Source organism: Nocardia brasiliensis NBRC 14402 (assembly GCF_000308475.2).
Lineage (GTDB): Bacteria > Actinomycetota > Actinomycetes > Mycobacteriales > Mycobacteriaceae > Nocardia > Nocardia brasiliensis.
Map to the genome: position 1 here is coordinate 57,053 of NZ_BAFT02000023.1, position 51,443 is coordinate 108,495.

General features: G+C 69.4%; 48 protein-coding genes (1 of these 48 cut by a window edge). 31 read left to right on the plus strand and 17 right to left on the minus strand.

Annotated features, from left to right (window positions below; all coding sequences use genetic code 11):
- From TY25_RS05250 to TY25_RS05270, 5 genes are all read left to right on the plus strand, one after another.
- On the plus strand, nucleotides 1–756 hold the 3' portion of the coding sequence (locus TY25_RS05250; RefSeq protein ID WP_042254510.1) for a flavin-containing monooxygenase. It extends 612 nt beyond the left edge of the window; the window shows 756 of its 1,368 coding nt (coding positions 613–1,368); its start codon lies beyond the left edge, outside the window; it ends in the stop codon at nucleotides 754–756.
- Nucleotides 753–1,922, plus strand: coding sequence for an EstA family serine hydrolase (locus TY25_RS05255; RefSeq protein ID WP_042254512.1), 1,170 nt, complete (start codon nucleotides 753–755; stop codon nucleotides 1,920–1,922). Before TY25_RS05250 ends, TY25_RS05255 begins: the two co-directional genes overlap by 4 nt.
- Nucleotides 1,922–2,962, plus strand: a complete 1,041-nt coding sequence (locus TY25_RS05260) for an NAD(P)-dependent alcohol dehydrogenase (protein WP_042254515.1) — start codon at nucleotides 1,922–1,924, stop codon at nucleotides 2,960–2,962. Before TY25_RS05255 ends, TY25_RS05260 begins: the two co-directional genes overlap by 1 nt.
- 17 nt (nucleotides 2,963–2,979) lie before the next feature.
- Nucleotides 2,980–4,629: a steroid-24-oyl-CoA synthetase gene (casG, locus tag TY25_RS05265; protein WP_042254517.1), complete on the plus strand. Its 1,650-nt coding sequence runs from the start codon at nucleotides 2,980–2,982 to the stop codon at nucleotides 4,627–4,629.
- A gap of 75 nt (nucleotides 4,630–4,704) precedes the next feature.
- On the plus strand, nucleotides 4,705–5,562 hold the full coding sequence (locus TY25_RS05270) for an alpha/beta fold hydrolase (protein ID WP_042254518.1): 858 nt from the start codon (nucleotides 4,705–4,707) through the stop codon (nucleotides 5,560–5,562).
- Between the two features lie 9 nt (nucleotides 5,563–5,571).
- On the opposite strand, the gene TY25_RS05275 is transcribed toward TY25_RS05270, so the two are convergent.
- Nucleotides 5,572–5,856: a hypothetical protein gene (locus tag TY25_RS05275; RefSeq protein WP_042254520.1), complete on the minus strand. Its 285-nt coding sequence runs from the start codon at nucleotides 5,854–5,856 to the stop codon at nucleotides 5,572–5,574.
- 203 nt (nucleotides 5,857–6,059) lie between these two features.
- Between TY25_RS05275 and TY25_RS05280 the strand changes: the two genes are divergently transcribed.
- Nucleotides 6,060–7,124: a DoxX family protein gene (locus TY25_RS05280; protein ID WP_042254521.1), complete on the plus strand. Its 1,065-nt coding sequence runs from the start codon at nucleotides 6,060–6,062 to the stop codon at nucleotides 7,122–7,124.
- Between the two features lie 9 nt (nucleotides 7,125–7,133).
- Here the strand turns inward: TY25_RS05280 and TY25_RS05285 are convergent, their stop codons facing one another.
- The gene (locus TY25_RS05285) at nucleotides 7,134–7,562 is read right to left on the minus strand and encodes an STAS domain-containing protein (protein ID WP_052382813.1); all 429 of its coding nucleotides are present in this window, start codon (nucleotides 7,560–7,562) and stop codon (nucleotides 7,134–7,136) included.
- A gap of 150 nt (nucleotides 7,563–7,712) precedes the next feature.
- Nucleotides 7,713–8,390 (minus strand): DUF8020 domain-containing protein, encoded by a 678-nt coding sequence (locus TY25_RS05290; RefSeq protein ID WP_042254523.1) that lies wholly within the window; start codon nucleotides 8,388–8,390, stop codon nucleotides 7,713–7,715.
- Nucleotides 8,391–8,685: 295 nt separating this feature from the next.
- On the opposite strand from TY25_RS05290, the gene scoE reads away from it, so the two are divergent.
- From scoE to TY25_RS05330, 8 genes are read left to right on the plus strand one after another with little or no spacing between them, the layout of a single operon-like run.
- Nucleotides 8,686–9,567 carry a (3R)-3-[(carboxymethyl)amino]fatty acid oxygenase/decarboxylase gene (gene scoE, locus TY25_RS05295; protein WP_226887197.1) on the plus strand — a complete coding sequence of 294 codons (882 nt, stop codon included), beginning with the start codon at nucleotides 8,686–8,688 and terminating at the stop codon, nucleotides 9,565–9,567.
- Nucleotides 9,564–10,097, plus strand: a complete 534-nt coding sequence (locus TY25_RS05300) for an FcoT family thioesterase (protein ID WP_042254526.1) — start codon at nucleotides 9,564–9,566, stop codon at nucleotides 10,095–10,097. Before scoE ends, TY25_RS05300 begins: the two co-directional genes overlap by 4 nt.
- Nucleotides 10,094–11,632, plus strand: coding sequence for a long-chain-fatty-acid--CoA ligase (locus tag TY25_RS05305; protein WP_042254528.1), 1,539 nt, complete (start codon nucleotides 10,094–10,096; stop codon nucleotides 11,630–11,632). The genes TY25_RS05300 and TY25_RS05305 overlap by 4 nt, the downstream gene beginning before the upstream one ends.
- A complete protein-coding gene (locus TY25_RS05310) occupies nucleotides 11,633–11,869 on the plus strand; it encodes a phosphopantetheine-binding protein (protein ID WP_042254531.1) in 237 nt (78 codons plus the stop codon).
- Entirely contained in the window at nucleotides 11,833–16,272 is a 4,440-nt protein-coding gene (locus tag TY25_RS05315) for a non-ribosomal peptide synthetase (RefSeq protein WP_162184182.1), read from the plus strand. The genes TY25_RS05310 and TY25_RS05315 overlap by 37 nt, the downstream gene beginning before the upstream one ends.
- Nucleotides 16,266–17,321 (plus strand): ABC transporter substrate-binding protein, encoded by a 1,056-nt coding sequence (locus TY25_RS05320; protein WP_042254534.1) that lies wholly within the window; start codon nucleotides 16,266–16,268, stop codon nucleotides 17,319–17,321. Before TY25_RS05315 ends, TY25_RS05320 begins: the two co-directional genes overlap by 7 nt.
- Nucleotides 17,318–18,364, plus strand: a complete 1,047-nt coding sequence (locus TY25_RS05325; protein WP_081868676.1) for a FecCD family ABC transporter permease — start codon at nucleotides 17,318–17,320, stop codon at nucleotides 18,362–18,364. Before TY25_RS05320 ends, TY25_RS05325 begins: the two co-directional genes overlap by 4 nt.
- Nucleotides 18,361–19,155, plus strand: coding sequence for an ABC transporter ATP-binding protein (locus tag TY25_RS05330; protein WP_042254538.1), 795 nt, complete (start codon nucleotides 18,361–18,363; stop codon nucleotides 19,153–19,155). The genes TY25_RS05325 and TY25_RS05330 overlap by 4 nt, the downstream gene beginning before the upstream one ends.
- A 12-nt stretch (nucleotides 19,156–19,167) precedes the next feature.
- Here the strand turns inward: TY25_RS05330 and TY25_RS05335 are convergent, their stop codons facing one another.
- Nucleotides 19,168–19,950: an SDR family NAD(P)-dependent oxidoreductase gene (locus TY25_RS05335; protein ID WP_042254540.1), complete on the minus strand. Its 783-nt coding sequence runs from the start codon at nucleotides 19,948–19,950 to the stop codon at nucleotides 19,168–19,170.
- An 87-nt stretch (nucleotides 19,951–20,037) separates the two neighbouring features.
- On the opposite strand from TY25_RS05335, the gene TY25_RS05340 reads away from it, so the two are divergent.
- Nucleotides 20,038–20,889 (plus strand): helix-turn-helix transcriptional regulator, encoded by an 852-nt coding sequence (locus tag TY25_RS05340; RefSeq protein WP_042254542.1) that lies wholly within the window; start codon nucleotides 20,038–20,040, stop codon nucleotides 20,887–20,889.
- Between the two features lie 18 nt (nucleotides 20,890–20,907).
- Here the strand turns inward: TY25_RS05340 and TY25_RS05345 are convergent, their stop codons facing one another.
- Nucleotides 20,908–21,840, minus strand: a complete 933-nt coding sequence (locus TY25_RS05345) for a DUF1206 domain-containing protein (RefSeq protein ID WP_226887196.1) — start codon at nucleotides 21,838–21,840, stop codon at nucleotides 20,908–20,910.
- A gap of 176 nt (nucleotides 21,841–22,016) precedes the next feature.
- Nucleotides 22,017–22,583 (minus strand): RNA polymerase sigma factor SigC, encoded by a 567-nt coding sequence (gene sigC, locus TY25_RS42425; protein ID WP_042254544.1) that lies wholly within the window; start codon nucleotides 22,581–22,583, stop codon nucleotides 22,017–22,019.
- Nucleotides 22,584–22,586: 3 nt separating this feature from the next.
- Between sigC and TY25_RS42430 the strand changes: the two genes are divergently transcribed.
- Complete coding sequence (locus tag TY25_RS42430) at nucleotides 22,587–23,438, plus strand: zf-HC2 domain-containing protein (protein ID WP_052382815.1); 852 nt, start codon at nucleotides 22,587–22,589, stop codon at nucleotides 23,436–23,438.
- A gap of 10 nt (nucleotides 23,439–23,448) precedes the next feature.
- Nucleotides 23,449–25,731 carry a heavy metal translocating P-type ATPase gene (locus TY25_RS05360; RefSeq protein WP_042254545.1) on the plus strand — a complete coding sequence of 761 codons (2,283 nt, stop codon included), beginning with the start codon at nucleotides 23,449–23,451 and terminating at the stop codon, nucleotides 25,729–25,731.
- Nucleotides 25,732–25,753: 22 nt separating this feature from the next.
- Here TY25_RS05360 and TY25_RS05365 read toward each other — a convergent pair whose 3' ends face one another.
- Complete coding sequence (locus TY25_RS05365) at nucleotides 25,754–27,733, minus strand: bifunctional copper resistance protein CopD/cytochrome c oxidase assembly protein (RefSeq protein ID WP_042254547.1); 1,980 nt, start codon at nucleotides 27,731–27,733, stop codon at nucleotides 25,754–25,756.
- Between the two features lie 120 nt (nucleotides 27,734–27,853).
- Nucleotides 27,854–28,684: a mycofactocin-coupled SDR family oxidoreductase gene (locus TY25_RS05370; RefSeq protein WP_042254548.1), complete on the minus strand. Its 831-nt coding sequence runs from the start codon at nucleotides 28,682–28,684 to the stop codon at nucleotides 27,854–27,856.
- Nucleotides 28,685–28,917: 233 nt separating this feature from the next.
- On the opposite strand from TY25_RS05370, the gene TY25_RS05375 reads away from it, so the two are divergent.
- From TY25_RS05375 to TY25_RS05385, 3 genes are all read left to right on the plus strand, one after another.
- On the plus strand, nucleotides 28,918–29,151 hold the full coding sequence (locus TY25_RS05375) for a hypothetical protein (RefSeq protein WP_042254550.1): 234 nt from the start codon (nucleotides 28,918–28,920) through the stop codon (nucleotides 29,149–29,151).
- 216 nt (nucleotides 29,152–29,367) lie between these two features.
- A complete protein-coding gene (gene ctaD / locus TY25_RS05380; RefSeq protein WP_193125445.1) occupies nucleotides 29,368–31,152 on the plus strand; it encodes an aa3-type cytochrome oxidase subunit I in 1,785 nt (594 codons plus the stop codon).
- A 61-nt stretch (nucleotides 31,153–31,213) separates the two neighbouring features.
- Nucleotides 31,214–31,873 (plus strand): class I SAM-dependent methyltransferase, encoded by a 660-nt coding sequence (locus tag TY25_RS05385; RefSeq protein ID WP_042254553.1) that lies wholly within the window; start codon nucleotides 31,214–31,216, stop codon nucleotides 31,871–31,873.
- A gap of 14 nt (nucleotides 31,874–31,887) precedes the next feature.
- On the opposite strand, the gene TY25_RS05390 is transcribed toward TY25_RS05385, so the two are convergent.
- A complete protein-coding gene (locus TY25_RS05390) occupies nucleotides 31,888–32,433 on the minus strand; it encodes a PadR family transcriptional regulator (protein ID WP_042254555.1) in 546 nt (181 codons plus the stop codon).
- 46 nt (nucleotides 32,434–32,479) lie between these two features.
- Here TY25_RS05390 and TY25_RS05395 point away from each other — a divergent pair, with 46 nt between their 5' ends.
- Nucleotides 32,480–33,025, plus strand: coding sequence for a peptide deformylase (locus TY25_RS05395; protein ID WP_042254556.1), 546 nt, complete (start codon nucleotides 32,480–32,482; stop codon nucleotides 33,023–33,025).
- Between the two features lie 112 nt (nucleotides 33,026–33,137).
- Here TY25_RS05395 and TY25_RS05400 read toward each other — a convergent pair whose 3' ends face one another.
- Nucleotides 33,138–33,932, minus strand: a complete 795-nt coding sequence (locus tag TY25_RS05400; protein WP_226887195.1) for an alpha/beta fold hydrolase — start codon at nucleotides 33,930–33,932, stop codon at nucleotides 33,138–33,140.
- A gap of 171 nt (nucleotides 33,933–34,103) precedes the next feature.
- Between TY25_RS05400 and TY25_RS05405 the strand changes: the two genes are divergently transcribed.
- Entirely contained in the window at nucleotides 34,104–35,612 is a 1,509-nt protein-coding gene (locus tag TY25_RS05405; protein ID WP_052382817.1) for a sensor histidine kinase, read from the plus strand.
- 22 nt (nucleotides 35,613–35,634) lie between these two features.
- Here the strand turns inward: TY25_RS05405 and TY25_RS05410 are convergent, their stop codons facing one another.
- From TY25_RS05410 to TY25_RS05420, 3 genes are all read right to left on the minus strand, one after another.
- Complete coding sequence (locus TY25_RS05410; RefSeq protein ID WP_042254559.1) at nucleotides 35,635–36,420, minus strand: PIG-L deacetylase family protein; 786 nt, start codon at nucleotides 36,418–36,420, stop codon at nucleotides 35,635–35,637.
- A 223-nt stretch (nucleotides 36,421–36,643) separates the two neighbouring features.
- The gene (locus TY25_RS05415) at nucleotides 36,644–37,969 is read right to left on the minus strand and encodes a cryptochrome/photolyase family protein (protein ID WP_042254560.1); all 1,326 of its coding nucleotides are present in this window, start codon (nucleotides 37,967–37,969) and stop codon (nucleotides 36,644–36,646) included.
- A gap of 121 nt (nucleotides 37,970–38,090) precedes the next feature.
- Complete coding sequence (locus tag TY25_RS05420; RefSeq protein WP_042254561.1) at nucleotides 38,091–38,651, minus strand: lipocalin family protein; 561 nt, start codon at nucleotides 38,649–38,651, stop codon at nucleotides 38,091–38,093.
- A 426-nt stretch (nucleotides 38,652–39,077) separates the two neighbouring features.
- On the opposite strand from TY25_RS05420, the gene TY25_RS05425 reads away from it, so the two are divergent.
- The 3 genes from TY25_RS05425 to TY25_RS05430 all read left to right on the plus strand — a co-directional run bounded on the left by TY25_RS05425 (nucleotide 39,078) and on the right by TY25_RS05430 (nucleotide 41,927).
- A complete protein-coding gene (locus TY25_RS05425) occupies nucleotides 39,078–39,923 on the plus strand; it encodes a MerR family transcriptional regulator (protein WP_042254562.1) in 846 nt (281 codons plus the stop codon).
- Nucleotides 39,924–40,470: 547 nt separating this feature from the next.
- A complete protein-coding gene (locus TY25_RS42435) occupies nucleotides 40,471–40,662 on the plus strand; it encodes a DUF1365 family protein (RefSeq protein WP_342216774.1) in 192 nt (63 codons plus the stop codon).
- Nucleotides 40,659–41,927, plus strand: a complete 1,269-nt coding sequence (locus TY25_RS05430) for an SAM-dependent methyltransferase (protein ID WP_042254564.1) — start codon at nucleotides 40,659–40,661, stop codon at nucleotides 41,925–41,927. The genes TY25_RS42435 and TY25_RS05430 overlap by 4 nt, the downstream gene beginning before the upstream one ends.
- A gap of 13 nt (nucleotides 41,928–41,940) precedes the next feature.
- Here TY25_RS05430 and TY25_RS05435 read toward each other — a convergent pair whose 3' ends face one another.
- Complete coding sequence (locus TY25_RS05435) at nucleotides 41,941–43,284, minus strand: TIGR01777 family oxidoreductase (protein WP_042254565.1); 1,344 nt, start codon at nucleotides 43,282–43,284, stop codon at nucleotides 41,941–41,943.
- Nucleotides 43,285–43,491: 207 nt separating this feature from the next.
- On the opposite strand from TY25_RS05435, the gene TY25_RS05440 reads away from it, so the two are divergent.
- A complete protein-coding gene (locus TY25_RS05440) occupies nucleotides 43,492–44,298 on the plus strand; it encodes a nuclear transport factor 2 family protein (protein ID WP_042254566.1) in 807 nt (268 codons plus the stop codon).
- Between the two features lie 7 nt (nucleotides 44,299–44,305).
- Here the strand turns inward: TY25_RS05440 and TY25_RS05445 are convergent, their stop codons facing one another.
- On the minus strand, nucleotides 44,306–45,205 hold the full coding sequence (locus TY25_RS05445) for a sterol desaturase family protein (RefSeq protein ID WP_342216773.1): 900 nt from the start codon (nucleotides 45,203–45,205) through the stop codon (nucleotides 44,306–44,308).
- 246 nt (nucleotides 45,206–45,451) lie between these two features.
- On the opposite strand from TY25_RS05445, the gene TY25_RS05450 reads away from it, so the two are divergent.
- The 3 genes from TY25_RS05450 to TY25_RS05460 all read left to right on the plus strand — a co-directional run bounded on the left by TY25_RS05450 (nucleotide 45,452) and on the right by TY25_RS05460 (nucleotide 47,841).
- Nucleotides 45,452–46,615, plus strand: coding sequence for a sensor histidine kinase (locus tag TY25_RS05450; RefSeq protein ID WP_226887194.1), 1,164 nt, complete (start codon nucleotides 45,452–45,454; stop codon nucleotides 46,613–46,615).
- Nucleotides 46,612–47,274, plus strand: a complete 663-nt coding sequence (locus tag TY25_RS05455) for a response regulator (RefSeq protein WP_042254567.1) — start codon at nucleotides 46,612–46,614, stop codon at nucleotides 47,272–47,274. Before TY25_RS05450 ends, TY25_RS05455 begins: the two co-directional genes overlap by 4 nt.
- Before the next feature lie 99 nt (nucleotides 47,275–47,373).
- A complete protein-coding gene (locus tag TY25_RS05460) occupies nucleotides 47,374–47,841 on the plus strand; it encodes a hypothetical protein (protein ID WP_042254568.1) in 468 nt (155 codons plus the stop codon).
- Here the strand turns inward: TY25_RS05460 and TY25_RS05465 are convergent.
- Nucleotides 47,838–48,641, minus strand: coding sequence for a VOC family protein (locus TY25_RS05465; protein ID WP_042254586.1), 804 nt, complete (start codon nucleotides 48,639–48,641; stop codon nucleotides 47,838–47,840). The two genes, TY25_RS05460 and TY25_RS05465, sit on opposite strands and share 4 nt — an antisense overlap.
- Before the next feature lie 195 nt (nucleotides 48,642–48,836).
- On the opposite strand from TY25_RS05465, the gene TY25_RS05470 reads away from it, so the two are divergent.
- Nucleotides 48,837–50,096, plus strand: a complete 1,260-nt coding sequence (locus TY25_RS05470; RefSeq protein WP_042254569.1) for an MFS transporter — start codon at nucleotides 48,837–48,839, stop codon at nucleotides 50,094–50,096.
- 6 nt (nucleotides 50,097–50,102) lie between these two features.
- Here TY25_RS05470 and TY25_RS05475 read toward each other — a convergent pair whose 3' ends face one another.
- The gene (locus TY25_RS05475) at nucleotides 50,103–50,720 is read right to left on the minus strand and encodes an NAD(P)-dependent oxidoreductase (RefSeq protein WP_042254570.1); all 618 of its coding nucleotides are present in this window, start codon (nucleotides 50,718–50,720) and stop codon (nucleotides 50,103–50,105) included.
- 97 nt (nucleotides 50,721–50,817) lie between these two features.
- Here TY25_RS05475 and TY25_RS05480 point away from each other — a divergent pair.
- Nucleotides 50,818–51,443: TetR/AcrR family transcriptional regulator (locus TY25_RS05480; RefSeq protein ID WP_052382816.1), on the plus strand; the 626-nt coding region annotated here is incomplete at its 3' end.

Sequence of the window (51,443 nt, forward strand, 5' to 3'; positions counted from 1 at the left end):
AAACTCACCGTTTCGGCCCGGCGCGGGGTCTGGGTACTGCCGAAGTACGTGCACGGCAAGGTCGGCGACAAACAGTCGGTGCCGAGCTGGATTCCGCGCACGGTGTCGCTGCGGCTCAAGCAGCGGTTCGTCCGGAAGTTCCGGGGCGACATGGAGTTCTACGGTCTGCCCAAACCGGACCATCGCCCGTTCGAGGCGCATCCCTCGGCCAGCGAGGAGTTCCTGCACCGGGCCGGTTGCGGCGATATCGCCTTCAAGCCGGCCATCACCGCGCTGGAAGGTCCGCGGGTGCGTTTCGCCGACGGCAGCACCGAGGAGGTGGACGTGATCGTCTGCGCCACCGGCTATCGGATCAACTTCCCGTTCTTCGCCGACCCGGACCTGTTGCCGGACGCCCGAAATCGGTTCCCGCTGTTCCAGCACATGATGAAACCCGGTGTGCCCGACCTGTTCTTCCTCGGGCTGGCCCAACCGCTGCCCACGCTGGTGAACTTCGCCGAGCAGCAGAGCAAGTTCGTCGCCGCCTACCTCACCGGCAACTATCTGCCGCCCTCGGTGCCGGAGATGAACGCGGCGATGCGCGCGGCCGAGGCCGCCCGGGCCGGCCGCTACTACGACTCGCCCAGGCACACCATCCAGGTGGAGTTCGAACCGTACGTGCGCGCGATGCGGCGGGAAATGGCCGAGGGCGCGAAACGCGCTGCCGCGGCGGGCAACCCGCTGCCGGTGCCGGCCCGAGCGCTGGAGGGCGCGTGACCGGCGCGCCGCGGACGGCGGGTTACTGCGCGGACCGGTTCGCGGATGTGCGCACGGAATTGGAGAACCACCTGGCCGCCGGCGAAGAACTCGGCGCAGCCGTCTGCGTCATGGTGGACGGCGTCGCGGAGGTCGATCTGTGGGGCGGCTACCGCGATGTCGAGCGCACCCGGCCGTGGACGGCGGACACCCTGGTCAACGTGTTCTCGATCAGCAAGACGATGACCGCGCTCAGCGCACTGCTGCTGGTCGACCGTGGCGAGCTCGACGTGCACCAGCGGGTGGCACACTACTGGCCCGAATTCGCCGCGAACGGCAAGGGCGACATCGAGATTCGGCACCTGCTCGGTCACACCTCCGGCGTCTCGGGCTGGGCGCCGCCGATCGAGTTGCGCGATATCTACGACGCCGAGTCCGCCTGCGCTCGCCTCGCCGCCCAGCCGCCGTGGTGGGAGCCGGGCACGGCCTCGGGCTATCACGCGCTGAACTACGGGCACCTGATCGGCGAGGTGGTGCGCCGCGTGACCGGACAGACGCTGGGCCGATTCTTCGCCGCCGAACTCGCCGAGCCGCTCGGCGCGGACTTCCACATCGGCACGCCCGCAACACATCACGACCGCATCGCGCCCCTCGTACCGCCGCCACAGCTCGAGTTCGACCTGGCCGCACTGGATCAGGACAGCGTGCTGGTCAAAACGCTCACCAGCCCGCTGCTCGACCTCGCCGAGACCGCGAGCGCCGGGTGGCGCGAGGCGGAGATCGGCGCGGTGAACGGGCACGGCAACGCCCGCTCGGTGGCACGGGTGCAATCGCTGGTGTCCTGCGGCGGCCTGCTCGACGGCCGGCGCTTCCTGTCGGAGCGGACCGTCGAGCTGATCTTCGACCAGCAGTCCGACGGAATCGATCTGGCGCTGCTGGTGCCGTTGCGCTTCGGCCTCGGCTACGGGCTGCCGCAGGCGCAGACCGCGCCCGCGGTACCGGACGGCCGGGTGTGCTGGTGGGCGGGTTACGGCGGCGCGATGGTGGTGAACGACCTGGACCGGCGCATCACCGTCGCGTACACCATGAACAAGATGGCGCCCGGCCTGATCGGTTCCCCGCGCGCCGACGCCTACCTGCGTGCGGTGTTCAACGCGGTGCGAGCCGAGCAAGGCGCGTCGGCATGATGCGCGCCTTGCAGCTCACCGATCCCGGCGTGCTCGAGCTGCGCGAGGTGCCGGTCCCCGAGATCGGGCCGGGCGAGCTGCTGCTGCGCGTCGGCGCGGCCGGGATCTGCCATTCCGATCTGCATGTGCTGCACCTGCCGTTCCGGCTGCGCGAGCAGGCGCTGACACTCGGACACGAGGTCGCGGGGACCATCGAGACGGTCGGCGAGGCGGTCGAGGGCCGCAGCGCCGGTGAACGCGGCGTCGTCTACCTGTGCTGGTCGTGCGGCCGGTGCCGGGAGTGCGTGTCCGGCAACGAGAACGTCTGCCTGGCCGCGGGCCGCAGCGCGATGCCGCCGTGCCCCGGGCTCGGCCCGGACGGCGGCATGGCCGAGTACCTCCGTATGCCGGCCGACGCGTTCGTGCCGATCGGCGATCTCGATTTCCGGCAGGCCGCTCCGCTCGCGGATGCGGCGCTGACCAGCTACCACGCGATTCGCGGTGCGCGCGAGCACCTGCGGCCGGGTTCGGTGGCGGTGGTGATCGGCGTCGGCGGGCTGGGGCATGCGGCGGTGCAGATCCTCGCCGCGACCAGCGCGACCGAAGTGCTCGCGGTCGACGTCGCCGAGGACAAGCTGGAATTGGCGACGCGCGGCGGCGCGGCCGCGGGTCTGCGCGCCGGCCCGGGCACGGCGCAGCAGATCCTCGACCGCACCGACGGCCGCGGCGCCGACGCGGTATTCGACTTCGTCGGCAGCGACCAGACCTGCGCGCTCGCCGTCGCCACGGTCGCGCCGAACGGCGCCTACCGGATGATCGGCCTCGGCGGCGGCACGCCGGAGATCACCGCGGCGCCCGCGGGCGGCCCGGGCTGGCCGTGGGGTGCTTCGATCCGAAAGTCCTACGGCGGCACCAAATCCGATCTGATCGAGTCCGTCGCGCTGGCTCGTTCGGGCAAGCTCGAGATCGCGGTCGAGCAGTACGCACTGGTCGACGGGCGCGCGGCGCTCGACCGGCTCGAGCGTGGGCTGGTCACCGGTCGCGCGGTAGTGGTTCCATGAATGAGGGAGTGCGGTAGATGACGAAGCCGTTCGATGCACAGGCGTTCGCCGCGGCGGCCGTGGCCCGCTTGACCGGTCCGGGTGGCCGTTTCGAGATGGCGGTCGAGGAGGTGCTCGGTGCGCCGATGCCGGTGCTGCGCAACCGAGCCCGCTCGCTGGGCGAGGTCCTGGCCACCGCGGCGGACTGGGGCGCGCGCGACTACCTGGTGACCGAGGACCGCCGGATCTCGTTCACCGAGCACGCGGCCGCGGTCGGCGCGCTGGCCGCGGCGCTGCGGGATCGGTACGGCCTCGGCCGGGGCGACCGCATCGGCATCCTGGCCGCCAACACCCCGGAATGGGTCTGCGCGTTCTGGGCGGCGCAGCAGCTCGGCGCGATCGCGGTGGGCTACAACGCGTGGTGGACGCCGCGGGAGATCGCCTACGGCGTCGAGCACACCTCGCCCGCCGTGCTCATCGTCGACGCGAAACGCGCGGCCCTGGTCGCGGAACTGGATATCCGGGTGCCCGTGCTCACCATGGAACACGACCTGCCCGCGTTGCTCGCCGAATACAGTGGTGCGACACCGGCACTCGCACCGATGGACGAGGACGACCCGGCCGTCGTCCTCTACACCAGCGGCACGAGCGGGCGGCCGAAAGGCGCGGTGCACTCGCATCGAAACCTGGTGGCGGTCATCGGCTATCACCAGTTCAACGACGCGCTCGCGGCCGAGTTCGCGGGCGCGGGTGCGGTACCGAGCGGCCGCAGGTTTCTGCTCACCTCGCCGCTGTTCCACATCGCCAGCCTGCACAACCTCGTGGTGCCCCGGCTGGTGACCGGTGACACCGCGGTGCTCTATCAGGGCGGCTTCGACGCCGACCGGGTGCTGCGGCTCATCGAACGCGAACGCGTCACCAACTGGGGCGCCATGCCGACCATGGCGACCCGGCTGCTCGAACGCGACCTGTCCGGGTACGACCTGTCCTCGCTGGTGTCCTTCTCGCTGAACTCCGCGCCGTCCTCGGCGGCACTGCAACATCAACTGCGCGAACGGCTTCCGGTCGCGCGGACCGCGCTGGTCACCAGTTACGGGCTCACCGAGTCCAGCACGGCGGCCACCATCGCCACCCCGGCCGAACTCGCCGCGTTCCCGGATACCGTGGGCCGCCCCGTGATCGGGGCCGAGGTGCAGATCCGCGACAGTGCCGGACAGGCCGTGCCGGACGGCGTCGAGGGTGAGATCTGCGTGCGCAGCCCGTATGTGATGCTCGGGTACTGGAACGACGACGCGGCCACCGCGGCGGCGATCACCGCCGACCGCTGGCTGCGCACCGGCGACATCGGTGTGCTCGCCGACGGCCGGCTCCGATTGTCCGGGCGGCGTTCGGATCTCATTCTGCGCGGCGGCGAGAACGTCTATCCCGTCGAGATCGAACAGTGCCTCGACGAGCATCCCGCGGTCCGCGAGTGCGCCGTCGTCGGCATCCCCGACCCGGATCTCGGCCAGCAGGTCGCCGCCGTTGTCGTGCTCGAAAACCCCGCGGCGACAACCGAAGCGGAGTTGCGCGCGTTCGCCGCGGAACGGCTCGCCTACTACAAGGTGCCCGCGCGCTGGCGCCTCACCACCACCGAGCTGCCGCGCAACGCCACCGGCAAAGTGGTGCGCACGGGGATCGAGGTCTGACGGACACGGTTGACAGCACCGTAAAATTGCGACGGAAGGGTGACTTGGTTGCCCGGCCGCTCGTGAGGAGTCGACGTGGACGTTTTCGAGCATCAGGGCAGGGCTGTGGCCTACGACCGGGTGGGCAGCGGGACGCCGGTCGTCTTCCTGCACAACGCGGGCACCCAGCGCCACATCTGGGACGATCAGGTGGCGGCGCTGCGCGACGACCACGAGGTGTTCGCGATCGACCTGCCCGGCTACGGGCAATCCGAGCAGCCCGCCGCGGGTTATCGCCTCGCCGACTACGTGCGGATGCTCGGCGCCTTCCTCGACGCGCACCGGCTCGCGAGCGTGACGCTCGTCGGCAATTGCCTCGGCAGCGCCACCGCCCTGCGCTACGCGATGGACCGCCCGGCACGAGTGCGCGCGCTCGTGCTGATCAACCCGCTCACCTGGGACACCGTCCGTTCCGGTCAGTCGGCGGGCCTGGCCTGGGCGGACGCGCGGCTCCCGCTCGGCCCGCTGGCCCGCAGGCTGGCGTTGCCCGGCCCCGCGGTGTCGCTGATCATCGGCAACCAGCTCGGCGCCCGCGGCCGGGCTCAACAGCTGCAGAACTCGCCGCGGCTACGCGCGCACTGGTCCGATCGCGGCCGCCTGCAGGCCCTGCACGGCTTGGTGCAGGACTTCCCCGCCTTCGCGGCCTTCGACGAATTCACCCCGCCCGCCGCCTTCCCGCCGATCTGCACGATTTGGGGCAAGCAGAACCGCATCCTGTCGGCCCGCGCCGGTGCCCGGCTCAGCCGCACGCTGCGGGCGCATACCGCGGTGGAATTGCCCGATTGCGGTCACTTACCGATGGTGGAGGACCCGGCCGGCGTCAGCGCGATCATCACCGATTTCCTTGCGACCTCGCATCGAGCCCCGGTCCCCAAGGCCGCGGGTGGTCTCTGAGTCCGCGACTCAGAGCGGCGCCGAGGTCGGGTACAGCTCGGCGAAGCTGTCCGAGCGCACACCGCAACCGGCGCACTCGAATTCGATGCCGAGGGCGAGCATCCAGGTGATCCGGGTGTGACAGGTATCGCACATGAAGTCCACCCCCTCGGGATGGCAGCACGGGCGTTTGCGGATGAACCACTCGGCTCGATGCCGGCAGGGGACGGTGTCGAAGCGGAGGGTGCAGGCCGGTGCGGCGGGGAGTTGAGCGACGATCGCCTCGAAAGTCGTTGGGACCGTTTCGGAGTTCATCGGTGGTACCTTCCGGCAGGGCAGAGCGGGAGACCGCGGTGGGTCGGTGCGTACCCACACCAGGCAGATCGTTTGCTCAATAATTGCCGTTACTCGGTGTAGATTCGACGTCCGATACGTCCGCTACTGCCCGTTCCACCGGGTTTGATGAGACACCTTCCGGGAACCCGGTCGAATAGAGCCGTCGAGGAAAGGGATCCGTCATGTTGTTGCGCCGACTTGCCCGCCCACTACTTGCCACTGTCTTCGTCGTGGAGGGTGTCGATACGCTGCGGCACCCGGAGTCACGCGTGAAGGCGGCCACCGAGCTGGTGCAGCGCGGCCAGCGTCAGCTGCCCGAGCAGTACGCCGCGAAACTGCCGAACGATCCGGGGACCGTCGTCCAGGTCAACGCCGCCGCGCAGGTAGCTGGCGGTGTGCTCCTTGCACTGGGCAAGGCGCCACGCCTGGCCGCGCTGGTGCTCGCGGCGACCGTGGTCCCGGCCACGGTCACCGAACAGGACTTCTGGAACGAGCCCGATCCCGCCCAGAAGGCGACCAAGCGCAACGCCTTCCTCAAGGATCTCGGACTGCTCGGCGGTCTGATGATCGCGGCCGCCGACACCGAGGGCAAGCCGTCGCTGGGCTGGCGGGGCAGGCGCGCCGCCCGTGGTGCGGCCGCGACGGTCAGCGCCGCGCTGCCGTTCACCGGATCCTCGGACGGCGCCGCGACGGAGGGGCTGCGCCGCCGGGCGCACGAAGTCGCCTCGGCGGCAGGCGCTCTCGGCAGCACCGCGGCCACCAAGGGTTCCGAACTCGCTGACACCGTGCAGCAGCACGGCCCCGAATGGGCCGCCGCCGCGAAGGAACACGCGGCACCGCTGGTGGAGACCGCCAAGGAGCGCGGCGCCGAACTCGCCGACGTGGCCAAGCACCGCGGCGCCGAACTCGCCGAGCGCGCCAGGACCCGCGGCCCCAAATGGGCCGAGCTGGCCAAGGAACGCAGCGCCGAACTCGCCGAGCTGGCCAAGGAACGCGGCGCGGAGCTGGCCGATGTCGCCAAGCACCGCGGTGCCGAGTGGGCCGAGGTCGCCAAGGAACGCGGCGCCGAGCTGGCCGAAACCGCTAAGGAACGCGGCGCCGAGCTGGCCGAGACCGCGCGCGAGCGCAGCGCCGAACTCGCCGACACCGCCCGCGACCGTGCCCCCGAACTCGCCGAAACCGCTCGCAAGCGCGGCGGCCGGTTCGCGGACACGGCCCGGCACCGGGTGGAGCAGCGGCTGCACTGAGATCGAAAACTAGGCCGACTCTTCGTATCCCACGCCACGATCGGACAGCACGGCGTCCAGCGACCGCACCCGGCGGAAGCTGGGCGCCAAGCCGGTTACCTCGATCGCACGATCGACGCACCGCGTCTTGGTGATCAAAACCATTCGCCGACACATCTTTTCGAGATGCGTCTGGGCATCGAACAGCACGCGCAGACCGGCGGCGGACAAAAAGGTGACCGGCGAGAGATCTATGACGATCACCGCCGATCGGGCGCCGATGACTCGGCTCAGGTGATCGCGGAAACTCGGCGCGGTCCAGAGATCTATCTGGCCGTACACCATCATCATCGCGATATCGTGCCGTGGGCGGAACACCGAAAAACGAAGCAGGTCAGCGACTTCGGCCGACCTGTCCGGCGGAACAGCGGCGGACCGCGCATCGTCGTTGCTGGACATTGGACGACTCCTCGGTCCGTCTCGGTGGCGGGGCGGACCTGTCTACCAAGTGAAGCACGGCGTATCCGGGCCTGTACAGCACAGCGACCTTTCAACAACGCAGCGCCTTTCAACAACGCAGCGCGGCGCCTTCGAACTGCACAGCGCTCGTCAGCTCGCGGCTTGCTTACCGAGCGCGCCCGCGAACAGCAGCCCGCCGATCACCGCGGCCGGGACGCCCAGCACGATGGTGCCGATGATCGCGCCGATCGGGGCAGCGGCGGCCCCGGTTACCAGGCAACCACCGAGGAATCCGGGCACCGCGAGCACGCCGATCGTCGGCACCGCGGCCGCGGCACCGACCAGGGCGCCGCCCGCGACACAGCCGAGGGCGGCGCCGATGGTCGTGCCGATCAGCGTGCCGAGTGCGACACCGAGGCCCGCGACCGTGGCGAAGTTCATCACCGCGGTGTTGAAGTCGGTGGACTGGGGGTCGATGGCGATATCGCGCAGATCGGCCGGTGCGGGCCGGGCGGTCGCCGGGTCGGTACCAGGCGTGAGGGTGGCGGTGCGGCCGTCGATCCGCGCTGTGATCGGCCATACCTTGTTGTCGTTTTGATAGCTGAGCGGCATCGAAACCACCAGGCGGCCCGCCGGATCGCGCACCTCGAAACGGCCGTCGACCGCGCGCAGCGCGCCCACATCGGTGGTGAGTACCACCGATTTGTCGACCGCGCTTGCCGTGTAGTGCATTTCGGCCGGCTCGGCCTGTGCGTGCGCGGTGGCGGCTGAACCGGCCAGTGTGGCAACCACACAGACAGCCACCGCGGCGAATGTCGTTCTACCCATGGAAGTCCCCTCATCGTCTCGCGCCGGTGCACACCGACGGCGGATCCGACGCGACCGATGCGCGCCTGAGTCATCGAAAGATGTTGCAGAGAAGCAATATTGGCGATTCAACCGAGAGCTGTCGGTTCGCCGTGCGAGCGATGGCCGCCCACCGCGGAAGGACGCTAGCGGCAGCCGACGGGCCACGCAACCGTTGATCATCGACTGTCGGCCAGGTCACAGCAACCGCACCCGACGGGACGAATCGGTCGAAATTGCCGGGAACTACCGGCTGTAGTGGGCCGACTAAGTGGTCATGCAGCGAACAGCCATGCGGATCAGCCCGCAGGGAGATTTCGGTGTGGTGGTCGAGGACTTCGACCCCGCATCGCAGGAAGACATCCGTGCGGTCAAGCGGGCGGTGTACCGCGAGCGCATCGCCGTGCTCAAGGGCGTCGACAACCTCGACCCGCACCAATTCCTCGCGCTGGCAAGCGGTTTCGGCGAACCGGTGCGGTACTACGAGCCGATCTACCACCACCCCGAGGTGCCCGAGGTATTCGTATCGTCCAATGTCGATACCGGTCCGCAGCGGGTCGGCGTGCCCAAGACCGGGAAGTTCTGGCATTCGGACTACGGGTTCATGCCCCGCCCGTTCGACCTGACCTTCATTCTGCCCCAGGTGGTGCCCCAGCACAGCCGGGGCACCTACTTCCTCGACCTGGTCGCCGCCTATCGTGGGCTCAGCCCCGCATTGCAGCGCGAACTCACGGACACGGTCGCCACCCACAGCGTGGCCCGCTACTTCAAGATCCGGCCGAGCGATGTCTATCGGCCCATTTCCGAGGTGCTCGCCGAAATCGAGGCCAAAACCCCGCCGGTGCACCTGCCCACGGTGCATCCGCACCCCCATACCGGGGAGCCGGTGCTGTATATCAGCGAGGGCTTCACCACCTCGATCACCGGCGCGGACGGGACCGACCGGCCCGACCTGCTGCGCGAATTGCTCAGTGTCACCGGCCAACTCGACGAGACCTGCACGCATTCGGCGATCCGGCTGCAGACCTTCGAGCGGGGCGACCTGCTGATCTGGGACAACCGCGCCATGGTGCACCGGGCGCTGCACAACGCCACCGCCGAGCCCGCGGTCTCGCATCGGGTCACCGTCTACGACGACGAACCGGGCGTGCCGGCATGACCGATCGGGTGTTCCCGGACGATCCGTTGCTGCTGGCGCAGGTGCTGCACTGTTACAAGCCGCACTGCCGCTATCTGCGCAGGCTCGAGGTTCGGTCGGGCGAGAAGGTCACCGCCACCGCAACTTTCGAGATCCCCGACTCTTGCTATATCGACGCGACCGGCCACCTCAACTCGGTCGAGGTGAACATCTGCTACAACCAGATGCTCTATCAGACCATCGCGGTCATGGTGCGGGAGCAGCTCGGGGTCTTCGCCGGGTGGACGATGGACGATTTCTGGCGGCGCCAGTTGCCGGACATCCTGATCACCCGCTTCCACAGCGATTTCCGCAGGCCGATCGACCCACGGCGGTTCTCCGGCGAGTTCACCCTCGACGGCAGCCGGGAGCGCACGAGCTCGCTCGACGGCGCGCCGTTCACCGCGTTGGACACCTCGTTCCGCTGCTGGGACGACGGCGGCGGCCACTGTACGGGCGTCGTCCGGTTGGCGGTCGTCGAAGAGGCCCGTGTACTGGGAGCCGCGCGATGAGTGATCGCACGCTGACTTCGATTCTGGAAGAGCACGCGGCGCACCGCCCCGAAACAGCCGCGATCTGCTGTGCCGGAAGAGAACTCGACTACGCACAGCTGCGCGCCGACAGCATCCGGCTCGCCCGCGCGTTGCACGCCGCCGGCATCGCCGCGGACAGCAGAGTGGCCTATCTGGGCAAGGAATCCGTCGACTACTACGCGCTGTTGTTCGCCTGCGCGCGACTCGCGGCGGTCCTGGTCCCGATCAATTTCCGGTTGACCGCGCCGGAGGTCGAACACATCATCGGCGACTCGGGCAGCACGGTCGTGCTGGTCGACGCCGACTCCGCGCAGATCGCGCGGGCCGCCGCGCCGCACGCCCGCATCGTCGACCTGGGCGGCGACGAGTTCGCGAGCTGGCTGGCCGGTCCCGTCGAGCTGGCGCCGGACGCCTCGGTCGGCGGCCGCGACGATGCGGTGATCCAGCTCTATACCAGCGGCACCACCGGCCTGCCCAAAGGCGTTGTGCTGGCGCAGCGCAGCTTCTTCGCCATCGCCGACGCGCTGGCCGACGCGGGGCTGGACTGGATCGACTTCCGCGCGGGCGACCGCAGTTTGATCGGCATTCCCGGCTTCCACGTCGGCGGAATCTGGTGGGCCATGCAGGGTTTCGCGGCGGGCGTCACCAATGTCGCGATGCCGCGGTTCGACAGCGGCACCGCGCTGACACTGATCGCACAGACCGGGATCACCACCATGTGTGTCGTCCCGTCGATGCTGCGGCTAATCATGTCCGAGCCCGCGATCAGCCCGGCGGCGGTCGAGTCGGTGCGCAAGGTGGTCTATGGGGGGTCACCGATTTCCGAGACCCTATTGCGCGAGGCGCTCGAGCTATTCGACGCCGAGTTCGCGCAGATCTACGGCCTGACCGAAACCGGGAACACCGCGATCTGCCTGCCGCCGCGGGATCATGTGCCGGGCAATCCCCGGCTGGGCGCCGCGGGCCGGCCGTATCCCGGTGTGTCCGTGCGGATCATCGACGCCGCCGGGACGCCGCGACCGCCGGGGGAGGTCGGCGAGATCTGCCTGCGCTCCCCCGCCGCCATGCTCGGCTATTGGCAGCTGCCCGAGGCCACGAGCCAGACGCTGATCGACGGCTGGATCCACACCGGCGACGCCGGATATGTCGACGCCGACGGCTACCTCTATATCCGAGATCGGTTGAAGGACATGATCATCGTGGGTGGCGAGAACATCTATCCCGCCGAGATCGAGAACGTCCTCGCCCGACATCCGGCCGTCGCGGATTCGGCGGTGATCGGTGTACCGGACGACGTGTTCGGCGAATCTGTGCACGCCTTCGTCGCGTGCCGGCCCGGCACGGAGGTGCGGGTGCGTGAGCTGATGACGTTCTGCCGGGAACACTTGGCGTGGTTCAAGATCCCGGCCCGCTTCGAATTGATCGCCGCCGTGCCCCGCAATCCCAGCGGCAAGATCATGCGCTGGCAATTGCGCGATCGGTTCTGGGCCGAGCGGGACAGACAGGTGAACTGAATGGAACCGCTGACCTATGCCGCGGTGCGCGCGGACATCGCCGACGTGCTCTATCTCGAACCGGACGAGCTCACCGACACCGAGGACCTGTTCGCCGCCGGGTTGGACTCGGTGCGCTTGATGGGACTCATCGAACGGTGGAAGAAGCGCGGCGCCGCACCGGCATTCGTCGATCTGGCCGAGCAGCCCACCCTCGCCGCGTGGTGGCCGTTGCTCGCGCCGCGGCCGGTACGGTGAGTTCGCCACAGGGTCGGCCGCTCACCGCCGCCCAGCTCGGCGTCTGGCTCGGCCAGCAACTGGACCCGGCTTCGTCGGCGTTCAATATCGCCGAGTACGTGGATATTTCCGGCCCGCTCGAGCTGGACGCACTGGTGGCGGCCGTCGGCGACGCGGTAGCCGAGACCGAAGTACTGCGGACCCGCTTCGTGGCCGACGGCCCGCGCCAGGTCGAGCACACGCCGGATCAGGCCGTGCGGGTGGTGGACGTCTCGGACGCGCCGGATCCGTTGGCGGCCGCCCGCGCACTGATGGACCGAGACGTCGCCGAGCCGCGTGACCTCACCGGCGACGAGTTGTTCGCGCACATCATCTTCCGGCTCACGCCACACCGCACCCTCTGGTACCACCGCGTGCACCACATCCTGCTCGACGGCTACGGCATGGCGTTGATCGCGCGCCGCGTCGCGGAGCTGTACACCGCGCGCGTCACCGGAACGCCCACGCCCCCCTATGCTTTCGGATCCTGGGACGCGGTGATCGCGGCGGACGCCGCGTATGCCGAATCACCGGAGATCGAGCGCGACCGGGCGTACTGGCTCGACTACCTCGGCGACCGCCCGGCCCCGGTGACACTGTCCGGGGCCACCCCGCACGCGGCGAGCACCGCCGGCCGGACACTGCGGGAGTTCACCGCGCTGGACGGCGAGACGGTCGCGCTGTTGCGCCGGGTCGCCGAGACCGCCCGCGCGAACTGGACCGACGTGCTCACCACGGCCATCGCCGCCTACGTCCACCGGATGACCGGAGCGACCGAGGTATGCCTCGCGCTGCCGGTCATGCTGCGCACCGGTACTCCCGCACTGCGGGTGCCGTGTATGACGCTCAACGGCGTCGCGCTGTGGACCGAATTCGCGGGCGAGCCCACCTTGACCACGCTCACCGGCCGGGTCGCCCGCGACCTGGTACGGGGCCGGCGCCACCAGCGGTACCGGAGCGAGCAGGTGCGGCGCGACCTTGGTCTGGTCGGCACCGATCGCAGCATGTACGGGCCCTCGGTCAACATCATGCTGTTCGACTACGACCTGCGCTTCGGCGCGTGCACCAGCACGGTGCACAACGTCACCGCCGGGATGATCGACGATCTGGTCTTCAACCTCTACGACCGCGGCGACGGCAACGCACCCACGTTGTACCTCGACGGTCATCCGGGCTCCTATACCGCCGCCGAACTCGCCACTCATCTGCGGCGATTCACCACATTCCTGCGTCGCGTGCTGACCGAGCCCGACCGCCCGCTCGACGCGATCGATCTGTTCCTGCCGGGCGAACGAGCAGCACTGCACATCGACAGTCGTGGGCCTGATCGCCGGTGGCCGGAGAACCCGGTGCACGAGGTGCTGGCAGCGCAAACCCTGCGGTCGACAACGGCGACGGCGATCGTCGCCACCGGTGGCGACGGGCACCGGGAAACCCTGTCCTACGGCGAACTCGCCACGCGGACAAAGCGATTGCAGGCCGCGCTGACGGCGGCGGGGACGCGTCCCGGCAGCACCGTCGCGGTGTTGCTCCCGCGCACCGGCGACGCTATCGCCGCGGTCTTCGCGGTGCTGGCCTGCGGTGCGGTCTATGTGCCGCTGGACCCGGGGCAACCCGCCGCCCGCACCGCCCTGCTGCTCGACGGGCTTTGCAGCCGAACCGAACTCGGCGCAATACTCACCACGACCGCACTGGCTTCCCTGCTCCCCGCCACACTCGCCGATCGAGCGGTGCTGGTCGATGACCTCGCTGCGGCCACCGCGGAGCATGTCACGCCGCTCCTGCATCCCGATCATCCGGCGTGGGTGATCCACACCTCCGGCACCACGGGCACACCCAAAGCCACGGTGATCTCGCACCGATCCGTCCGGAACCTCTACCACCATCATCGCGAGCAGCTGATCGAACCCGCGGTGGCGGCGTGCGGTGGCAGGCGGATGCGGGCGGCGCTCACCGCGTCGATGACCTTCGATACCGCGTGGGAGGGCCTGCTCTGGCTGCTGGCGGGCCACGAACTGCATGTCATCGATGACGAGCTGCGCCGCGACCCCGACGCGCTGGTCCGCTACATCCGCGCGCAACGCATCGACTTCCTCGATATCACACCGACTTTCGCGCGCGAGCTGCTCGCGGCAGGACTGCTCGCCGGGCCGCACCGGCCCCGGGTGCTCGCGCTCGGCGGCGAGGCGACCGACGCGGCCCTGTGGTCCGAATTGCGCGCCGAGCCGGAGGTCTCGGTCTACAACCTCTACGGACCGACCGAGTGCACCGTCGACGCCAGCTGGACCACGATCGCCGCGCACGCCGCGCCGTCCATCGGCGGGCCGATCAGCAACGGGCAATGCCACGTGCTCGACCGAGCGCTGCGGCCGGTACCGCCCGGGGTGGTGGGCGAACTGTACGTCGGCGGACTACCCGTCGGACAGGGCTACCTCGGCGAATCCGGCACTACGGCCGCGAGATTCGTCGCGGACCCGTTCGATCCGACGGGCGGGCGGCTTTATCGCACCGGCGATCTGGTGCGCCGGCAGCCTAGCGGGAGCTTGGACTACCTCGGACGCGGCGATACCCAGATGTCGTTGCGCGGCTATCGAATCGAGGTCGGCGAGGTCGAAGCCGCATTGGCCGCCCACCCCGGCGTCGGCGGCGCGGCGGTGCGGATACACGCGGAGGTGCTCGTCGCCTATGTGGTGCCCGCCACGGGCGCCGCGCTGCCGGACCCGCGCACGCTGCGCCTGCACCTCGCGGCACGACTGCCCGACTACATGGTGCCGTCGATATATCTCGAGCTGAAGCGCCTGCCGCACACCGCCAACGGCAAGCTGGACCGGGCGGCGCTGCCCGCACCGCCGGCCGCCGCTGCCGCCGAACGGCCCGCACGGACGCCCGCGGAGCGGACGCTGGTGCGGTTGTTCGCCGAGGCGCTCGAGCTCGATTCGGTCGGCATCGACGAGGACTTCTTCGCGCGCGGTGGGCATTCGCTGCGCGCGGCCCGGGTGCTCAACGGGGTGCGGGCCGCCTTCGGTGTGCGCTGGGATCTGCGCACCATGTTCGACACACCGACCGTCGCCGGGTTGGCCGAGCGGCTCGGGTCGGGCCGATCATTCGATGAATTGCACTGGAGCACGGCCGATCTAGAGGCGGACGTGCACCTGGTCGACGACCTCGTCGCGATCGGCGAACCTTCGACCGCGCCCCGGGTCGCGCTACTCACCGGTGCGACCGGATTCCTCGGCGCGTTCCTGCTCGCAGCGCTGCTGGAACACACCGACCTGCGGGTGTACTGCCTCGTCCGAGCGCAGGACGACGCTGCCGCGACGACCCGGCTCCGGGACGCCCTCGCACGCTACGGACTTCGCGACCGGGCGGATACACCGCGCCCGGCAGATCTGTCGCGCCCTGGATCTGCCCGGCACGAATCCCGGATCATCCCGCTCGCAGGCGATCTCGCCGAGCCACTGCTCGGCCTGTCCACCGAGCGCTACCGGGAGCTGGCCGACACCGTGGACACCATCGTGCACAACGGCGCTCGTGTCCATCACTTCGAGCCCTACGCCAGGCTGCGTCCGGCGAATGTCGAAGGGACCGCGCGCATTCTGCGGCTGGCCTGCACCGGCACCGCCACCTCGGTGCATTTCGTCTCCTCGGTCGACACCGCCTTCGCGGTCGACGGAAATCCGGCGGTGCTGAGCGAGGACCGCCGGGTGGCCGCGACGTCGCTGCCGCCCAACGGCTATGTCGCGAGCAAGTGGGTGGCGGAGGGGCTGCTGTATGCCGCCGCCGCGCGCGGTGTGCCGGTGACGGTGACCCGGCCGGGCCGGATCGGCGGACACTCCGGGACCGGCGCGTCCGGCCCGGACGACGCGTTCTGGAGCCTGCTGCGCGCGATGGTCGTGCTCGAGGCGGTCCCCGACGAGCTGTATCGGACGGGCACGGTGGACGTGGTCCCGGTGGATCGGGTGGCCGCCGCCATCGCCCACCTGGTCACGCACCGGGCCGTCGGTCGGACGTTCCATCTGACCAGCGAGCAGCCGCTGCCCTTCGCGGCGATCGTCGCGGTGCTGCGCGAATCCGGCTATCCGATCGCCACCGTCCCCGCGACGGACTGGCACAACCGTTTGACCGCACTGGCGGATCAGGCTTCGGCGCAGGGCGATCACACCCTGACCATCGCCCGCGCGCACGCCGCACATCTGGCACGGCCGGGTGCCGCCGTCCGCTACAGCCGCACGAATACTCGCGCCGCCCTGACGGATGCCGCCCTACCGCAACCGGATTCGCTGTCCGCGGTGCGGGCCGGCGTCGACTACCTGATTCGGACCCGTTTCCTCCCGCCGCCCGCGGTCCCGGCCGGCGCGCAACCATCGAAGAGGCACCCATGCTGATCAAACACGCACTGCTGCCGGTACTCGCGGCGAGCGTGCTCGCCGCGACCGCCTGCACCACGTCGGTGACCGATGCCACCGATACCCGGCCCGCGTCCGCGGCGACCGAAGGAATCACGAAATACCCGCTGTCCCTGGAGAACTGCGGAAAGAGCTACACGTTCACCGCGGCCCCGAAACGCGTCGTGGTGATGAACGGCGGTTCGGTCGGCGAGGTGTCGGCGCTGCTCGCACTCGGCGTGGCCGACCGGGTGGTGGCAAACGCCCAGTCCTACGGCAATTCCGACGTGCCCGGGCGCGCCGCCGCGATCGATGCGCTCCCCACCGGGAACATCACCCCGAACAGCCTGCAGGACATTCCCCGGGAGGCCATGCTGAACCAGCGGCCCGATCTCGTGATCTCCACCGGCGGGGGCGGTTTCGCCGCCGACCAGGGCTTCGCCACCAGGGACGAGCTGGCGGCGGCCGGTGCGAATACCTATGTGCCCAGGGCCAACTGCGGTGTCACGGGCGCGGTCACCGGCACACCGACGATCGAGGACAGTTACGCCCTGCTGCGCGACCTCGGGGCCATCTTCGACGTGCCGGGCCGGGCCGATCGGCTCATCGCCGATTCGCAGCGCGCCATCGCGGCGACCACCGCCCGGGTGGCCGGGCAGCCGAAGAAGAACGTGCTGCTCGTCTTCGCCGGGATGGGCATGGGCGGCGATAATTCCGACTTCTCGGCGATCGCGGCCGGTGGCATCTGGAACGACGTCATCGGTAAAGCGGGCGGGGTGAATCCGTTCGAGCGGACCGACGGCACCACCTTCGTGACGATCAGCAAGGAGCAGCTCGCCGCGACGCCCATCGACGGGTTGGTCGTGGTGAACTACCGCAGCCCCGATATCGACGCGGTCGCGAAAAGGATTCTCGCTCAGTTCCCACAGTGGCCGGCCACGGCCACCGGAAGCTATGCGGTACTGGCGGATTCGATCTACCTCGGCCCGAGCAACGACGTGGCGGTGGCGCGTATCGCGAAGCTGGTGCACCCCGAGCAGTTCCGGTGACGCGGGCCAGCGCCCGGCCGCCACTGGCCAGGGTGCCGCTGCCGATCGCGCTGGGTGGCGCGGCCGCGGTGCTGCTTGCGGTGCTGGTGCTATCGATCGCCGTGGGGTCGGTGACCGTTTCCGCAGCCGACACCGGCCGCGTGATCGTTGCCCATTTGTCCGGTAGGACAGCCGATGTCGGCTTCACCGTCGATCAGATCGTCTGGAGCTATCGGCTGCCACGGGTACTGCTGGCCGCGCTGTGCGGCTGCGGACTCGCGGTGGCGGGCGTGATACTGCAGGCGCTGGTGAACAATCCGCTGGCGGACCCGTACGTGCTCGGCCTGTCGTCGGGGGCTTCGCTCGGCGCGGTCCTCGTGATCGTCACCGCGGGCGGCGCACTCGGCGGCGTCGGGGTGTCCACCGCGGCGTTCTGCGGCGCGATCGCCACCATCGCGGTGGTGTTCCTGCTCGGCCAGCAGCGCGGCAGGCTGGCGCCCACTCGACTGGTCCTCGCGGGTGTGGCGGTGGGCTATCTGCTGCTGGCGGCCACGAACTATCTGCAACTGCGCGCGACGCCGAACGAGCTGCGCACGGTGATGTTCTGGACGATGGGCAGCGTGGCGGGGGCGCGGTGGGATCGGCTCGGCCCGGTCACCGTGGTCGTGCTGGTGACCGTGGTGGTGGTGCTGGCGTTCGGGCGGCGGCTCAACGTGCTCGGCACCGGTGACGAGCAGGCGACCGCGCTGGGCGTCGACGTGCGGACGCTGCGGATCCTGTTGCTCGTGCTCTCCGCGCTGTTGACCGGCGTCCTGATCGCCGCCGCGGGCGGGATCGGCTTCGTCGGCCTGGTGATTCCGCATGTGGTGCGGCTGGCGTTCGGCCTGGACCACCGGCGCGTGCTACCCCTGTCCGCACTGATCGGGGCCACGTATCTGGTTGCGGTGGACTTGCTTTCGCGCACGGTCGACGCACCCAACGAGCTGCCGCTCGGCATCTTCACGGCGGCGTTCGGCGCGCCGTTCTTCCTGTGGCTGCTGCGGCGCAACGGCGGTCTGCAATGAGCGCGCGACCGGCCGCCGAATTGTCGGTGACCGGTATACGGGTCACCTTCGGCGAGGTCGCGGTGCTCGACGGGGTGACGTTGCACGCGGCGCCCGGGGCGGTGGTGGGCATCGTCGGTCCGAACGGCAGCGGTAAGACCACCCTGCTGCGCACGATCTATCGCTCCCTGGCACCCAGCAGCGGCGTCGTCGCCGTCGACGGTGCCGATATCGGTGCGATGTCGATCCGGGCCGCGGCCCGCACCACCGCGGCGGTGCTGCAGAACGGTTCCGGAGCAACCGAACTCACCGTGCACGAGGTGGTGCGGCTGGGCCGTAATCCGCACCACTCGCTGTTCAGCAGGGACACCGCGGCCGACCAACTGGCCGTCACGGACGCGATGGCGCGCACCGGCGTCACCGCCTACGCCGAGCGCACCATCGGTTCCCTCTCCGGCGGTGAACGCCAGCGCGTGCTGCTCGCCCGGGCGCTGGCGCAGCAGCCCCGGCTGCTGGTGCTCGACGAACTGACCAATCACCTCGACGTCCGCGCCCGATTCGAGCTGCTCGACCTGATCCGCTCGACCGGCATCACCACCCTCGCCGTCCTGCACGAGCTGGATCTCGCGGTCCGCCACTGTGATCAGCTGGTCGTGCTCGATCACGGCGCGGTCGTCGCCGCGGGCGAGGTGCTCGACGTGATGACCCCCGCCCTGCTCCGCAAGGTCTTCGGCGTGCTCGCCAGCACCGCCCGCCACGACGACGGCGTCATTCGATTGCACTATGCGGCAAAGCCTTTGGCCGATCCCTGAGACCGCCGCGGCTCAGGCGCGCATGCCGCCGTCGACGCGCAGCACCGTGCCGGTGACGTAGGAGGCCCGGTCACTGAGCAACCAGGCTGCGGCCTGGGCGATTTCGTCGGGGTCGGCGGCCCGGCGCAGCGGCGTGCCGGCGTTGAGCCGCTCGATGACGCCGGGGGACTGCGCATCCCAGTCGTGCAGCATCTCCGTCGAGGTGGTGCCCGGCGCGATGGCGTTGACGCGGATGCCTTCCGGGCCGTACGTGACGGCCGCGCTCGCGGTGAGGCTGTTGACCCCCGCCTTCGTGGCACCGTAGGCCGGAAGTTCGGGGTTGCCCATCAGGCTGCCGACGCTCGAGGTGTTGACGATCGCTCCCGTGCCCGCGGTGGCCCGGATGGCTTCGATCTCGGCGACCATGGCCACCCACGTGCCCTTCAGGTTCACGTCGTAGACGTGGTCGAAGTCGGCTTCCCGCGCCCGGTCCATCGGGCCGGGCGGCACGCCGGCCGCGCCGTTGTTGAAGGCGACGTCGAGCCGCCCGTACCGATCGACGGTGTGCGCGACGGCGGCCCGTACGGCGGCCGGATCGGCGAGGTCGCACACCACGTAGCCGGCCGTGCCGCCCGCCGCGGCGATGTCCTCGGTCACCGCTTCGAGCTGCGTCTCGGTCCGCGCCGCGAGCAGCACCCGGGCTCCCTCCTTGGCGAACAGCCGAGCTGCGGCCGCGCCGATCCCGCGTCCGGCACCTGTGACGAAAGCGACCTTGCCGGTCAGAAGACCCGCTCCGGCGATCTGTGTGTTGTCCATGGCGTCAACCCTCGGGCCGTGCCCGCGGCCGAGCCAGGTACCGGGTGTACCTGGCTCGGCACGACGGCGCTCGAGCACACTGGAGGCGTGGACAGACGAGAACTCGCGGACTTCCTGCGCAGCAGACGGGAGCGGATCACCCCGGCCGACGTGGGACTGCCCGCGGGCTCCCGCCGCCGCACGCCCGGCCTGCGCCGCGAGGAGGCCGCGCAGCTGGCCTTCATCTCCACCGAGTACTACACGCGCTTGGAACAGGCTCGCGGTCCGCGTCCGTCGCGCGAGGTGCTGGCGGGGCTGGCCCGGGCGTTACGGCTCTCGGACGCCGAGCGCGACCACCTGCACCACCTGGCGGGCGCACCGCCCGGCCCCGCCGCCGGTCCGTCGCGCGAAGTCCGGCAGAGCATCCTCGATCTGCTGCAGCGGCTGCCGCAGGCGGCCGCGGTCGTGCTGTCGGCCACCTACGAGGTGATCGCGTGGAACGATCTGGCCGCCGCTCTGATGGAGGACTTCTCCGCGCTCTCGCGCCGCGACCGCAACCTGGTGCGCCGCGCCTTCCTCGGCCCGCAGGTGGCGGGGCGGCGGTTGTACGGAGTGTCCGACGCCGACGAATTCGCGCGCAGCGCGGCCCACATCCTGCGCGCCACTGCGGCCCGTTACCCCGACGATCCCGAGGTGGTCGAGCTGGTGCACGAACTCCGCACGGGCAGTGCGGAATTCGAGGCGCTGTGGACCGCTCATGACGTCTGCGCGAAACCCACGCTCTGCAAGATCTTCGACCATCCCCTGGTCGGCCCGGTCGCCGTCAACTGCGACGTCCTCGACATCTCCGACCGGGATCAGCGCGTCGTGATCTATACCGCCGCACCGGGATCTTCCGCCGAGGAGGCACTGCGCCTGCTGTCGGTGATCGGGACGCAGCGGATGGACGCCACCCGCTGAGCCGTACCGATCCGGCGCTCAGACCGGGACACCGCCATAGGTGCGGCGGTGCTTGGCTTCCAGGAAGGACAGCGCGCCGAATGCCATCAGGCCGAGCGCTACCAGAATGAGCAGCCAAGGGCCGAACGGCATTTCGGCGAAATCGCGCAGCACCGCGTCGATGCCCTTGGCCTCGGCCGGGTCATAGTTCAACGCCGCGACGACGGCGGCGAGCCCGATACCGAGCACGACGACACCGCGCGCGACGTAACCGATGCGGCCGAGCCAGATCGCGGCCTGGCGCGAGCCGTGCGTCATCCAGCCCATGCGCAGATCGTCGACGAATTCCAGGCGCAGGCCGCGCACGGTCTGCCAGATCCCGAAGGCGATGACGGCCAGGCCGAGCAGCAGCACGACCACCTGGCCGCCGTCCCAGCTCAGGATCCGGGCGGTCAGGTCACGGGCGATGGCATCGCTCGGTTTCGGCGTCCGGCCGTGTACGACGTACCGCAGGGTGCCCAAAAAAGCCAGGGCATAGACGATTCCGGAGAGCGCGGCGTAAAGCCGGTGTCCCCCCGAGTAGGTCCGCCGGGCACTGGCCACCTGGGTGACCCGCCACGCCACCAGGGCGGCGAAACCGAAGACGAGAATCCACAGCAGCAGATACCCGAGTGGTTTGCTCGCGATCGCCGCCAGCGCACCGCCGCCGTCCGGCTCGTGTTCGGCCGTGCCGATCGCCAGCATGAACCCGATGATGCCGATCGCGAGGTAGGCGATACCGCGGGCGATGAAGCCGAAACGCGCGGCGGCTTCCAGCCCACCCGAACTCGCGGACCTGCGCCGACGCCAATCCTGCGACCGGCGGCCCCAGGACCGCCCGCCGTCGCCGTAGCCGCGTGAACGGCCCCAGCCACGCCGCGTGCCGATGCGGTCCCGCCGTCGATACGTGTTCGCACTGCGAAAAATACTCATGATTGCCTCGCTTCTTCACCGCCGGTAATGCCCACTTCGCCGGAATTGACACGGTGCGGTGCGAATTCGGGCGGCCGGAGCCGGTGCGGGCCATCCGGAGTCATGGCGAGCGAATCGAAGGTTGTTCCCGGCCAACAGATCCCGGGCGAGACAAGACGAGGCAGCCGCCGGGCGGCTCAGCCGTTGGCGCTGCGCCGGATGCCGAATCGGGTTGCGGCGACCAGATCTTCACGACCACGCGCGACGCGCGAACGGACCGTGCCGACCGGGCAGCCGCACACGGTGGCGGCCTCGGCGTAGGACAGGCCGAGGACCTGGGTGAGCACGAGCGCCTCCCGGCGTTCGGGGGCGAGGTCGTCGAGCAGCAGGTTCAGTTCGACGATCTCGGCGAGGCCGTCGCGGCGCGAGACCTGACGGTCGGCCGCGGCCGCCCAGTCCACACCGTGCGCGATCTTCGGCCGCGCCACCGCCATCCGCACCTGATCGACCACCACCCGGCGCGCGATGGACAGCAGCCAGGTGCGCGCGCTGGCGCGGCCCTCGAAACGCTTGATGCTGCCGAGCGCGCGCAGGTAGGTCTCCTGGGTCAGGTCGTCGGCCCGGCCGACCTCGGTCAGGTGGGCGAGCAACCGCCACACGTCCTTCTGCGTGGCGCGGATGAAGCTCTCCAACGCCCGCCGGTCGCCGCGAGCCGCCGCCAATGCCAGGCGGGTGGTCTCGTCGTCCTCGGCGGGGGTGGGCATGAGGTGAACAATAACCGCCGCCACGGCGGCCTCGACAACCGGCGAGCGACCCCGGGGAACTTCGGCGGCCCCGTAGACGACAATCTGGACGTGGAGTGCAAAGAGTGCCGGACGGCCCTGTCCGCCCGGATCGACGGCGAACGGGAGACCGTTCCCGCGGCGCGCGTGGACGAGCATCTCGAGCAGTGCGGCGAGTGCTGTTCCTGGTATGTCGCCGCCGTCGAGACCTCGAAACGGCTGCGCGACACCTCGTCGTACGCGCCCGATCTGACGGACGCGATCTTCGCCGCCGCCGAGCTGGAGCGGCCGGACCGCGCGCGACTGTCGCGGTGGCGCGCGGCCGTGCCCTGGGCGCGCGGTGTCACGTTCGCCACAGGCGCCGGATGGGCGCGTGTCGCGCTCGGTGCGCTCGGTGTCCTGCAATGCGTGCTGGGCCTGGCGCAGCTCGCCGGGATCGACTTCGGCATGAGCCATCACCACGGGGCCGAGACGACCCGGCATCTGCTCAACGAGAGCACCGCGTGGAGCCTGGCCATCGGCATCGGATTCCTCTACTGCGCGCTGCGCCCGCACGCCGCCTCCGGTGTGCTTCCGGTGCTGGGCGTGCTGGTCGCGGCGTTGAGCGCGTTCGTCGTGGCGGACCTGTACTCCGGCGTGGTGCCGGTCTCGCGGGTGCTCTCGCACGGCGTGCTCGTCGTCGCGCTGGCCCTGGTCGTGGTCGTGCACCGCACCCGCCGCCCCGAAACCTCGCCACCGGCCAGCGATCGGGCACCCGCCGATCTGGTGTTGCCGCCGGGCGCCCAGTTCGGCCGTCGCCTCGGCCACCTGCGTTCCACCCAAGATCCCGCCGCGTGAACGGACTTTCATGACCATCGAGCTCGACCAGCTTCGACCCGATCAGCCTGCCGCAGCCACCGAACCGACTCGCATCTCGCTCGCCGTCACCGGCATGAGCTGCGCGGCGTGCGCGAATCGGATCGAGCGCAAACTCAACAAGGTCGACGGCGTGACCGCCTCGGTGAACTACGCCACCGGCATCGCCACCATCGACGCCGCGGCGGGCATCGCCGCCGAACAACTCTGCGCCGAGGTCGACGCGATCGGCTTCGGCGCCGCGCCGGTGACCGACCGCGCCGAGGCGACCAGCGCCGCCCCGGAGGACGCGGAGGTCCGCAGCCTGCTGCGCCGGCTGGTGGTCGCGCTGATGGTGTTCTTCCCGCTGGCCGATCTGTCGGTGATGTTCGCCACCATCCCCTCGACCCGGTTCACCGGCTGGCAGGTGGTGCTCACGGTGCTGGCGCTGCCCGTGGTGGTGTGGTCGGCGGCGCCGTTCCATCGCAAGGCGCTGGCCAACGCGAAAGCCGGTGCGGCCAGCATGGACACGCTGGTCTCGGTCGGTGTGCTCACCGCGACGCTGTGGTCGCTGGACACCATGTTCTTGCACCCGAACAGATCCGGCCCCGCGCCCGACGGCGTCTGGGCGGCGATCTGGGCGAGCGACGCGATCTACCTGGAGGTCGCGGCGGGCGTCACCGCATTCGTCTTGGCCGGGCGGTATTTCGAGGCCAAGGCCAAAAGGTCGGCGGGCAGCGCGCTGCGGGCGCTGGCCGCGCTCGGCGCTCGCGAGGTGACCGTGCTGACCCGGGACGGTCGCGAAATGCGGGTTCCCATCGGCGAACTCGTCGAAGGCCAGCGTTTCGTGGTGCGTCCGGGCGAGACCATCGCCACCGACGGCCTGGTCGTGTCGGGCGAATCGAGTGTCGACGCCAGCGCGATGACGGGTGAGTCGATCCCGGTCGACGTGCACGCGGGCATGGCCGTGATCGGCGGCACCACCGCGCTCACCGGACGGCTGATCGTGGAAGCCGCAGCGGTGGGCGCGGATACGAAACTGTCGGGCATGATCCGGCTCGTCGAAGAGGCGCAGACCGGCAAGGCGCGCATGCAGCGCATCGCCGACCGGGTGTCGGCGGTGTTCGTGCCGTTCGTCTTCCTGATCACCGCGCTGACGTTCGTGATCTGGCTGATCGCCGGCGCAGGCGCCGATCGTGCGGGCGCGGCCGCGCTGGCGGTGCTGGTGGTGGCCTGCCCGTGCGCGCTGGGGCTGGCCATTCCGACCGCGCTGATGGTGGCGTCCGGACGCGGTGCGCAGCTGGGCATTTTCATCAAAGGCCACCAGGCCCTGGAGGCCACCCGCGACGTGGACACCGTGGTGCTGGACAAGACCGGCACCGTGACCAACGGCGCGATGAGCGTCGTCGCGGTGACCGAACACGCGCCGTACGCGGTCGCCGAGGTGCTGCGGTGGGCCGGTGCGGTGGAGGCGGCCTCCGAGCACGCGGTCGCGGCCGCGATCACCCGCTACGCCCGCGAGCAGCTCGACGACGAGCTGCCCGCCGTCGAATCCTTCGAAGCGCTACCGGGTTTGGGCGCACGCGGCGTCGTCGACGGGCGCACGGTGCTGGTCGGCCGGACGCGGCTGTTCGACGATCAGGGCATCGAGATCCCGCAGGAATCCCAGCGCGCGGTGCGCAAACAGGAGAAGTCCGGGCGCACCGTGGTACTCGTCGCGGTGGACGGTGCGGCCGTCGCGGTCGTCGCGGTGGCCGACACCGTCAAGGACACCGCGGCGGCGGCGATCGCCCGGCTGCACCGGCTCGGGCTGCGCGTTCTGATGTTCACCGGCGACAACGCCTTCGCCGCGCAGGCGGTGGCCGACGAGATCGGCATCGATGAGGTGGTCGCCGAACTGCTTCCGGAGGGCAAGGTCGAGCTGATCGCCCGCATGCAGGAGCAGGGGCACCGGGTGGTGATGGTCGGCGACGGCATCAACGACGGCGCGGCGCTGGCCACCGCCGACCTCGGCATGGCGATCGGTGCGGGCACCGACGTCGCGATCGCAGCCGCCGACGTCATCCTGGTCCGCGAGGATCTGGGCGCGGTCGCCGACGCGATCGAGTTGGCGCACGCCACATTACGCACCATCAAGGGCAACCTGGTGTGGGCGTTCGGCTACAACGTGCTCGCCATTCCGGTTGCCGCACTTGGCTTCCTCAATCCGCTGATCGCCGGTGCGGCCATGGCGTTCTCGTCGTTCTTCGTGGTGTCGAACAGCTTGCGACTGCGCAAGGTGCGTTTCGCGCGGTGAGCCCGAACCGGTTTCGCCGGGCTCAGCGCCGGGTCTGGGCCAGTTTCTCCAGCATGGCGTTGTAGGCCTCGAGGTCCGAGTCGCGGTACTCGTCGTCCTTGCGGTCGGTGCGGACCGCCGTGCGGCGGTCCTGCGCCGCCCACTGCGTCAGCAGCGCGCCGACCACTAGCAGCACCGGGACCTCGCCGGAGACCCAGGCGATGCCACCACCCATCCGCTGATCGGCGAGCAGGTCGATGTGCCACGGCAACTGCAGGTTGGTGTAGAACCGCGACCCGATGACCGTGTTCATCGACATCACGGCGACACCGAAGAACGCGTGAAAAGGCATGACCGCGAACAACACCCCGAGCCTGCCCAGATGTGGCAGGCGGCGCGGGCCCGGATCGATGCCGATGATGCCCCAGTAGTAGAGGTAGCCGACGATCAGGAAGTGCACGTTCATCAGCACGTGCCCCCAGTGGTAGCGGATCAGGCTCTCGAACAGCGGCGTGAAATACAGCCCGTAGAGCGAGATCACGAACAGGGTCAGCGCTGTCGCGGGGTGCGCGATGATCGCGGTCGGCCGCGAATGCAGCAGGGCCAGTACCCATTCCCGGACCCCGTGCACCTCCCCGCGCTTCACCGCGGGGACGGCGCGCAGCAGCAGGGTCACCGGCGCGCCGAGCACCAGCAGCACCGGTACGAACATGTTCAACGCCATATGCGTGATCATGTGCATGCTGAACATGGCGAAGCCGTAGGTGCCGATGCCCGACGAGGTCGCGATGAGCAGTGCGGCACAACCGCTCACCCAGGACAGCGTCCGCCACCGCGACCAGGCGTCACCACGCCGGCGCAGGCGTACGACGCCGATCACGTAGAGCACGATTCCGGCCACCGCCGCGGTGCCGATCACCAGGTCGAACCGCCAGAGGGTCAGCAGCCGTGCGACATTCGGCGGATCGAACAGGTCGAAGCCGAGGAACACCTCCTGCGCGGTGAACGACCGATCGGCGAAGGCGGGTGCGGGCTGCACCGCCATGGCCACGGTCACACCCAGCGCCACCGTGGAAAGCGCTGCGCCGCAGGCGATCAGCAGCGCCGTCCGGCGGGTGGGCGGCGCGGTGCGGCGCGCGAACACGAACCGCAGGACGAGCGCGAGTCCCACACCGGCCGCGCCGACCAGCAGGGCGAGCCTGCCGTAACCGGTGCTGAACACCGCCGACCAGGGCAGCAGGATCAGCCACAGCACCAAGCCGCTCAGCGCGGCGGCGAGCACACACAGCAAGCCGATGATCGCGCTGCGGCGCACCGCCGTGCCCACGTGTTCGCCTTGCCTGCGTACGTGTTCCGCGACGCACCACAGCAGACCGGGCAGCACCGACACGGCCAGCTGGAAGATGATCATCGCGCCGGTGCCGTAGTCGTGGTTCGGGCCCTCCCCCGCGTTGCCGACCATCGCGGGCGGCAGCACGGCGATCGCCGCCACCAGCAGCAGCACCGCCGCGCTGTTCCAGGACAACATGATTCGCGCGCCCAGTGTCACCACCGCGGCGAGCACGGCGACCACGATCCACGCCTTCGGCTTCTCGCTGGCGTCGATCAGCGCCCCGAGCGCGCCGAGCCGGAAGACACCCGACACCGTCATGCCGCCGATATTCGCCGCGGTCACCGGGATGAGCGCCAGCGCGGACAGCAACCACACCAGCCCAGCGCGCTCGGCGAGCCGGAGACCGGCGTACCCGTCGACATCGAGGCGGCCGCGTCCGGTGACCGCGGTACAGCACACCGCGTAGACCAGCGCGCCGAGCGCGGTCGCACCGGCCAGCTCGGCGGCGACCCGCAGCAGCACGTACCCGAGGACGTCGGCGAATCCGGGATAGGCGGTGCCCGCCGCCCGATAGGGCAGTTCGCCCGCCTCGACCACCGAGCCGATGACGACGGCGAGCAGCACGACCGCGGTGACGAACCGGATCAGGTGGACTGTCGAGGGTTTCACCTGCACGTTGAAGTCCACCATCCTCTGAAAAGTCCACGCACCTACAACAGGTCTCGCAGGACCGGTCGGATACGCGGAAGGGAAAGTTCCGGCAGCGCGCCAAGTATGAGCCAGCTCACGAACCGCCGGGCGGGCAGGCCGTCAGACGGTGCCGGCGCTCATGCCGCCGGAGATGGTCAACGCCTCGCCGTTGAAGTGCCTGCCGTGCTCGGACACCAGCAACAGGACCGCGTCCGCGACCTCGGCGGGCGCGATCAGATCACCGTTGGGCGGACCCGAGGCGAACATCTCCAGCACGTCTTCGCGGGTGGGATTCTCTTTGTCCGGCAACATCATCTGATACGTGGCCGGGTTCTGGATCATGTCGGTGTCCACGCCGGCGGGCAGTATCGCGTTGACGGTGATGCCGTGCTCGGCCACCTCCAGCGCCAGCGATTTCACCAGGCCGAGCACGCCCCACTTCGCCGCCGCGTAATGGCCGGCGTTGCGCACGCCCATCCGCGCCACGATGGACGAGGTGGCGACGACGCGACCCCAGCGGCGCTCGATCATGTGCGGCACCACCGCGCGGAAGCTGTGGAAGACGCCGCCGAGGTTGACCGCGATCATGTCCTGCCACATCTGCTCGCCCATCTGCGCGAGCGGCGAATTGGAGGCGATGCCCGCGTTCGCGATCAGGATGTCGATGTGACCGAAATCATCGATGGCACGCTGGGCGACCGCGTTCATCTCGGCCTGGCTGCGCACGTCGGCCCGCAGCGGCACACACCGCCGCCCGGTCTCCTCCACCAGCTTCGCGGTTTCGGCCAGGTCATCGGGGGTGGCGAGCGGATAGTGCAGGCCGGCGATCTGTTCGGCGATATCGCAGATCACGATGTCCGCGCCCGCCGTGGCCAGCGCCAGCGCATGCGCCCGGCCCTGACCTCGGGCACCACCCGTGATCACCGCTACCCTGTCGTCCAGTGTCCCCATGCCGGGCCCCTCACCAGATCGGTATTGTTCGGCCGCCCCTCATCGTTGCATGTCCGCCCGGGGCATCGTTGTCGTTTTCCGTCCGTCGTCCGGAAAACCGGACGAAACGTTCTGGGTCGATGCAGCGACGAAGGGAGTGCGTTGTGCGCAGCAGCATCAGGCGATCGAACTCGCCGACCGCACAACGCTCCGGCGCGCGGCCCAGCGCGCCCACAATGGTCCCAGGGGGCCAGATGACCGATTGTGAGTACTTCACCGTGGATCTCGACCAGCTCGTTCGACCACTCGGCAGCACACCGATCGACCACGACATCAGCGTGGCCAGCGCGCTGGCCAGCCCGCTGCTGCGCAGATTGATCCACACCGCGGTCGGTCTCTCGACCGACTCGATCGATCTGCTGGCCACCATGACCGATCGGCTGCGCGCCGTCGAAGGCATCATCATCCGCGACCCGCTCGAGCTCTGACCACTCGCTGATGCGGGTGGCCTATCGCCACCGTGTCGCGCCGATCGCTCCCCTTGACAGCAAATACCAAGTAGGAGCCCGCTATTCGCCGTGCAGCCGCTAACCTTCGGCAAAGTCGATCAAGGGGTGGCGTGAGACCGCCGTCACATGGTTACGTTGACTCAGGCCGGTCCCGCCGGCCGTAGGTGAACCCCGGTTCGGGAGGTGGCGGCGGCCGTGAGTGTGACGCAGACCGAACAACTTCAGGCGACTCGACCGTATCCGGCCCGCACCGGGCCGAAGGGTTCCTACCTCTGGAAGATGATCACGACCACCGATCCCAAGGTGCTCGGGGTCATGTACCTGGTCACCGCGATGACCTTCTTCTTCATCGGCGGCCTGATGGCACTGCTGATGCGCGGCGAGCTGGCCCGGCCCGGGTTGCAGTTCCTCTCGACCGAGCAGTACAACCAGCTGTTCACCATGCACGGCACGATCATGCTGCTGTTCTACGCGACGCCGATCGTGTTCGGCTTCGCAAATGCCGTGCTGCCCTTGCAGATCGGCGCGCCCGACGTAGCCTTCCCCCGTCTCAACGCGTTCAGCTACTGGCTGTATCTGTTCGGCGCGAGCATCGCGACCGCGGGCTTCCTCACGCCGGGCGGGCCCGCCGATTTCGGCTGGACCGGTTACACACCGCTCAGCACGTTCGAGCACGCGCCCGGCGCGGGCGGCGACCTGTGGATCATGGGGTTGATCCTGTCCGGCCTCGGCACCATCCTCGGCGGCGTCAACATGATCACCACGATCATCTGCCTGCGCGCGCCCGGCATGATCATGTTCCGGATGCCGATCTTCACCTGGAACATCCTGATCACCAGCATCCTTGTGCTGCTTGCCTTTCCGATCCTCACCGCGGCGCTGTTCGCACTCGCGATCGATCGGCACCTGGGCGGGCACATCTACGACACCGCCACCGGCGGCGTGCTGCTGTGGCAGCACCTGTTCTGGTTCTTCGGGCACCCCGAGGTGTACATCGTCGCGCTGCCGTTCTTCGGCATCGTCACCGAGATCTTCCCGGTGTTCAGCCGCAAACCGCTGTTCGGCTATACCGCGCTGATCTACGCGACGATCTCGATCGGCGCGCTCTCGGTGGCGGTGTGGGCACATCACATGTACGCCACGGGAGCGGTACTGCTGCCGTTCTTTTCGCTGATGACCTTCCTGATCGCGGTGCCTACCGGGGTGAAGTTCTTCAACTGGATCTTCACGATGTGGCGCGGTCAGTTGACCTTCGAGACGCCGATGCTGTGGTCGCTCGGGTTCCTGGTGACCTTCCTCTTCGGCGGTCTGTCCGGCGTCATCCTCGCGTCGCCGCCGCTGGACTTCCATGTCACCGACTCGTATTTCGTTGTGGCGCACTTCCATTACGTGCTGTTCGGCACCATCGTCTTCGCCACCTTCGCCGGTATCTACTTCTGGTTCCCGAAGATGACCGGCCGGATGATGGACGAGCGCCTGGGCAAGTGGCACTTCTGGACCACCTTCGTCGGGTTCCACCTGACCTTCCTGGTGCAGCACTGGGTAGGGGCCGAGGGCATGCCGCGCCGCTACGCGGACTACCTGCCCGGCGACGGATTCACCACGCTCAACATGATTTCCACCATCGGCGCATTCGTCCTCGGGGCGTCGATGCTGCCGTTCATCTGGAATGTGTTCAAGAGTTATCGCTACGGCGAGGTGGTCACGGTGGACGATCCGTGGGGCTACGGCAACTCGCTGGAGTGGGCCACCACCTGCCCGCCGCCGCGGCACAACTTCTACGAGCTGCCCCGGATCCGGTCCGAGCGTCCCGCCTTCGAGCTGCACTACCCGCACATGGTCGAGCGGATGCGCACCGAGGCGAGCGTCGGATGGAGCGGCGGGCATCGCAGCACCCCGCTCATCCAAGATCGCGCGGTCAGCCAGAAGGTCGAGCTGACCAAGCGCGCACCGGACAGCGAGCCCGGCAACGCCGACTGATTGTTGCCAGAATGGCAACTCAAGTTTGCCAATAGCGCCCCGCACGGGGATCGTGGTGGACATGACCGAGACACACAGCCACGGCGTCGGCGCGCACCAGGCCGGTAACACCGTCGAATTCTGGGAGAACTTCTACCAGGAGCGCGAGCGCGTCTGGTCCGGCAATCCCAACTTCCTCCTGGTCCGCGAGATCACCGGGGTGCCCGCGGGCACCGTGCTGGATCTCGGCTGCGCCGAGGGCGCGGACGCGATCTGGTTGGCACAGCAGGGCTGGCAGGTCACCGGCGTCGATGTGTCCGAGACCGCGCTCGGCCGGGCCCGCGCGCACGCGGCCGAACTCGGCGTCACCGGAATCACTTGGCAGCAGGTCGATCTCGCGCACTCGTTCCCGGCCGGGACCTTCGACCTCGTCTCCGCCCAGTATCTGCACTCACCCGTCGCGCAGGCCGACGAGCGCGAGCGCATCCTGTCCCGCGCGGCGGACGCCGTGGCCCCCGGCGGCCTACTGCTCATCGTCGGCCACGCGCATTGGCCGAGCTGGGTGACCGAACCTCCGGCCGATATCCACTTCCCCACCACCGCCGAGGTACTCGCCGCCCTGCGCCTCGACCCCGCCGCGTGGACCGTCGAACGCGACGACCTCGCCGAGCGCGACCAGCCGAGCCCCGAGGGCGTACCCGGCACCCGCCAGGACAACGTTCTGCTCATCCGTCGGCACTGAGCCCGCGCGACCCGTCAGGAGGCGTCGCCGAGTTCGTCGATATTGGCGAGAATCTTTTCGTGCCAATCGATCTCGGCCTGGATCCGCATGACGGCGTGGTCGACGACGAGATCGTCGACCACGGTCTGCTCGGGCCAGCGCCGCTCCAGGTGATGCGCGATCCGGGAGCCGTGCGCGCGCAGCGCGGCGATCCGGTCTTCGAGGTAGCCGCGCAACAGCTTCCGATCGAGGTCGGCACTGACCGCCAAGGCGAGATCGACCGGGTCGGGCCGGATGTCGACCTCGGTGAGCGCCTCGTCACGTAATGCGCGCAACTCCCGCAGGCCTTCGTCGGTGATCTCGTAGACGGTCCGGGCAGGTAACGCGCCGGGCTGCTCGGTCCGCAGCGGACGGATCAGGTTCTCGTCCGCCATCCGGTGCAGTGCCCCGTACAGCGAGCCCGGTTTCACCCGCGACCACAGTTCTGCGCGATCCAGCCGGGCGTCGCGGCGCAACTGATGACCGTGCATCGGGCCGCTCTTGGCCAGCGCGGCGAGCACGAACAGGCGAGTCTCGTTCACCCTTCTAGTCTGTCACGACTACTCGTATTTGAGTACTCTGATAGGCATGGCTGTTCGACCGATCCTGATTGCCGGTGACCCACGACTGACCACACCGGCCCGGCCGGTGGTCGCCTTCGACGCGGAACTCGCCGCGTTCGTCGACGATCTCTTCGCGACCAATACCGCCGCCAACGGCGCGGGGCTGGCCGCGAATCAGGTCGGCGATCCCCGGGCGGTATTCGTCTACGACCTGGTAGACGGCTCGACGCGGTATCGAGGGTGCGTCGTGAATCCGGTGCTGGAGACCTCCACGATCCCGGAGACGATGCCCGATCCCGACGACGATCTGGAGGGTTGCCTCTCCGTGCCGGGCGAATGGTTCCCGACCGGGCGGGCGCACTGGGCCCGCGTCACCGGCGCCGACGTCGACGGCGCACCGGTCACCGTCGAGGCGACCGGCTACCTGGCCCGGTGCCTCCAGCACGAGACCGACCACCTCGCCGGGCACCTCTATCTCGACCGGCTCATCGGCCGGAATCAGCGGGCGGCGCGCCGAATGATCAAGGACCGCAGGTGGGTTCGGCCCGGGCAGAGTTGGCTGCCGGGATAGGTTCCTGTCTCACAGATGCCTCCGCGGTTCAGCTCGGCGCCTGGTAAGGCGGAGGAGGAACCCGGCGGCGAGCTGGACCGTGGCGGCGCCGGAGGCGACTTCGAGTCAGGGACTAGGCGTCGGGCGCGTGGGTTCGCGTGGTGGTGAGGATGGTCCGGGCGACCAGGGCCGGGTCGTCGATCATCGGGACGTGACCGACGGCGGGGAGCAGCTCGAAGTCGGCCTGGGGCAGGCGTTCCCGGGCGATCTTGCCGTTGACCTCCGGCGGCAGGACAGCGTCGCGGCTCGACCACGCCAGGGTGACCGGGCACGGCAGCGGATCCAGCGGGGCGATCTGCTCGCCGGTGCCCAGCAGATCGTCGGTGATCGCGCAGTCGAGCAGGTCGCGCGCGGTCTGCACAGCCGCACTCGGTGTCAAACGATCTGCGCGGCAAGCGATGTCACGCATGCCCAAGCGACGGACCAGCGGCACCTGGAAGGCCAGTGGTTGCACCGTGCGGGTGAGCCGGGTGAGCGCGGCCAGCCTGCGTAACTTCGTGACGCCCGCGGATTGCGCGTGCGTGCCCGCCGTCCAGAACCCGGCCGGCGACAACGCGCACACACTGGCCGCCCGGCCGCGCCGGGCGAGTTCGATCGCCATCCAGCCGCCGAGGGAGTTCCCGGCCAGGTGCGGCCGGTCCAACCCGAACTCGTCCAGCATGCGTTCGGCGCCGTCGACGAGATCGGCGACGGTGGCGGGCCGCCGCCGCACGGGTGGGCCGCCCCGGTGCCCGAGCGCCGTCAGGGCGAAGACCTCGTGGTGTGGTGTGACCAGCGGGATGACCTCGTCCCACACCCGCGCCGACATGGTGACGCCGTGGAGCAGAACGAGCGGTGACTTGCTGGAGGCCATGAGCGAGTCTCGCACGGACGGCGCTCCTGCGGGGAGCCGGCAATCAGGGCAGGCCGCTCAGTCCGCGGTACACAGCAGATACTCAGCGGGCTCGCAGCTCGGGCTGGATTTCGGCGGTCATCCTGAGGCCATGATGGGTGGAACCCGTGCCCGGAGCACGCGGGCGCAGCGCTCGGTGTGGCGGTCGTGAAGCTGCGCGCTCGCCTGGCCCGGCGGCTGTCCGCCATACCGTTACGGATCGGTTTGGTGATCGCGGTACTGCTGCTGACGACCACCGCGTTGCTCGCCTCCGGTGTGGCGGTGACCTCGGGGCTGAGCCGTTCGCTGACCGAGCGCACCGACGAGCAACTGCTCGACGCGGCGCATTCCTGGGCCGAGCCGCGGCCGATGAAGGTGGTGCTCTCCGATCAGGGTGCGGTGCAATGGATTCCGGCCGACGCGCCGGCGCAACTGCCGGCGCCCCGTTCGATCGGCGATCAGCCGCGCCGCTTCTTCGAGTTGCGCAAGGGTGCCGAGGGTCAGCCTTATACGAAACCGGATGGCGGCGGAGCCAATTCCGGTGCGCCGGAGCTGCCGACTCAACTCGGTGACACGCCGACCACCGTGGGATCGACCGGTGGGTCGTCGGTGCGTTGGCGGGTCCTGTCCGTTTCGAACGAATACGGCTCGACCATCATCGCCTTGCCGCTGACCGACAACCAGGAGACCGTCTCACGACTGATCTTCTTCGAACTGGCCATCGGCACAACGGCTTTGGTCGCGCTCGGGGTGCTCGGCTACCTGGTGATCCAGCGCAGCCTGCGGCCGCTGCGCGCGGTGGAGGACACGGCCGCGGCGATCGCGGGCGGCGACCTGCACCGGCGGGTTCCGGTGCAGAACGTGGACACCGAGGTCGATCATCTGGCGCGCTCGTTGAACGAGATGCTGGCGCAGATCCAGTACGGCGTCGCCGCCACCGAGGCGTCCGAGGAGGCGGCGCGGCGCTCCGAGGCCAGGATGCGCCGCTTCATCGCGGACGCGAGTCACGAGCTGCGCACGCCGCTGACCACGATCCGCGGCTTCGCCGAACTGTATCGGCAGGGGGCGAGCAAGGACGCGACCATGGTGCTCGGCCGGATCGAATCGGAGGCCGAGCGGATGGGGCTGCTGGTGGAGGACCTGCTCCTGCTGGCCCGGCTCGACGAGAAGCGGCCGCTGGCGCGCCAACCCGTGGATCTGCTCGCGCTCGCGGGCGACGCGGTGCACAGCGCGCAGGCCATGGCCGCCCGCCAGCACGCGCCGGACACCCCGCAGCGCCGCATCGGCCTGGTGATCGAGCCGGGCGAGGGCACCCTCGATGTGCTCGGCGACGAGCCGCGACTGCGTCAGGTGCTGGCCAATCTGCTCGGCAACGCCCTGACCCACACCCCGCCCGAAGCCGCCGTCGTCGTCCGGCTCACGCCCTGCGTCGACGAGGTGCGTCTCGACGTGATCGATTCCGGGCCTGGGCTTTCGCCCGAGGCGGCCGCGCGGGTGTTCGAGCGCTTCTACCGCACCGACGCCTCCCGGACGCGCGCGAGCGGGGGCACCGGTCTCGGTTTATCGATCGTGCCTGCGCTGGTCGCCGCCCATGGCGGCCGGGTGAGCTTGGACAGCAGTCCGGGAGAAGGGGCCACGTTCACCGTCTTCTTGCCGCGCAGGCCGCCGACCCCCTAGATCGGCCCGCGCCCAACGCGTTTCAGCGCCGAGCGGCGACGAGCACGTCGTCGATCGGCGGGCTCTGCGGCACCGTGCCCTCCTCGATGAACCACTCCCACCGCATGATCCGGGCCAGCATCCAGGTCGGCATCCGCAGCAGCAGCTTGGCGATGGTGGCGAAACCACTCGTACCCGCGAGCACCGAGCGGTGCGCCGCGAGCGCGGTCCGGCGCTGCCCCGCAAAGCGGCGCACATCGATGCGGTGGGTGATCTCGGCGGCCGGACTGTACGTGGCGTCCAGCCGCGCGAGGTTGCTCCGGATACGGAGCGCGGTGAGCAGACGCGCTATGCGCAGCGCGTTTTCGCGCGGCATGGTGGCCTGCAGTACCCGCACGCCCGTCAGTTCCGCCGCCCGGCTGCCTACCTCGCTGACCCGCACGTGATCTCGGTGGCCGTACCCGCCGTTGCGGTCGTAGCTGAACAGGATCTCGGCCGCTTCTTCGCGCAGGATCGCGGCCAGCCGTGCGGCGGCCTCCTCGGGATCGGCTCGGACGAAGCGGGGTCGGTCGGCCGGGTCCGCGTAGAGCACCGCGCCGTGCCCGCTGTCGGCGTAGCCCAGGTGCACGACCCGCGCGACCCCCAATACAGCTGCGCTGGCAGATAATTCGGCGAGCCGCGGCGCGGGTCCGTCGAGCGTGGCCAGGTGCCCATCGGTCGCCACGACGAGCACGGTGCGGTGCCCCGCCGCGGCCAGCTTCGCCAGTGTGCCTCCGGTGAGCAGGGTTTCGTCATCCGGGTGTGCGTGCAATGCCACGACGGTCGCCATCGGACCAGTCTGGCAGCAGTCGGCGGCGGGTCAGCGCAGGATGAGCAGCAACAGCGCCTTCTGCAAGGTGTCGAAGATCCGGGCGACGGTGATCGCGATATCGACGGTACCCATCATCACAGGCCCCTTTCCGCAGGGACGAACAAGCCTCGATGTACCAATTCAAGACCTGACGTCGCGAATTAGGAAGGGGTACGGCTGTATCTGCCGCGGAATCGGTGCGCTACATGCCGACACATTCGATGATCGGCGCGGGATAGTCCGCGGGATCGATGTTCTCGCGCCACGGTGTGTGGATCGCGGCACCGGAAAGATGGGCGAGTTCAGGCAGCCAACGCCGGACGTAGTCACCGTTCTCGTCGTAGCGCTTGGCCTGCCGGAGGGGGTTGAGCACGCGATTGGGCCTGGTGTCGGTGCCGGTACCGGCGACCCACTGCCAGTTGAGCTGGTTGTTCGCCAGATCCGCGTCCACCAGCCAGTGCAGGAAGTGCGCGGCGCCGACGCGCCAGTCGATGCGCAGCGATTTGGCCAGGAAGCTGGCGGTGATGAGCCTGGCTCGGCCGGGCATCCAACCTTCGGCCTGCAACTGGCGCATGGGGGCGTCGACGATCGGGAACCCGGTGCGGCCGTCCCGCCACGCCGCGGCGGCGTGCGCGTCGTCACGCCACTCGCCCGGGCGCGGCCGATAGTCCGACCACGCGATATCCGGTCTGGCCGCGAGCAATTGGTGATGAAAGTCGCGCCAGGACAGCTGCCTGGCGAAGGCATGGCCGCCCGGGGTGGACATATCGACCCGGTGCACCAGTTCGACCGGCGAAACACAACCGAAGTGCAGATACGGCGAGAGCCGGGAGGTGGCATCGGCGGCGAGGTCGTCGTTGCGCTCCTCGTAGTTCTCGATCGCACCGGACAGCCAGTCCCGCACGATCTTTCGCCCCGTCGTCTCGCCGCCGACGGCGAGCTGCGGGGAGGACGGGCCCGCGCAGAGTTCCTCGGGTTCGGGCAGCGGATCGCTGTGCACCGGCGGCAGGGTGAGTTCGCGCGGCTTGCCTAGCGGTTTGCGCTGGTGCGCTTCGGTCCAGCGCCGGAAATACGGTGTGAAGACGGCGAAGTGGTCGCGGCCGGTGGACGGGACGAGCACCTCGGGATCGGCGGCGGTGATCGAGGCGGCGTGGCTGTGCAGCAGACAACTGCACTGCGCCAACCGATCCCGCAGCGCCCGTTCCCGCCTGCGGCTGTATCCGCTGACGTCGGCGGCGATGTGCACGCTGTCGGCATGCACCTCTTCGGCCACCGCGGCCACCTGTTCGACGACGTCACCGCGCCGCACCACCAACCTGCCGCCGATCGCCCGCAATTCGGCGTCCAGTTCGCCCAGCGCGGCGGACAGGAAACGCGCCCGATTCGGGGCCGCGAACCGGCCACCGGCGATCGCCTCATCGATCACGAAAAGCGGTACCACCGAGGCACCTTCGCGATGTGCCGCGGTGAGCACCGGGTTGTCGCGCACCCGCAGGTCACGCGTGAACAAAGCGATGGTGACGGTCATCTGCTCCTCTTCGAGTGCTGAGACGAATACGGTCCGGCGCCCGGAAGGGTGGCGCCGCGGTGCGGCGGGCGGCTCAGGCCTGCGACCCTCGACGCGACCCTCACGAGCGCCGGACCGGAGATCACACTGTGCAGAGCGGAACGATCTGGGTGAAGCCGCCAGTGCTCGGCGAGGTCAGGTAAAGGCACGGATCCTGACCCGCCGCAACGATTCCCGCGCGCACCCCCGACCAGGCCGCCTGGTCGAGCCGAGTATCGCGCGCAAGGACGAAGCCGGACAGCCGGCTCGGGTCGGTGACCACCGCCCAGGAGTAGTCCGGGGCGAGCGCCGTCACGATGTAGTTGGTGGGTCCGTCGAGCCGATCCTGGGTGGGCACGCCCGGAAAGCTCACGTGCAGTTGCGCATTGGTCGCACGATCGTTGACCGTCGCGGTACCCGCGATCTCGTTGTTCCCGTTCGTCCAGGTGGTGCACGTGTTGCGCACCGCGACGTTGCCTTGCGCGTCGAGCGAATAGTTCGCCTTGGTGTCGCGGGCGCAGGCGAGGCTGAAGTACTGCGGCACCGCCGCGAGTTGATGCCAGGTACCGAGGTACTGATTCAGATCCAGCGACGGCACCGGGGCCGGCGCGGCCTGCGCACTACCCACCGAAAGAACCGCGGCCGCAAAACCGGCCAGAACCATTGAAAGACGTACCGGATACCGCTTACTTCGAGATGTCACACGAACTCCTCGGTTATCGACGATATCCGCCATCCTATCGCATAACGATGCAAAACCGATTCACTATCCCGGATCGCGACCCAAAACTTCGACCACAGCTTCCGCGGCGCAGATTACGGGCACCGACGCATCCAGCATCGATCTATCCGAGCTGGGCCGCGCTGCTCGAGTGTTCGCCGATCTAACGGCGACACCCCCTTGGGCGGCGTTGGGCAGGCGCAGCGTGGCGAGGCCGTCGCGATTGCCGCGAGCTGGGGCTGCGAGGGGTGGCGACCGTCGCCGCCGTACCGCGCTGAGCACCTGGGCGCGGGCCGCCGGACACTCCGCGCGACGGCGGGACGGCCGGGCGTGGTGAATCGGGTAGGGCGGGGAAGGCAGAATGAGGCGATGACCGCCGGTTCTGCTCACGCTTCCGACGCGGCCGGCTACACGGTCCGCGCGGTAGCCGAGCGACTCGGCATCCCGACGGCGACGTTGCGGAGCTGGAACCGGCGCTACAACATCGGGCCGCCGCAACATCGGCCGGGCAAGCACCGCCTCTACACCGAGGCCGATATCGCGCAGCTCGGCCGCATGCTGACGCTCATCCAGGACGGCGCGACCCCGGCGGGTGCGGCCGCGGCGGTGCGCGGTCCGGCCCCGCGACTGGGCGACCGGTATCCGTTGCTCGCCGCGGCCTTCATGCTCGAAACCCGCGCAGTATCGGATCACCTGGAAGCCCACTTCCGCGCCTACGGCGTCGCCGATACCTGGGATCGCTTGTGCCGCCCCGCTTTCGCCGACATCGTCGACCGGCAGGGCGCGGGCGAGCGCTGCATCGATGTGGAACACCTGCTCTCCTGGTGCATCACCTCGGTGCTGCATCGCACCAACCCGCCGCCGGTCGCGCCCGCTACGACACCGGTGGTGCTGGCCTGCACCAGCGGGGAAACGCACGCGCTCCCGCTAGAGGTGCTGCGCGCGGCACTGGCCGAACGCGATATCGGCGCCCACATGCTCGGCGCGGACGTCCCCACCGGCGCATTGACCGACAGCCTCGCCAGGCACACCCACCCCGCCGCCGTAGTGCTCTGGTCCCAACAGGAATCGACCGCACTCACCTCGGCAATCCGCGCGTGCCACGAAGCCGGCGCCCAAGTCTTCGTCGGCGGCCCCGGCTGGGACGCCGTGATCCTCCCCGACTCCGCCCACCGCGTCGCCAGCCTGCAAGACGCCGTCGAACAACTGAGCTGACCGGGCAGCGCGCCCACGGCCAACTCGCCACCCATCCGCTCGCACTCCGGAAGCGAAACCCTTCCCCGAGCGCACACGCGCCGAATTGACAGTTGGGCTGACCGGACGGCACGCCCACACCTAACTCGCCACCCGCACCCTCCGACCGCGCGCGTGCCCCGCCGCCGAACAGCTGAGCTGCGACCGGGTGGCGCGCCAGCGCGGAATTCGCCACCCATCCATTCCGCGCTCCGAGACGAATCCTTCCGCGTGCACCCGCACCGGGTCGACACCACGCAGGCTGCATCACTGAGGTCGCGTGCGAGGCGAAGCGATGCATGATCGATTCAGATGTCGTTGCCGCGACAACCCTTGGACAACTGTGGGCAACCCCGCCTGGCCGCGAAGCATCCCTGCGGTCCACTTGTACGTTCTGCGCGCGGCCGAATGGCTCGGCACAGCTTCCCGACCACACTGCGGCGGTGCGGACAGGTGACCGCGCACGCTGTCCGCATCCGGGGCCACCGGGTCCTGCAGCGACACGAATTCAGCTGCCGGTAACCGGCCGATTTTCGCCGCCTCGATGACCGGGCGTTGCCATTCGGCCACCGTCTGTATCATCCTGCGCGCGACAGTGGCAATACCCCTTGCCGCACTTGTGGTCTCGGTGCGCATTCGCAGGCACGGCGTGCAGCTCTGGGCACGTGGCCTGCCGCTCGTCCCCCGGCCCGCCGAGCACCTCGAGGAGTATTCGCGGTGAGCATCCGATCCCACGTCGCGGCACTCCCCGCGACCACCTGGCCCGATATCGAGCGGGTGCCCACCGGCACCCGCGCCGCGCTCGCCGCGGCGGTGGCGAACAAGCTGTTCCGGCGTGCCGTGCGCGCACTTCCGATCCTGGTGGAGTACCCGGACGGGAGCACGCTCGGCGGGGGCGGGCCGGACGCGCCCCGGCTGGTCCTGCACCGCCCCGGCGTTTTCGCCACGCGGCTCGGCGTCGGCGGTTTGATCGGTTTCGGCGAGGCCTATATGGCCGGCGATTGGTCCGCGCCCGATCCGGCCGCGACGCTGGCGGTGTTCGCCGCACATGTCGACACCCTCGTCCCGGCGCCGCTGCGCGCACTGCGCCGCTGCTACGTGGCCAGACCTCCGGCCGCCGAACGCAACAGCGAGTCGAACACCCGCGGCAACATCGCCAGGCACTACGACCTGTCGAACAACCTCTTCGAACTGTTCCTCGACGAGACCCTGACCTATTCCAGCGCACTGTTCCCGGCCACCGCGCCGCCGCCGCGCTGGGCCGACCTCGCCGCCGCCCAGCGCGCCAAGATCGATCGGATCCTCGATTGCGCCGGAGTCGGCCCGGGCACCCGGCTACTCGAAATCGGCACCGGCTGGGGCGAATTGGCGCTGCGCGCGGCCGCCCGCGGGGCGACGGTACGCTCGGTGACCCTCTCGACTGAGCAGCGCGCGCTCGCGCTGGACCGGATCGCGGCCGCGGGGCTTTCCGAGCGCGTCACCGTCGATCTGCTCGACTACCGCCGGGTGCGCGGCGAATACGACGCGGTGGTGTCGGTGGAGATGATCGAGGCCGTCGGCTACGAGTACCTGGAAGCCTTCTTCGAGACCATCGACCGGGTGCTCGCACCGAACGGACGCGCGGTGATCCAGGCGATCACCATGCCGCACCACCGCATGCTCGCGACCCGCCACACCTACACCTGGGTGCAGAAATACATCTTTCCCGGCGGCTTCCTGCCGTCCACCCGACTGCTCGCCGACGTCGCCGCTCGCCGCACCACACTGGTTGTGCGCGAACAACTCTCGATGGGCGAGCACTACGCGCACACGTTGCGGCTGTGGCAGCAGCGGTTCAACGCCCGCACCGAACGGGTCGCCGAATTGGGCTTCGATCCGGTCTTCCGGCGGATGTGGCGGCTGTATCTGGCGCATGCCGAGGCCGGATTCCGCTGCGGCTACCTCGATGTCCACCAGATCTTGCTGACCCGCGACGCCGCGGCGTGACACCCGGCCGAATTCAGGTACGGCCGAGCAGATGTCGCAGCGCGGCCCCGAGATCCGGTGTGCGGAAACGATGTCCGGCCCGCTCCAGAGCAGCGGGCAGCACGCGCTGACTCGCGGCGGCCAGTTCGCGCGCGCCCTGCTCACCGAGCAGCAGCGCCGGACCGAACTCTGGTACCGGCAGCAACGCGGGCCGGTGCAGCACCGCCGCCAGGACGTGGGTGTATTCACTGTTGCGCACCGGCTGTGGGGCAACGGCATTCACCGGCCCGGACAAGGTCTCGTCCCAGAGGGCGCGGTGGTAGATGTCCACCAGGTCGTCGATGCCGATCCAGGACAACCACTGTTCACCGTCGCCGATCCGGCCGCCGAGGCCGGTCGCGAACAGGGGCCGCAGCAGCCGCAGCGTCCCGCCGCGCGGCGACTGCACGATCCCGGTGCGCACGGCGACGACGCGGACGCCGCCCTCGCTCGCGGCGCGGGTGGCCGCCTCCCAGTTCTCGACCACGTCGGCGAGGAAACCACCACCGCGCGATGCGGTTTCGGTCAATCGCTCGTCTCCGCGGTCGTAACCGTAGTAGCCGATCGCGGACGCGCTGACGAAAGCCGGAACGCCGGCCCGAGCCGCCAGTGCCGCCAGCCGCTCGGTCGGCCCGATGCGGCTTTCGACGATGGCCTTCTTGTGCTCGTCGGTGAACCGGCCCGCGATCGAGGCGCCCGCCAGATGGATCACCGCGTCCACACCGTCGAGCAGATCCGGCGCGGGATCGTCCGGGTCCCATTGCCTTTCACCCGGCCCGGGCGCGTGGCGGACCAAACGCACCACGGAATGGCCGCCGGTGGACAAGAAGGCCGTGAGGGCCGTACCGACCAGGCCGGAGGCGCCGGTCACCGCGATCGTGCGGGCCGTGAATCCCGCGCGCGCCGCCGCGGCGTGCGCGGCCAGGTCGTCGGTCAACTGCCGGTAGCGATAGTCGAACATCGGCCGCAGCGCGAAGGCCGGTACCGGCGTCGCGACGCGGTCCACCACCCTCGTGTGCGTCTCGTCGACGACCTCGAAATCGTGCGTGTGCCGCCAGCGCAGCAGCAGGCCCGCCGGCCAGGACGCGATCCCGGCGACGGCGATCCGGTCGACGAACCGCTGCGGTGGGTCATAACCGTCCGGGTCGTGGCGGGCCACCCAGCGCAATCCGCCCGGCAAGCCGAGCACGGCCCGGCCGCTCGCCAGCGAATCGGCCTCGGTCAGCACCGAGGCCGGCTGCCACGGCGGTGCCAGCCGGGCGAACGCCCCTGGTCGGGCGTGCCACGCGAAGACTTCGGAGCGGGGTGCCGCGACGACGGTCGAACACTCGATGCCCATGCCTCGACTCTAACGAGGTCCTGCCGCATTGCAACGTTCATGCATCGTTGATCGCAAACTTTCGAGAAGCGCAGAACAACTGCGCCATGACCGATGCGCCCGGGCGGGAGCACCGCGGCGGTGGCGGCCTCGCGGCCGGAACCGGGCGCCAGAATTGGAACTTGTTCTACCATGGGTCGAGTCAATGCCGACATCGGAGGAATTGCCATGCCGTTGGAACCCGCGGCCGCGGAGCTGTTGACGGCCGTGCAGGCGTCACCGCGCGCGGTGGCCGCGCACGACAAGTCCGGGTGGGTCGCGCTTTTCGCGGACGACGCCGAGGTCAACGATCCGGTCGGGTCGAGCCCGCACGTCGGCGAGCCCGCCATCGAACGGTTCTACGACACCTTCATCGGGCCGAATTCCATTGCCTTCCTTGTCGATCGCGATATCGTTGCGCCGCCGACGGTGGTCCGCGATCTGACCATCCAGACCACGATGGCGACCGGCGCCCGGGTGTCGGTGCCGATGCACCTGCGCTACCAGCTCACCGAGCAGCACGGCGAGTGGAAGATCGCGCACCTTGCCGCGCACTGGGAACTCGGCCCGATGATCGTGCAACTCCTGCGCACCGGACCGCGCGGAGTCGGCGCGGGGCTGCAACTCGGTCCGCAACTGATCACCAACCAGGGAGTCACCGGAGCGCTCGGCATGATGCGGGCGCTCGGCGGCGTCGGCACCGCGGGCAAGCGCACGGCGGCACGCCTTTTCGCCGCCGCGGGCAGCACCGATATCGCCCGCGTCCGCGGCCTGCTCGGCCACTACGCCGTCGTCGAATTACCTGCGGGCACACCGGTTTCGCTCGAGGAGTTCACGAACCGGGCGCGAAACATGCGGTGGAGCAAGCTGATCGCGGCGGGCCGCACCGTCAGCGCGAGCGTCCGGATCGGCGAAGCCCGCGGTGTCGTGTTCGTCGACTTCACCGCGGGCTCACCGCATATCGCGGCCGTGCGCTTCTTCCTCGATCAGCACTGACCGGCGTTCAGGCGAGCTGGATCGACTTCTCCGGTTGCGCCGCAACGGGTTCGGCGGCAGGGGGGAACTCGGTCCAGCCGGGCGGCCCGAAGATGTAACCGAGTCGACCACGCCAGGTGCGGGCACCGCGGACATCGCGGACCAGCCCGGCCAGCTCGTGGTAGTTGACCTTCAGCGGATTGTCGGTGCCGATGTTCTTGGTGAGGCCGTATCGGATCGGCTCGGACTCGGCGGCGAAACTACCGAACATGCGGTCCCAGATGATGAGGATGCCGCCGTAGTTCTTGTCGATATACGGCTGGTTGGAGCCGTGATGGATGCGGTGGTGCGCGGGGGTGTTGAACAGGAACTCGATCGGCCGCGGCAGGGTCTTGATGCGCTGGGTGTGGATCGGGAACTGGTAGAGCAGGCCGATGCTCTGCAGCACGAAGATCATCCAGGCCGGAAAACCGAGCAACGCCGCTGGGACCCAAGCCAATCCGCGCAGCAGGGTGGCCGCCGGGTGCAGCCACGGTAGGCGGATCGCCGTGGAGAGATTGAAGTACTCGCTGGAGTGGTGCACGCTGTGCGCGGTCCACATGATCCGGACCCGGTGATCGGCGCGGTGCGCCCAGTAGTAGCAGAAGTCGGTGACCACCAAGCCGAGCACCCAGACCCACCAGGACTTCGGGGACAGGTGCAGCGGCGTGATCGCGGCCGCGCCGACCACGGCCGAGAACGGCAGCACGTACTGCATCAGCGGTTTCACCAGCCTGCCGAGCGTGAACGTCGCCACGTTGGACACGGTGTCCCGCCCCGCCCCGGCGTTCTCGGCACGGTCGGGGTCACGGCGATACGCGATCCACTCCACCGCCATCAATATCGCGAATGCCGGAATGGCATAGCTGAGCAACTCCACAGAATTCACGACGCCACCTCGCCGACCCTCGGCCGCACTCGACGCTCGATCATGAGATCTCCTTCACCGTCTGCTGTCGCTTTTCGACGATACGGTCGCTGGCCTGCGTAAACATCGCGCCGACGAGGGAGCCGAGATCCCTCCCGCGGGGGACGCGACGTGGCCGTTTCGCGGGCACAGTTGCGTAGGTCCAGCGGTGGGCCTGGCTACGATCGGACGCTGGATCAACACGAAGGCGGTGGCGAACTGTTGGATGTGAGCAGGTCACTCGCCCGCCAGTCGGTCATCGTCGCCGTGGCGGCCGCGGTGGTCGACGCGACGGTGCTCGGGTTCGGCGGCGTGTTCGCGGTCGCGCCGTGGCAGACCGCCGCCGCAGTCACCTGCATCGTCGCGGCCGATCTCGCCCTGGCCGCGCCACCGCGCACGGCGGGAGTGGTCGCGCTGGCCCACGTCGTGGTGCGGTTGCTGGCCACGCTGCTGCTGATCCATCACGGATTCGGACCGCGCTTCGCCGATGTCGGCTTCCTGGTCGCCGGGTATCGGGCGGGCGCCTGGCTGGCCGGTTCGACCTCGGTGCTGACCATGCTCACCCTGTGCGCGGGTGTCACCGCGGCACGCCTGCTGGCGCGCGGCGGCGGTTCCGTCGATTGGCTCCTGCTACTGGCCGGAACGGTGTCCGCCGGGTGCGTGCCCTGGCTGGTCGGCCGGTACACGGCCGCGCGCGGCGCATATATCGCCGATCTGGAGCAGCGCGCGAAACTACGTCAGCAGGAACATCAGGTCGCGCTGGAACGCGTGGTGACCGAGGAACGCGCCGCCATCGCGCGCGACCTGCACGACGTGATCTCACACCACGTCAGCGCCATCGGCATCCACGCGGGCGCGGCCCGAATGGCGTTGGCCGGCACCACGAATACGGCCGCGACGCGCTCGCTCACGGCGGTGGAGTCGAGCAGCCGCGCGGCGATGGAGGACCTGCGCCGCCAACTGGATCTGCTGCACGGCCGCGACGACGACGGCCAGCGGCAACCGGGGCTGGCCGACGTCGACCGGCTCGTCGAGCACGTCCGCGCGGCCGGATTGACCGTCGCGGTGAGCGTGACCGGTCCTGTTGTCGCACTACCGGATTCGCTCGACATCACGCTCTATCGCATCGTGCAGGAGATGCTGACCAACGCGCTGCGCCACGGCGACGGTGCGCAGGCGCGACTAGAGGTGACCTACCGTCCCAAGCACGTCACCATCCGCGCGAGCAACCCGCTGCCGTACCCGCCTGCGATCGCCGACAACGCGGTGCCCCGCGGCCTCGGTGGCATGCGCAGGCGCGCGGAGCTTTTCGACGGCAAACTGGAGTACGGCCCGGACCAGGACGGAACGCACTGGCACACCGAGGTTTCCGTGGCGATCGGAGGATCGTGAACACCCAGATCCGCGTCTTGATCGCCGACGACCACAGCGTGTTCCGCTCGGGCCTGCGCGCCGTGGTCGACAGCCAGGACCACCTCGACTGTGTCGCCGAGGTGAGCGACGGTCGCACCGCGATCGCCGAAACCGCCCGGCTGCGACCGGATGTGGCGATCCTCGACGTCCGGATGCCCAAGCTGGACGGCCTCGCCGCGACCGAGGCCATCGTGGCGGCGGGCGGCACCTGCGTCTTGGTGCTCACCACCTACGACAGCGACGCCAACCTCTACCGAGCGCTACAGGCGGGCGCGAGTGGGTTTCTCTTGAAAAGCCTGCCGCCGGAAGAACTCCTCGCGGCCATCCGCATCGCCGCCCGCGGCGACGCGCTGATCGATCCTTCGATGACCAAGCGCCTGGTCGCGCGGTTCGCGCACAGCATCGCTCCCCCGCAGACCCCGCCGGAGGTGGCGCAGCTGACCGCGCGCGAACTCGAAGTGCTGCTCTTGCTCGCCGACGCGCGCAGCAACGCCGAGATCGCGAGCACGCTCGGAGTCGGCGACGAGACGGTCAAGACGCACGTCTCGCGGGTGCTGGCCAAGCTCGGGGTGCGTGATCGCATCCACGCGGTGGTCTACGCCCATCAGCACGGCCTGGTCCCGCGACACCCGCGCTGACTGCCGTTTCCGGCACGCCCGTCCGAGATCTCCGCGAATCGGGACCGCGGACAGTACGGTTAGCAGACTGCCTGGTCTATTTCGACGGATGGAGCCGCAATGCGTCGTGTTCGCGCCCGGATTGTCGTCACGGTCATCGGTGCCGCGCTGCTCCTGCCCGGCGCCGGTGTCGCGTTCGCCCAGGACCGGGGCGCCACCGACGCGACCACCCGCAAAGCCCTGGTCGAGCAGGCACAGCAACGCACCGACAGCGCCCGGGCCCGGGAGCGCGCGGTCCGTCCCGGCGGGGCCGCGGCGGCACCGAAGGCGAAACCCGGCCTGCACAGTGACACCGCGACGACCACCGTCGAAGCGGCGCGCGCCGCGGCGGACGCCGCCAAGGCCGCCTACACCGCCATCCTCGCCGCCGAGAAGGCCACCGACAGCCTCCTCGGCGTGCTCGAAGCCGAGCGAGCGGTACGCGCGGCGGAGCGGGCGGCCGCCGCACCCGATGATGTCGAACTGGCTCGAGCCGCCACGGCCGCGGAATTCACCGCAACCGCGGCGACCGGACTCCGGCGGCGCTAAGCGCCCGCCGGCGGAGCACCCGCCGTAGTCGTGGGATCGATGACACCGAACGCCTCGCCCTGCGGACCCTGCAGCACACTCATCCGCCCGAACTGAGTGTCATCGGGCCCCATCAGGACCGTGGCGCCCAATTCGGTCGCCTTGGCCAGGGTCGCGTCGGCGTTGTCGACCTGAAACCAGGTCAACCAGAACGACGGAGCGTCACCGGGGGTCTTGCTCGCGTCGTTGACCCCACCGACCGGATCACCTTCCGGCGACAGGCCGAAGGTGGAGTAGACGAAGTTGCCGTCACCGATTTCGGTGTAGTGCCAACCGAATACGGCCGCGTAGAACTCCTGCGACTGCTTGTACCGATCGGTGTGCAGCTCGTTCCAGCAGTAGGCGCCGTCCTCGTTGCAGATCTCGGCGCCGTTGTGCGCCTTGGCTTCCCATACGCCGAAGACCGCGCCCACCGGATCCGCGGCGATACACATCCGGCCGGCATCCAGCACATCGAACGGCGGCATGACCACCGAACCGCCTGCCGCGGTGATCTTTTCGGCGATCTCGTCGGCGCTGTCCGCGGCGAAGTAGGTGGTCCACACCGAGGGCATCGCCATGCCCGCCGGCTTGGGTCCGATGGCCGCGGCGGGCTTGCCGTGACGTAGCGCCATCAGATACCCGCCCGCGTCCGGCGGGCTGTCCAAGACCTCCCAGCCGAACAGATCGCCATAGAATTCGCGGGCGGCTGCGGTGTCGTCGACCTGGCTGTCGACCCAACACGGCGTTCCCTGCGGCCAGCTTCCTTCATGAGTGGGCATGTCCGTGGCCTCCTTGACCTCGGGTTGCTGCGACGTGGCCGGGGCGGCCCGGCGCACGGCAAGTCAACCACCAGGCCGCCCCGCTGGGCAGCGGAATCCGCTGTTGTGCACCCGTTGTCGAAGTACAAACCGCACAAATCCCTGATATGACGCGGATTAGTTGCCGCAAGGGGGGTTGATCAGGAGTATGGCGGCATGACAACTGCTTCCGATGTCGGGCGCGAGCGGCTGCGTCTCGACGAACTGCCGGTTCGTCCCATCCATCGCAAACTGGTTGTCCTCGTCGGCGCGGGGTTGTTCTTCGACCTCTACGAGCTTTTCCTCGCGGGGACCATCACCGGCGTCCTGAAGCAAGAACTGCACCTGTCCACCTTCCAGCTCAGCGGCATCGTCGGGTCGGCGTTCGCGGGACAGTTCCTGGGCGCGCTGGTGATCGGCCGGTTGTCCGATGTGTTCGGCCGGCGCCGGATGTTCATGGTCAACATCGCGCTGTATTCCGGCTTCACCCTGCTCGGCGCGTTCAGTCCGAACGTCGCCTTCCTGATGGCGACCCGGTTCCTGGCCGGGCTCGGCATCGGCGCGGAGATGACGGTCTCCGATACCTATTTGTCCGAAGTCGTTCCGCCACAGGTGCGTGGCCGCATGATCGCCACGGCCTACACCATCGGCTTCTGCGCCGTGCCCACTGTCGGCTTCCTCGCCAAATGGCTGGTTCCGTTGCAGCCCTTCGGCGTCGACGGCTGGCGCTGGCTGTTCGTGATCGGCGGGCTCGGCGCCGCGGTGGTGGTCGTCGCGCGCCGCAATATGCCCGAATCGCCGCGCTGGCTGGCCCGGCAGGAACAGAAGGAGGGCGCGCTGCCCTTCCGCGCGATCCTGCGGCCGCCGTATCGCGCACGCACCACACTGTTCTCGGCGGTGATGATCCTGCAGGTCTTCGGATACTACGGTTTCGGCACGCTGGCCGTACTCGTGTTGGACCGCAAGGGATTCGAGGTGGTGACCTCGCTGAGCTACCTGGCCATCACCTATCTCGGCTATCCGCTGGGCTCGCTGCTCGCCATCCCGCTGATGGAACGATTCGAACGAAAACATCTGGTGATGGGCACCGCAACCCTGATGGCGGTATTCGGTTTGGTCTTCGGCTTCGCCACCAGCGTGCCGCTGATCCTGCTCTCCGGCGCGCTGTTCACCATCACCAGCAACGTCTTCTCCGACGCCATCCACGCCTACCTGCCCGAATCGTTCCCCACCGCGGTGCGCGGCACCGCATCCGGCGCGACCTACTCGCTGTCCAAAGTCAGCACGGCGCTGCTGCCTTTCCTGCTGCTGCCGTTGCTCGATCGTCCGGGCGGGCCCGGCCTGGTCTTCTCGGTCATCACCGTGGCCCTGCTCGCCATGGTCACGCTGGTCGGGGTGTGGGGGCCGCTCACCGGCAGGCACGCGTTGGACGATTAGCGCCGATCACTGTGCGAGCGTGGGGATTCGGCGGATCCACTGCGGTGCGTCCAGTTCGGCGGTGATGAACCGGGCCAGGTCGGTGAGCGAGAGTTGCCGACCGCCGCTGGGGTTTTCGCCGTCCTGGACGCGGCAGGTGCCGGTCGGCGGAGCATCGGTGAGGCGAGCGGGGCGCACGAAGGTCCAGTCGAGTCCGCTGTCCCGGATGATCGTTTCCATCAGGCGCATGTCGCCGTAGAGCTCGCGCATCAAGGTTTTCGCCACGAGGCGATACCAGAGCGGGTGGTTCGGATCGTCACCGCGGACACCGCTGGAGGTGATGGCGATGAGGCGGTGCACGCCCGTGTCGCGCATCGCCGGCACCAGGGCGCGAGCGCCCTCGGAATACAAGCCGTCGGCATGCCGGCCGGACGGTCCGATCGCGCTGACCACGACGTCGTGACCCGCCACCGCCGCCCGCACGCTGTCCGGGTCGCGGATGTCGGCGCGCACCACACGGAACGGTCCCGACAGCTTCGCGGGACTTCGCACCGCGGCGGTCACCGTGTGCCCGGCGCTGAGCGCCTCCGTCACGATGTGTTGTCCCGCCCGGCCCGCGGCGCCGAATACCACCACATTGCTCACTGTTCTACCTCCTGCCGACGATCACTGATCGTAACGATCACCGATCGTTCAGAACGATGGTCGTCGCGGGCACTGTTTGTCAAGCTAGGATTCGCGCATGCCCCGCCCCAACCCGCGCACCAACCCCGCCAAGGCACCGCTCAGCCTCGACGCGGTCGTGCGGGCCACCCTCACACTGATCGACGAATCGGGTTGCGACGCCGTGAGCATGCGCCGGGTCGCGCAAGCCCTCGACACCGGGTCGGCATCCCTCTACGTCTACGTGCACGACCGGCGTGAGCTGATGCTGCTCGCCCACGACCTGGCCGTCGCCGCCGTCGAACTCCCCACCGACGCCGACGGCGATTGGCGCGCCCGCCTCGAACTCCTCATCGAACGCACCATCGCCGCCCTCGCCACCCACCGCGACCTCGCCGCCATCGGCTTCACCGAAGCCCCCACCCGCCCCCACTTCCTCCGCCTCATCGAAGAGATGCTCCGCCTCCTCCGCCAAGCCCTCCCCGACCCCTCCTGCGCCTGGGCGGTAGACCTCCTGGCCCAATACATAGCCTCCGCAGCTTTGGAAACCGGCTTCCGCACGGAAGGAGGTTCGGGCTCCGGCTCCTGCCCCAGCGCGAGTTCCGGCGCGGACCCACTGACCGGCCCCGGCTCAAACCCGGGCCCGGACTCCGGCTCCAAGTCCGACAACAGCTCCGGCTCGAGCGCCGGCGTTAACTCCCGCCT

Excerpts from the sequence above, each read along its gene's own strand:
- TY25_RS05260 (WP_042254515.1), top strand. The coding sequence starts at position 1,922 with ATGCGCGCCTTGCAGCTCACCGATCCCGGCGTGCTCGAGCTGCGCGAG.
- casG (WP_042254517.1), top strand. The coding sequence starts at position 2,980 with ATGACGAAGCCGTTCGATGCACAGGCGTTCGCCGCGGCGGCCGTGGCC.
- TY25_RS05275 (WP_042254520.1), bottom strand. The coding sequence starts at position 5,856 with ATGAACTCCGAAACGGTCCCAACGACTTTCGAGGCGATCGTCGCTCAA.
- TY25_RS05280 (WP_042254521.1), top strand. The coding sequence starts at position 6,060 with ATGTTGTTGCGCCGACTTGCCCGCCCACTACTTGCCACTGTCTTCGTC.
- TY25_RS05285 (WP_052382813.1), bottom strand. The coding sequence starts at position 7,562 with ATGTCCAGCAACGACGATGCGCGGTCCGCCGCTGTTCCGCCGGACAGG.
- TY25_RS05290 (WP_042254523.1), bottom strand. The coding sequence starts at position 8,390 with ATGGGTAGAACGACATTCGCCGCGGTGGCTGTCTGTGTGGTTGCCACA.
- scoE (WP_226887197.1), top strand. The coding sequence starts at position 8,686 with ATGCAGCGAACAGCCATGCGGATCAGCCCGCAGGGAGATTTCGGTGTG.
- TY25_RS05300 (WP_042254526.1), top strand. The coding sequence starts at position 9,564 with ATGACCGATCGGGTGTTCCCGGACGATCCGTTGCTGCTGGCGCAGGTG.
- TY25_RS05305 (WP_042254528.1), top strand. The coding sequence starts at position 10,094 with ATGAGTGATCGCACGCTGACTTCGATTCTGGAAGAGCACGCGGCGCAC.
- TY25_RS05310 (WP_042254531.1), top strand. The coding sequence starts at position 11,633 with ATGGAACCGCTGACCTATGCCGCGGTGCGCGCGGACATCGCCGACGTG.
- TY25_RS05320 (WP_042254534.1), top strand. The coding sequence starts at position 16,266 with ATGCTGATCAAACACGCACTGCTGCCGGTACTCGCGGCGAGCGTGCTC.
- TY25_RS05330 (WP_042254538.1), top strand. The coding sequence starts at position 18,361 with ATGAGCGCGCGACCGGCCGCCGAATTGTCGGTGACCGGTATACGGGTC.
- TY25_RS05335 (WP_042254540.1), bottom strand. The coding sequence starts at position 19,950 with ATGGACAACACACAGATCGCCGGAGCGGGTCTTCTGACCGGCAAGGTC.
- TY25_RS05345 (WP_226887196.1), bottom strand. The coding sequence starts at position 21,840 with ATGAGTATTTTTCGCAGTGCGAACACGTATCGACGGCGGGACCGCATC.
- sigC (WP_042254544.1), bottom strand. The coding sequence starts at position 22,583 with ATGCCCACCCCCGCCGAGGACGACGAGACCACCCGCCTGGCATTGGCG.
- TY25_RS05360 (WP_042254545.1), top strand. The coding sequence starts at position 23,449 with ATGACCATCGAGCTCGACCAGCTTCGACCCGATCAGCCTGCCGCAGCC.
- TY25_RS05365 (WP_042254547.1), bottom strand. The coding sequence starts at position 27,733 with ATGGTGGACTTCAACGTGCAGGTGAAACCCTCGACAGTCCACCTGATC.
- TY25_RS05370 (WP_042254548.1), bottom strand. The coding sequence starts at position 28,684 with ATGGGGACACTGGACGACAGGGTAGCGGTGATCACGGGTGGTGCCCGA.
- TY25_RS05375 (WP_042254550.1), top strand. The coding sequence starts at position 28,918 with ATGACCGATTGTGAGTACTTCACCGTGGATCTCGACCAGCTCGTTCGA.
- TY25_RS05385 (WP_042254553.1), top strand. The coding sequence starts at position 31,214 with ATGACCGAGACACACAGCCACGGCGTCGGCGCGCACCAGGCCGGTAAC.
- TY25_RS05395 (WP_042254556.1), top strand. The coding sequence starts at position 32,480 with ATGGCTGTTCGACCGATCCTGATTGCCGGTGACCCACGACTGACCACA.
- TY25_RS05410 (WP_042254559.1), bottom strand. The coding sequence starts at position 36,420 with ATGGCGACCGTCGTGGCATTGCACGCACACCCGGATGACGAAACCCTG.
- TY25_RS05415 (WP_042254560.1), bottom strand. The coding sequence starts at position 37,969 with ATGACCGTCACCATCGCTTTGTTCACGCGTGACCTGCGGGTGCGCGAC.
- TY25_RS05420 (WP_042254561.1), bottom strand. The coding sequence starts at position 38,651 with ATGGTTCTGGCCGGTTTTGCGGCCGCGGTTCTTTCGGTGGGTAGTGCG.
- TY25_RS05425 (WP_042254562.1), top strand. The coding sequence starts at position 39,078 with ATGACCGCCGGTTCTGCTCACGCTTCCGACGCGGCCGGCTACACGGTC.
- TY25_RS05435 (WP_042254565.1), bottom strand. The coding sequence starts at position 43,284 with ATGGGCATCGAGTGTTCGACCGTCGTCGCGGCACCCCGCTCCGAAGTC.
- TY25_RS05440 (WP_042254566.1), top strand. The coding sequence starts at position 43,492 with ATGCCGTTGGAACCCGCGGCCGCGGAGCTGTTGACGGCCGTGCAGGCG.
- TY25_RS05460 (WP_042254568.1), top strand. The coding sequence starts at position 47,374 with ATGCGTCGTGTTCGCGCCCGGATTGTCGTCACGGTCATCGGTGCCGCG.
- TY25_RS05465 (WP_042254586.1), bottom strand. The coding sequence starts at position 48,641 with ATGCCCACTCATGAAGGAAGCTGGCCGCAGGGAACGCCGTGTTGGGTC.
- TY25_RS05470 (WP_042254569.1), top strand. The coding sequence starts at position 48,837 with ATGACAACTGCTTCCGATGTCGGGCGCGAGCGGCTGCGTCTCGACGAA.